Below are 57,671 nucleotides of genomic sequence, written 5' to 3'. Positions count from 1 at the left end.
ATACTGTTGGCCGCCTTTGACGTTAAACGTTGTGTAATCGCTGTGCTCAACAGTCACTCCAAAACGTGCCATGACATCGAGTGTTATATCTATGTAAGGCTTAGAGACCAAAGTCCCCTTAATGCTAATTTGCGTATCACCGCTAAATAAAGGAGCAGCCATTAGCAATGCAGTTAAAAATTGACTCGAAATACTGCCATCAATTTCAACTGTACCGCCGCTAATTTGCCCGCCAATGATTTTTAGTGGTGGGTAATCTTTGTGCTTTGTATAGGTAATATCGCCGCCAAGCGCTTGTAATGCATCGACTAAGTGCCCTATTGGGCGCTCTTCCATACGCGGCTCGCCAATTAATTCATATTCGCCAGATATTGCAGCAAGTACCGCAGTTAGAGGGCGATATGCAGTGCCCGCATTTCCTAAAAATAATGGCTCACTTGGTGTTTTAAATACGCCGCCAACCCCTTCAACGGTTGCCACAGTACGATCATCATTAAGCGCTACGTTAACACCTAATAATTTTAATGCACCTAGCATATGGCGAATATCATCGCTATCTAACAAGTTTTCTACAACGGTAGTCCCTTGAGCAAGCGCAGCTAATAACAGAATACGATTTGATAGGCTTTTAGACCCAGGAAGAGTAACACTACCATTCACGCGAGAAATTGGCTCTAAACGAAGTTGTTCCATTAGCTGTGCTCCTTAGCAAATGCCGCCATAAAATCAACCAATGCTTGCACACCTTCCAGTGGCATAGCGTTATAAATGCTGGCACGCATACCACCCACTAGTCTGTGCCCTTCAAGTGCAAGTAAACCGGCCTCTTTAGATTGCGTTACAAACTTTTCGTTTAAGCTTTCATCATTTAGCCAAAATGGTACATTCATACGAGAGCGGCAATGCGTTGCGACTTTATTAGTATAAAAAGGCGATTCATCAATAAAATCATAAAGCAGCTTCGCCTTAGCAATGTTTTGCTCTTCCATTGCTTTAACGCCACCGTTTTGCTCTAACCATTCAAATACTTCGGCTGCTAGGTACCACGCAAAAGTAGGCGGTGTATTAAACATGCTCCCTTGTTTCGCTTCAAGCGCGTAATCTAAAATGCCAGGTTTAGCTAACCCTTCACGCTCAAGTAATGTTTTTCGCACAATAACAATAGCAATACCTGAAGGACCTATATTTTTTTGTGCACCGGCATATATTAAATCAAACTTATTTATGTCAATTTCACGCGACAAAATAGTCGACGACATATCAGCAATAATAGGTGCTGTTGGGTGGCTAGGTACATCAAAAATTTCTAACCCGTCTACCGTTTCATTTGGGCAGTAATGAATATAAGAAGCATCAGCTGGTAAATCCCATTGTGCTACTTCTTTTATCGAGAATAGGCCTTCAGCATCATTTCTAACATCAACTGCATGGGTTTGAGTAAATTTGTTGGCTTCACTAGTTGCACTTTTAGACCAAACGCCGTTTTCGCAGTAAACCGCTTTTTTACCATTTTGATGTAAATTTAAAGGCACTGCACTAAATTGACCACGCCCCCCACCGTGCATAAATAACACTTCAAATTCATCATTAATATTCATTAAGCGGCGAAGACTTGCTTCACATTTTGCAGTAAGTGCTAAAAAATCTTTACTACGGTGGCTTATCTCCATCACAGAAACGCCTAAATCTTGCCAGTCTAAAAATTCTTTTTGTGCTTTTTGCATAACAGCTTGCGGAAGCATAGCTGGCCCCGCACAAAAATTATATTTACTCATTACCTTTGCCTCATTCCAGTAATTTATCTTTTTTGGTAAACAAAAAAGAATTATTAATTTTTTTCAACATGATTAAAAAAAGCGGCCTTAGCCGCTTTTTCAATTTCAGTTATTCAGAAGGTGGATTATCATCCTTTGCTTCTTCATTTACTGTATCAACCGTTTCAACGCCTTCAATATCAACTAAGTCACTGTCTGTAACTTCAATCTCTTCGATACGTTGTAAACCAACTACTTGCTCTTCGTCAATAGTTCTGATCAAAATAACACCTTGGGTGTTACGTCCAACCGTCGATACTTCGTTAACGCGGGTACGTACTAGCGTACCACGATTAGAAATAATCATTATTTCATCGTTGTCGTCAACTTGTACAGCGCCGACAACTGCACCGTTACGTTCACTCACCTTAATTGATACAACACCTTGTGTTGCACGGCTCTTAGATGGGTAATCTTCAAGTTGAGTACGTTTACCAAAGCCATTTTCCGTAACCGTTAAGATTGCGCCATCTGACTTAGGTACGATCAACGATACTACGCGTTGGTCGTCGGCCATCTTAATACCACGAACACCGGTAGCAGTACGACCCATAGGGCGAACACCTTTGAAACGAATTTCAGGGTTGCCTTCTTCGTCAAGGACTGGGTTGCCGTCTTCATCAACAACAGCTGACTCTTCTGCTTCTTTAAAGCGTACTACTTTACCTGCATCAGTAAACAACATAATTTCGTTGCTACCATCGGTAATATCAACCCCAATTAGGCTATCGCCTTCGTTAAGGTTTACAGCAATAATACCGCTTGCGCGTTGGCGGCTGTATGCCGTTAGTGGTGTTTTCTTCACGGTACCAAATGCAGTTGCCATAAAGATGTACTTATCTTCTTCGTACTCGCGTACAGGTAGAATAGCTGTAATGCGCTCATCATCTTCAAGTGGCAGTAAGTTAACAATTGGCTTACCGCGTGCAGCGCGACTAGCCAGTGGTAACTGGTATACTTTAAGCCAGTACAACCGACCCGCAGTAGAGAAACATAAAATGGTATCGTGGGTATTCGCAACTAAAAGACGTTCAATGAAATCCTCATCTTTCATCTTCGTTGCTGACTTACCTTTACCACCACGACGCTGCGCCTCGTAATCAGACAATGCCTGATACTTAACGTACCCTTCGTGCGACAGAGTCACAACCACGTTTTCTTCGTTAATTAAATCTTCAAGGCTAATGTCGTGAGCAGCTGCATTAATTTCGGTACGGCGCTCATCACCATACTGCTCTTTGATTTCAACTAACTCATCACGAATAACTTCCATTAAACGCTCAGGGCTTGCCAGAATGTGTAATAGCTCAGCAATTAAATCTAACAGTGATTGATACTCTGCTAGGATTTTTTCATGCTCAAGCCCAGTTAGCTTGTGTAGACGTAAATCAAGAATTGCTTGTGCTTGTTGCTCAGAAATATAGTACTGACCATCGCGAATACCTAACTCACTATCAAGCCAATCTGGACGAGCTACGTTGTCTTCGCCTGCTTTTTCAAGCATAGCTTTTACATTACCTAGCTCCCAAGGACGTGCCGTTAAAGCAACTTTAGCCTCAGCTGGGGTTGGCGATTTACGAATAAGCTCAATTATTGGGTCAATATTAGCAAGCGCAATCGCTAAGCCTTCAAGAGTATGTGCTCGGTCACGTGCTTTGCGTAAATCAAATACAGTACGGCGTGTAACTACTTCACGGCGGTGAATAATAAACTCTTCAAGCATTTCTTTTAAGTTGAAACACTTAGGTTGGTTATTAATTAATGCAACCATATTCATACCAAACACAGTTTGTAACTGAGTTTGTGCATATAGGTTGTTTAAAATCACTTCACCTACATCACCACGTTTAATCTCAATAACGATACGCATACCGTCTTTATCAGATTCATCACGTAGTGCGCTAATGCCTTCAATTTTCTTATCTTTAACCAGCTCAGCTATTTTTTCAATTAAGCGAGCTTTATTAACTTGATAAGGAATTTCGTGCACAACAATGGTTTCGCGACCCGTTTTTTCATCAGTTTCGATGTCGGCACGTGCACGCATATACACTTTACCACGGCCTGTTAAATAGGCATCTTCGATGCCTTTTTTACCGTTGATAATCGCAGCGGTAGGGAAATCAGGACCAGGTATGTAATCCATCAATTCGTGAATCGATAAATCAGGATTTTGAATAAGCGCTAAACACCCATTTACCACTTCGGTTAAGTTATGTGGTGGGATATTTGTTGCCATACCCACTGCAATACCCGATGAACCATTGACCAATAAATTAGGAATTTTGGTTGGTAAAACGTCAGGAATTTGCTCGGTACCATCGTAGTTAGGTACAAAATCAACCGTTTCTTTTTCAAGATCGGCTAATAACTCATGCGACATTTTTGCCATACGTACTTCTGTATAACGCATTGCCGCTGCTGAATCACCATCAACCGAGCCGAAGTTACCTTGGCCGTCTACAAGCATATAACGTAGTGAGAATGGCTGTGCCATACGAACTATTGTGTCATAAACTGCACTGTCGCCGTGTGGGTGGTATTTACCAATAACGTCACCGACCACACGGGCCGATTTTTTGTAAGGCTTATTCCAGTCATTACTAAGCTCGTTCATTGCAAACAAAACGCGGCGGTGAACAGGTTTTAAACCATCACGTACGTCTGGTAATGCACGTCCTACAATGACGCTCATTGCGTAATCAAGGTAGGAGTTTTTTAACTCGTCTTCAATATTGACTGGCAGAATTTCATTGGCGAGATCAGTCATTTGATATCACATTCCTTCAGTATTAGCTCTTTGCAACCCAGTATTAGGCGTCAAGAGTAATTGTTATTATTTCTAAGTGTCCATGCTATCACAATTAATTTAAATTTACAGGCGCAAAACTTTGCGATTTATCAATTTAGGCCTATATAATGGCCTCAGATTGACGAGGAAGTATTTTATGACCGAACATCAAAATGTAGATAACGCAGAAATAGCAAAGTTCGAAGCCATTGCAGAGCGATGGTGGGATCAAGACGGAGAATTTAAATCTCTTCACGAAATTAACCCATTACGATTAGACTTTGTGGCTAATAAAACCCAAGGACTTTTTGAAAAAGAAACGCTCGATGTAGGTTGTGGCGGCGGTATACTCAGTGAGAGTATGGCACGTATGGGCGCTCACGTAACCGGTATCGATATGGGGCAAGAGCCGCTGACAGTGGCAAAGCTACACAGTTTAGAAACAGGTGTAAATGTTGATTACATAAAAGTGCCTGCTGAGGAGTTTGCCCAACAGCACCCTGCTCGCTTTGATGTAATAACTTGCATGGAGATGCTTGAGCACGTACCGGATCCTGCTTCTATCATCCACGCAGTAGCAGAGCTTGCTAAACCTGGGGCTGATGTGTTTTTTTCAACACTTAATAAAACACCTAAAGCCTATTTATTCGCTATTGTAGGGGCTGAGAAGCTATTAAAAATGGTGCCAGAGGGTACGCACGATCACAACAAATTTATAAAACCTGCACAACTTATTGCATGGGCTGAACAAGCAGGATTAAAGGTACGTGCGAGTGCTGGCCTTGGTTACAATCCGCTTTCTAAACAATATTCACTCAATACAGATGTGAGTGTGAATTATATTCTTCACTTTGAGAAGTTAGCGTAATGGCTAGCTCTCATATCCCCTTAACTCCTTTTGAGTACGATGCTTTTTTATTCGACTTAGATGGCACTTTGCTTGACACAGCAGACGATCTAGGTGCTGCGTTAAATGCAGTACTGATAAGCGAAGGTATGACACCCGTTGCCCCTGAAGCATATCGAAAAGTTGCCTCTGACGGTGCCGGCGCATTACTCGAACTCGGCTTTAAATCGCACTGGGCTACACAGCCAAAAACTGAGCGAATAAAACAATTAATAGAGTATTACAGTCAAAATATTGCTACACACACACGCTGTTTTAAAGGTATTGAGTCACTACTCATAGCACTTGATAATCAAGGCATAAAATGGGGCATAATGACCAATAAGCCAGGGTTTTTAACCGACCCTTTAGTGGCCGCTTTACCTGCTTTAAAAAATGCACAGGTCGTGGTCAGCGGCGATACACTTAGCGAAGCTAAACCCTCGCCCTTACCCTTGCTTCACTGTGCAACACAGATGGGAATCGATCCCACACGTTGTTTATACATAGGTGATGCTCATCGAGATATACAAGCAGGTAAAGCTGCGGGTATGCAAACCGCTACTGCACTTTGGGGCTATATACCAAGTATTGATGAGGCTAAGAGCTGGGAAGCTAATTTTAATTGGGCAAGTCCAATCGATGCCTTTAACCATATATAGTGCCTAAAAAATTAATGGGCACTATATGTTGTGATCATGTTAGTTTTTATGCAACGCTTGATGATAAAAAAAGCAGTCGAAATTTATTTTCAAAATACGTAAATTTAACTGATCGTTAGTTGATTTTTACCTATTTCAACTTAAATGATTGTTCAAAGGTGAGTGACTACTAACACAAATGCGTTATCCCAAAGTTATCCACAAATAGGGGCAATTATGTCCCTTGCAAATCAGCTCTGACCACACTATCTTGTGATCTCTAAATTGAACAACACCAGATATTGTGGCCAAATGTTATTCAATTAAATTTACCAACACGGTAAAACTTATAATAAATGAGTACGTACCTTGCTTAAGCGAGGTATAAAACATTGGTCAAAATACACAATTCCCAAGGAATACAGGCAAAGCTATGAACCAACAGTTATCTGTAAGCAAGCGTGATGGGCGCAAAGAGCCTTTAGATCTTGATAAGATCCATCGCGTTATTGAATGGGCCGCCGAAGGTTTAAACAACGTATCGGTTTCACAAGTTGAATTAAAGTCGCACATTCAGTTTTACGATGGTATTCGTACAAAAGATATTCACGAAACCATCATTAAAGCAGCAGCCGATCAAATTTCAAAAGAGTCGCCTGACTACCAGTATTTAGCTGCGCGCTTAGCTGTATTTCACTTACGTAAAAAAGCGTATGGTCAGTTTGAGCCGCCGCGTTTATTCGATCATGTTACAAAAATGGTGGCAGATAAACGCTACGACGCACATTTACTCACTGATTACACAGAGCAAGAATTAGACGAGCTTGATGCATACCTAGATCACTCGCGCGATCTAAACTTTAGCTATGCAGCAGTAAAACAGCTTGAAGGCAAATACTTGGTTCAAAACCGTGTAACGGGTGAGATCTACGAAAGTGCGCAATTTCTATATATTTTAGTGGCTGCGAGCTTATTCTCTGATTACCCACGCGAAACACGTACCGATTACATCAAGCGTTTTTACGATGCGGTATCAACGTTTAAAATTTCTTTGCCTACACCAATCATGTCGGGTGTACGTACCCCTACGCGTCAATTTAGCTCATGTGTGCTAATTGAGTGTGGCGACAGCCTTGATTCAATTAACGCCACCTCATCTGCTATTGTTAAGTACGTTTCACAACGTGCTGGTATTGGTATTAACGCTGGGCGTATTCGCGCGCTAGGTAGCCACATCCGTAATGGCGAAGCCTACCACACAGGGTGTATTCCTTTTTACAAGCACTTTCAAACAGCAGTTAAAAGTTGTTCGCAAGGTGGTGTGCGTGGTGGTGCTGCAACACTATTCTACCCGCTTTGGCACTTAGAAGTAGAAAACCTACTGGTACTTAAAAACAACCGTGGTGTAGAAGATAACCGTGTTCGTCACTTAGATTACGGCGTACAGTTTAATAAACTAATGTACTCTCGTTTAATTAAAGATGACTACATTACGTTATTTAGCCCATCAGATGTGCCAGGGCTATACGATGCCTTTTTTGAAGACCAAGACGAATTTGACGCGTTGTACACAAAATACGAGCAAGATGAGTCTATTCGTAAAAAACGTATTAAAGCGATTGAGCTGTTTTCTATGTTTGCACAAGAGCGTGCAAGCACGGGTCGTATTTATTTACAAAATGTGGACCACTGTAATACACACAGCCCGTTTATCTCTAAAGTCGCACCAATTCGCCAATCTAACTTATGTTTAGAGATTGCATTGCCAACTAAACCGCTAAATAACGTTAACGATGAAGAAGGCGAAATTGCACTTTGTACACTCTCTGCATTTAACTTAGGTGCTATTGAATCACTTGATGAACTTGAAGAGCTGGCAGAGCTTGCAGTGCGAGCACTTGATAACTTGCTTGATTTCCAAGACTACCCTGTACCGGCTGCAAAAAATGCAACTATGGGGCGTCGTACGTTAGGTATAGGCGTAATTAACTACGCTTACTACCTAGCGAAAAATGGTAAGCGTTACTCAGATGGCAGCGCTAATGCACTGACTCATAAAACGTTTGAAGCAATCCAATACTACTTAATGAAGGCATCTAACGAGCTGGCAAAAGAGCGTGGCGCGTGTCCTAAGTTTAATGAAACGACGTACTCACAGGGTATTATGCCTACAGATACGTATAAACGTGACTTAGATAAAATTTGTGATGAGCCGCTGCACCTTGATTGGGATTCATTACGTGCCAGCATTAAAGAGCATGGCATGCGTAACTCGACATTGAGCGCGTTAATGCCTTCAGAAACATCGTCGCAAATCTCTAACGCAACAAATGGTATTGAGCCACCACGTGGTCACATTAGTGTTAAAGCAAGTAAAGACGGTATATTAAAGCAAGTTGTGCCTGAGTACGAACGCTTAAAAGATAACTACGAGTTGTTGTGGGATATCCCATCAAACGATGGTTACTTACAGCTAGTGGGTATAATGCAAAAGTTTATTGACCAAACTATTTCGGCCAATACAAATTATGATCCAAACAAATACGAAGGCGGTAAAGTACCTATGAAGATCTTACTAAAAGATCTACTAAGTGCTTACAAGCTTGGTGTTAAAACGCTTTATTACCATAACACCCGCGATGGCGCATCAGATGCACAAGACGACACTCCTGAAGTGGAAGATGACGATTGTGCAGGCGGCGCGTGTAAAATTTAATAGTTACATTTAAAGCGGGCACTTTGCCCGCTTTGTCCTGATAGTTTTAGTGATAGTTTTTTGAGTGATAGACATGTCTTATACTACTTTTAGCCGTAACCATAATGATCAAATGCAAGAGCCTATGTTTTTTGGGCAAACAGTTAATGTTTCGCGTTACGATCAACAAAAATACCCTATTTTTGAAAAATTGATTGAAAAGCAACTTTCTTTTTTTTGGCGTCCAGAAGAGGTAGACGTAAGTAAAGACCGTTTAGACTTTCAAGCATTGCCAGAGCACGAAAAGCACATATTTTTAAGTAATTTAAAATATCAAACACTACTTGATAGTGTACAGGGGCGCTCACCAAATGTTGCCCTACTGCCAATAGTATCTATTCCTGAGTTAGAAACATGGATAGAAACCTGGGCATTTAGCGAAACTATCCATAGTCGCTCTTACACTCACATTATTCGTAATGTAACGCAATCGCCAGAACTTATTTTTGATGACATTGTAAGTAATGAAAAAATCAGCGAACGTGCTGATGCGGTCACCACTTATTATGATGATTTAATTAATAGCGTGACGCTATATAATCTGTATGGCGAAGGCAAACACGAGATTAATGGCCAAACCGTTGTTATCAATCTGTTTGAGCTTAAAAAGAAACTCTACCTTGCCATGATGTCGGTAAATATTCTTGAAGCTATTCGTTTTTACGTAAGCTTTGCCTGCTCTTTTGCTTTTGCAGAGCGTGAATTAATGGAAGGTAATGCTAAAATCATCAAGCTAATCGCTCGTGATGAAGCACTTCACCTCTCTGGTACGCAGCACATTTTAAACATTATGCAAGACGGCAAAGATGACCCTGAAATGGCAATTGTTGCTGCGCAGTGCCGCGATGAAGCAATTAAAATGTTTGTCGAGGCTGCAGAGCAAGAAAAAGAATGGGCTGAATACTTGTTTAAAGATGGCTCAATGATCGGCTTAAACAAACATATTTTATGCCAGTACGTTGAATACATTACTAATGCACGTATGACTGCCGTTGGTCTTCCTGCACAGTTTGAAAACAACAGCAACCCAATCCCTTGGATCAATTCTTGGCTTGTGTCTGACAACGTCCAAGTTGCGCCACAAGAAGCTGAAATTAGCTCATACCTTGTAGGCCAAATTGACTCGCAAGTTGATGCATCAGAATTTGGTGACTTTGACCTATAATGACTGACAAATCTACTGCAAGCATAACGCTTGCAGATAACAGCCAGTGTATAGAATTTAGCACTGGCTGCCCTTCTGTTTTACATTGCTTAGAAAACCAAAAAATAGACGTAGCGTATCAATGCCGCGAAGGTTATTGTGGCGCGTGTAGAGCGACGCTAGTCTCTGGTCAAGTGCACTATAACGAAGAGCCTTTAGCGTTTGTGCGTGAAGGTGAGATCCTGCTGTGTTGCTGTAAACCAAATGGGCATATTAGTATAAATTTAAAATAAATACCTGTTAATTAGCAGTACTAAAATGCTCCTTTGAATAACGGTAATGTCCGGTGATCGGATAATGAAACAACATATCGCTTTTTTCAGGTCCTCGACCAATATTGTGAACTATTAATGGGTTATTCCCTTCTTTTGTGCTTTCGCTTACGACCATACCAATATGTGGTAAATTACCAGGTAACATCCAAGTGACTATATCTCCAACTTGATAATCATCAGGGTTGGTAGATTTTGCTAAAACAGCGCCATGCCTTTTAAAGTACACTTGTAAATTAGGCACACGTCGGTGGTCTATATTTTTATCAGGTTTTGATAAACCCCATATACGCTTTGACGGGTATTGGCTAAAGTGTGCTTGCATGTCTTCGTGTACACGTTTTTGTAAATCCACACCTAACTTTCTGTAGCTTCTGATAATAACATCGGTACAGACCCCTATATTACTGGGTACATCACCACCGGGGTAGCCAATAGAATAATATGCACCATTATAAGTAATAGAGTGCGTTGTTCTTTCAACCAGGGCAGCGCTTATGTCTTCCTCAAATGTATTAGCCGCACCTGAGAAAGAGATAAACGTAAAGGTAATTAGATAAGAGCGAAACATATAAAGTCCTTTTAAAACTGTTTTATTAGGTGAATTAGCGACATACTTTGGGATGTTAATTCCCTCCCCGCATGGGTAAAATGCGCACCGAGTCCATAATACATAAGCTCAAGTGGTGAATTATGATAACCAACCTGCTAAATTTCACTCAAGTACCGCTGCATAAATGCAATTGAGTCAAACTCAGCTCACTGTGCTACGTTAACTAATTCATGAAAATGAACGCGGAGATTATCTTGCATATGCGCCAGAGCACAATAAGTGTTTTTATAAGTTATACATCCATATCAATAAAATCGCTTAATGCCATAAAATACAACTCATAAAAGTCTAGCTTTGGGGTTTTATCAACTACAACGTAAAACGCCTGATTTTAAAAACCCAAAGGATAAAGCCAGGAAACTCGTTTTTAAATTGACTGCTACATACACTACGTGATTTATAATATGTGTTTGTTTTATCAATCCAGTGCTCTATTTTGTTTAGCATATCCTTTTCCAAACTTCACTTATTATAAGTTTAAATTTTAACCTTCTGCAATAAGTGACTCGAGCAGCTCATGTATTTCCGCTTTCAGCGCTTTATCCTCAATTTTATTGGCACTTATCTTGGCACTTTTAAGGTTATTAATAGCCTCATCTTTTTTACCTAACTCTATTTGTAGCGTTGCCATTGAATAAGCAATCGACGACATATGATCGTTATTATTGATTGCAACCGACTTTTGTAGCGCTTTTTCATACATGGTAATAGCCTCTTCAAGTTCTTCGGTAAAGTCAGCTAAGGTTTCCCACTGCACAGGATGATCTTTCGAGGTATGCTCGTTTTCTTCACAAATAGCTTTAAGCCTAGAGAACAACAATTCAAACCGTTTACGATCGTTCCTGTTCGCCGCATCCATAAGCTGCTCGGCTAAATTATGTACCGCTTTAAATATCTTTGTGTTCATAACGTGAACTACCTTAAATATATGTAAAATTAAGGCGTTATAATACAATAAAAGCCATGTTTTCTCATTAAAAGGCATCACTATACAGCATGCCACCACCAAGCACCTATTCAACAATTGAGCAAATAATGCGCTTTGAGCAGTAGATAATGCCCGATTAAAACCTTTGGAAAAGTTTCCCTTTTTAAAGTTATAAATAATGCCAACAGAATTAATTTAGGTCCGTATGAGTCGTATTAGATCGGCTTGTCGCGGTTAGACGTTTATTCAACGAAAAGTTTTAAGATATAGTATAACATTATTGATAAGTCAATATCGCGCTGTTATATTATATCAAAGCATTATAACCACGATTAAAAAATATATGACCAAACTTACCTTAATTTCTTCGGCTGTTTTTTCTGTTTTATGTTCTCATTCGGTATTGGCTGCAACCGTTACCGGTAAAATTACAGATAACAAAGCCCAACCTATTGCAAACGCAGCTGTACATATACATGGTAAAACCCAAGCGGTAAAAACCAATGCACAAGGCGAATTTTCGATTAATGTGGACTCACCAAGTCAATTACACATCAGCAAAGATAATTTTATAGACTCTCGTATTGCTGTAAACGAAGACTCAAACTATGTCACTGTTTCTCTTACCCCTACCTCAGTTGAAACCGTGGTTGTCTATGCTTCTGCACTTCATAAAAATAGCTTAGAGATGATTTCGCCAGTCAGTGTTTTATCCGATGATGAGCTTAAAAACAAATCGAAACCAACGCTTGGCGAAACGCTTAAAGGTTTGCCCGGTGTAAATGCCAGCTATTTTGGTCCGGTTTCCTCAAGCCCTATTATCCGTGGTTTAGATGGCCCTCGCGTTAAAATTACACAAAATGGTTTAGATGCAAGTGACGCATCACGTATTGGCCCTGATCATGCAACATCAAGTGACAGCTTAGCAGCAGAACAAATAGAAGTATTGCGCGGACCAAGCACGCTACTTTACGGCTCAGGTGCTATTGGTGGTGTGGTCAATGTGGTTGATAACCGAATCCCTACCAATAATATTGGCACTTTAACAGGTGCTGGTGAATACAGCCACGACACGGTATCAAACTCAAATACGGTAGCAGCTAAATTAGAAACCGGTAATAACGGTTTTAACTTTCACTTTGATGGTACTAAGCGCAGTGGCGACGACTATGAAACACCTACCTTTAGCACAATGGATGAAGATGGTGAAGTTGTAAGCCAAAACACGGTAGAAAACACCTTTATTGACAGCGACACATTTAATGTAGGTACTAGTTATGTGGGCGATCATTTAACAGTTGGCTTTTCTTACGGTAGCATTGAAACCGATTACGGTATCCCTGGGCATGAGCACCATGAGCATGAGCATGAAGGTGAAACAGAGGAAGAGCACGAAGAACATGCTGATGAAGAAGAGTCTGTTTATGCACGCCTTGAACAGGATCGTTGGCAAGGCCTGATAAGTTATGCGCTCGATGATAACTGGATTGAAAGCATAAATCTGCGAGTTGGCTACACAGATTACCAACACAGTGAGATTGAAGACGGTGAAATCGGCACTACTTTTAAAAACGAAACAACCGAAGCACGCTTAAATGTAGAACATAAGCTAGCACAATGGCATGGTATGGTTGGCTATCATTATAGTGAGTCCGATTACGACGCCATTGGTGAAGAAGCCTTTACCCCTGCAAGTGTAACCACTACACATGCGTTATATCTACTTGAAGAACGTGAGTTTGGAGATGTAACGTTAGAGCTTGGTGCGCGTATTGAAGATTACGAAATAACAAGCACAATTACTGAAACAGAGCACGACCACAGCCATGATGAAGAAGAGGAAGATCATGATGAAGGCGAAGAAGAAAGCATTGCATACAGTGAAAGCTTTACTAACGTCAGTGCCTCAGCTGGTGCGATTTGGCAATACACACCAGGGCAAAGCGTAGCACTTAGCTTATCGCACTCAGAGCGTGCGCCCCTCTCTGCTGAGCTTTTATCAAACGGATTACACATTGCTACAGGAACTTACGAGCTAGGCCTTGGCTATCATATCGAAGATAACGAGGTTCACTTTGAGCCAGAAGACATCAAGCAAGAAAAATCAACCAATTTAGATTTAAGCTTTAGGCGTTTTAGCGGTAACTTTGGCTACACAGTTAACTTTTTCTACAACGATATTAAAAACTTTTATTATCAACAAAACACTGGCTTGGTTTACGATGAAGAAGACGGCTTAGAATCAGCGATTGGTGCACATGATGATGCAGTTGCCGTATATCAGTTTGCCAGTAAAGATGCTGAACTCTACGGTGTAGAATTTGATGTACACTATCAAATTGACCCTAATGCTATGGTTAAAGTATTTGGTGATTCAACACGCGCTAAGTTAAAAGATAGCGAAGGTGATCTACCACGTATACCTGCTAATAAATTAGGCTCAGAATTACAATATAACGTAGGTGATTTGCAACTGACGTTAACAGGTACCCATTACTTCGAGCAAGATAATATAAGTGCATTTGAAACCAAAACAGATAGTTACACAATTGTCGATGCGCAAGCTAACTATCAACTAAGTCTAGGTGCTATAGATACACAGCTCTATTTAAATGTAGATAATATCACTGATGAGCTTGGCTTTGTTCACAGCTCTTTTATAAAAGATAAAGCCCCACTACCAGGTAGAAACTTCCGTTTTGGTATTAGAGGTTACTTTTAATAGTTATAGACATATAGTTATGTTGAATTTAAAAACCGCATTTATATGCGGTTTTTTTATACCAATTGATTAGCGATGTTATTTGTCCACAATCTGCAAAAATAATTAACCCCAACCCAATTAATTAAGAGCTCAATTTTAAGGTTGAAAAATGTGTTGATAGTTAGGCAAAAAATTTACTATGCAGTTTTGCTATTTGAGTGTTTTTTTAACACAGGTAGGAATACGGCTAGCGCAACAAAATGATTGGGTAATATTAGCATTTAGAATAAATATAATTACTGACTATTAAAGCTACTGGTACAAAAAAGCCGCAGTTAAAACCACGGCTTTAAAAATACTAACTTAATTAAATTAAGAAAGGATTTCGTGTAATTCAACGTCAAATACAAGCGTTGAGAAAGGTGCAATTGCAGCACCTGCACCACGTTCTCCATAAGCAAGCTCATGAGGAACGTAAATACGCCATTTAGTGCCTACAGGCATCATTTGTAACGCTTCAGTCCAACCTTTGATCACGCCACCCACTGGGAACTCAGCTGGTTGACCGCGCTCGTAAGAGCTATCAAATACTGTACCGTTGATTAGTGTACCGTGGTAATCTACACGTACTGTAGACTCAGCAGTTGGCTTTTCGCCTTCGCCGGTTGCTAATACTTCGTATTGTAAACCAGACTCTGTTACTGTGATTTCAGGGCGCTTAGCGTTTTCTTCTAAGAAAGCAATACCTTCAGCAGAAAGTACTTTTGCTTCTTCTTCACGACGCGCTTGGATCTCAGCATTAATTTTTTCAAATGCAGCCTGAATTTCAGGGATCTCTACTTGAAAAGCGCTACCAGCGTACGCATCTTTCATGCCTTCAAATACTGAATTTAAGTTTAGGCCTTCAAAGGGGTTAGACTTAAGTTGCTCACCCATTTGTAAACCAATACCGTAACTTGCTTTTTCAGCATCTGTAGTAAAATTATCTGACATAATGTGTTTTTCACGTTTTGTTAGTTAAAAGACGCGTACATGCTAACATAAAATAAAAGCGGTTTGGGGCAAGTTTTAGGTGTGTTTTGCCTTAATTTTACCTACTAGGTAGCTACAAAGAGGCAAACTGAATAAAAATCCAACAAGCAATGGCCAAGCGATTAAACCCGCACTACCAAACAATATCAATGGCAGACATACTAAGCCAACTACGCCAATAAAAGCTGACCCTAAAACAGGCCAATATGTATCATATTTAGTAATAAGGTGTGCCGTTAAAAAGTTAAACCCAATACCATACATAAACGCAGTAATCAGCATTGATTCGGGCTGTGCGTCAGCTGCCATTTTTATTAGCAAATTAATCGCACTTTGATAACAATAGCCAAATACAACCCACAATAAAACATGTTTAATTAAACGCTGTGATGTATTCAGATTTGCTTGTTTTGACATTTACTAAGCTCCAGATAGCAAAAAACCGCCCATAAGGCGGTTTTTTTTAAATAATGGTGGAGAGATAGGGATTTGAACCCTAGATAGGCTACAAACCTATGCCGGTTTTCAAGACCGGTGCATTCGACCACTCTGCCATCTCTCCGTACGGCGCGAATAATAGGGGGTAATGAGTTCGTTGTAAAGAGTAAAATGCAAATAATTAACTAAAAAAAGCATTTTGTTCAAAATAGTAGCAAAAATACTTATTTTTATATGTTAATAATACTGCTTAGGCCTACGTGCAATCCAAGAACATATTAAACACAGCAATAAGCTCAACGCTAAAAATGTGACGCTTTGAAATATTAGATCAAAACGGTTTAAGTCATCACTTGGTACAACTACAAATAAAAATGCAGGTAATACACTAAGTAGTAATACATAAAAACAAACTTTAAACGCACGGCCGAAGTCAAATCGCTTGGACTGTTGCATCCACCATGTTAATAAAGCAAGCATGCCCATAGCAGAGCCTGCTATAAAATGAGATGTATTAGTGCTCATTGCAACATACAATGTAACAAATGCACCTACCACTCCCCAAATAGACCAAGCAAGCCAATTCTCTTTTTCTTGTAAAAATAAATTTCCCATCGTTTTCGTCTTCTTTATCGTTATTTTTATTAAGACTTTCCATACATTAACAAAAAACAACCGATTAAAAAACAAACTGAAGAAGAAAAAGTTTACCAATATTGCTTCCGTGCACTTCTCGCAGCTAAATCAAAAAAGGATGAGCCTAACAGCAGCAACCTTAATGCTATATGACTGTATTAAACCAAATAGGTTCACTATTTATTACAAACAGGTGAAATAATCTTCAGGTTTATGCTTTGCAGATTTTTTACAGTCATTCTCAGGGGTGCCTAAATATAAATACCCAACAATCTCATCTTGCTCATCTAAGTTTAAGGCACTTTTAACAGTTGGGCTTTGCGCAAAATACCCCGTTCGCCATACACCACCTAAACCTTGGGCAAACGCAGCTTGCTGCATGGCAAGTACACTACAACCGGCACTTTGAACTTGTTCGATACGGGGAACCTTAGGGTGCTCTTGATACTTAGCAATCGCAATAATCACCATCGGTGCACGCAGCGGTAGCGCTTTTGCGCGTTTAATTACCTTTTCTTCTTGTTGTTCTGCCACTGCACTTTGGTAATAAATATCCCCGAGCTTTTCGCGGGCTTCATCTTCTACTACGATAAATTGCCATGGAGCAATACACCCATGATCAGGCACACGCAATGCAGCTTGTTTAATAATATCGAGTTGCTCAGAATTTGGTCCTGGGGCGGTTAATTTAGCATCTGATTGGCGTGTTAATAAAAGCTCAATAGCATCCATAGCGTACTCTCTTAATTAAAACGTTAGAGTACCATTTATGACTTTAAAAAATAAACACTGCTTTTATTATCAATTTTTTAAATCATGGTTATTCTGGTGTATTACAGTGCCTTACTGCGTTAACCATTATTTATATACTATTGTTTACATTTGAGGAAGGCACGCTGCGTTTAACACACATTACAAAAAAGAACGTATAAAAAATTTTATACGTTCTTTTAAAACCAATTTACTCGCTACTCTTTCACTACTGCGCGTCTTAGCCAATAATCAATACTGACATACCGGCCGCCACCTGCAAAAAATAAGCTAAGGAGCATTGCAAAATAAATAGCCGAAAACTCAATGCCATTGTTTAAGATTGATGGTTTGCCTGTTTCGTATAAGTAATCAGGAAATCCATGTTCTTCAACTAAGTCGCGGATTTTTCCTATACGCTCTTGCACTTCAAGTGAGTTTTCGAGGCTTTCTTTTGCACCAGGAATAGATAACCAATCAAGTACTTGGGCTGCACTTGTATCAGGGTTTGTTGGTGCAATAGCAAACCATCCATTATGCCAGTGCACGGTTGTTGCTGCCACCACCATAGTAAACATAAGCGGTATACTGACTAAACGAGTAAACAGGCCAAATAATAAAAACCAGCCACCTAAAAACTCACTCCACCCTGCTAAAAAAGCCAGTAAATCTGGAAAAGGTAAGCCTAAACCCCATTCACTATTGCCAAACCACTGCACCACACTTGCATCAGCGAGGAAATAACTAAAAAAATCATCGGGCTCTCCACTTAAGGCAAGTTTATTATAGCCTGCGATGATCATGACAGGGGCTAAAATTAAGCGAAAGAGTAACGCGGGTAACCCATCGGCGTACGATAGATTACCCATAATTTTATTATATAAACGAATTAATTTATTCATGTGTGCCCTGCTTTGTCTGTATGTGAAGTTATCAACTATAGATATTAGACCAAGCAGCGCTGTAAATTATTTCATCTCGTTAACATATTATATTGTTCTTGCTACTTGAAGCGCCTCAAAAATAGCACGTTTTGCGTCAATTGCAGCTGCTAACTTTGCACCACCAATAACATGTACCTTTGCATTTTCGCGATGTGGCTCAAGCACTTCGTTATTTGAAACCTGGCCTATACAGGCAATAACCGTATCTACAGGTAATACTTGTTTTTCACCCGCAACAGTAATTGTAAGGCCGTTTTTATCAAAACTATGGTACTGACAATCAGCAATTTGTTTTACACCGTGTTGTTTAGCAACTTGACGATGTATCCATCCTGTTGTTTTTCCAAGTCCACTGCCAAAACGCCCTGCACTGCGTTTTAGCATATATAACTGTCGCTCGTCTTTATGTGGCTGCGCGTCGCATTCAATACCCCATTGTTGTTTAAATTCAGCAATCGTTTGCGACTTATGCTCACTTAAAAACGCAACCATATCAAAGCCAATACCGCCGGCACCCAAAATAGCGATTGACTTACCCAGCTCTACCTCCCCACGTATTACTTCATCGTAGGCAAATACACGTTTATCATCACTGCATTCAATTGATGCTTCACGAGGACGAACACCTGTAGCAAATACGATGTCATCGTATTTTTGTAGCATAGAATCATCATAGGCTTTACCAAGCTCTACATTTACCTTTAGCCTTTCAAGTTCATTGATAAAGTAGTTAAGTGTGTAATTAAAGTCCTCTTTACCAGGTATTTGCATAGCTAAATTAAACTGACCACCCATTTGGTTTTTTTGATCAATAAGCGTGACTGCATGACCTTTTTTAGCCAAATAACAGCTTGTTGAAAGACCTGCAGGGCCCGCACCAACAACTAATACATTTTTAGCTTTAGAGGCTTTATCTAACGGATAGTCAAGCTCAAATGCCGCTTGCGGGTTAACCAAACAAGTTGCACGCTTATTTTTAAATACATGATCTAAACAACCCTGGTTACAGCCAATACAGATATTTATTTGCTTAGATTGCTGATTTTGGTATTTGTTAAAAAACTCTGGGTCGGCCAATAAAGGGCGGGCCATTGAAATCAAATCGGCTTCATTATCATTAAGAATTTGGTTAGCTATATCAGGTGTATTAATTCGATTTACAGCGATTACAGGCACATTCACCACTGACTTCAATCGTTTTGATGCTTCTTTAAATGCACCAGGTGGCACCATACTCGCAATGGTTGGCACACGTGCTTCATGCCAGCCAATACCTGTGTTAAAAATATCAACGCCCGCTTGTTCAAGTGCTTTTGCCTGAACAATTACTTCATCAGGAGTTGAGCCATTAGGGATAAGATCCATAACCGATAATCTAAAAATGATTAAAAATGTTTCAGAGACTTTGGCTCTAACGGCTTTAACTATTTCAAGCGCTAAACGCATTCTATTTTCTAGGCTACCACCAAATTCGTCATCACGTTTATTAGTGTGAGGCGCCATAAATTCATTAATTAAATAACCTTCTGAGCCCATTACTTCAACGCCGTCATAACCTGCTTTTTCGGCCATATAGGCAGAGTGTGCAAAATCTTTTATCGTTTTTTTAATCGAACTTATTGACATTTGCTTAGGTTTGTATGGATTGATAGGCGCTTGGATCGCACTAGGAGCTTGGTTAAATGGATGATAAGCATAGCGACCAGCATGTAAAAGCTGCAAGCATATTTTTCCACCATGTTTATGAACAGCCTCTGTATAAGCTCGGTGTTTAAATACATCGTAATAGCTATTAAAGGATGAAGAAATAGGCGTTAATTTACCGCGCAGATTAGGGCTGTATCCCCCAGTGATGATCATAGCAGTACCACCTTTAGCACGCGCTTCGTAAAAAGCACTTAACCTTTTGCGGTTATGCCAGCCCTCTTCTAGCCCAGTATGCATTGAGCCCATAACTAAGCGGTTTCGTAATTGTGTGTGTTTTAATTGTAATTGTTGTTCTAACATCCTGTGCCCCGTTAACTGGTCTAACCTGTATACATTAGCTAATTCTGCTTTAATGGCAAGTAATAAGCAATATGTGCCTGCATTTAATTAAAAAAACTATTAAAAACGTACATTTATGTAAGCTCATAAACACTTCGTTACGATTTAACAGTTAAAATTAATCTTATTCTGGGCTAAGATGAAACGAATGTATTAGCTGTACCAAATTAAGGAGCTATTTTGATAGCAAAGGTATTTAAAGGTATTTGGGCTGGAATAAATTTTTCTCGCCGTTTAATACTCAACATTTTGTTTTTATTGTTGGTTGTTGTGTTTTTCATGTCACTTTCAAGCGACGACGACACAATCATTGTACAAGACGGCTCTGTACTAAGGCTCAACCTTAATGGACCTATAGTTGAAGAAAAAACATATATAGATCCAGTTGAAGCCGCTATTAACGATGCCATGTCTAACTCAGAAGCTCCTAGCGAGATTTTGCTTGATGATGTAGTAAAAGTGATAGATGAAGCCACTAAAGACGAGCGTATTAGTGTAATTTTACTCGATTTACAAGAGATGCCAAAAACCCACTTAAATAAGTTAAAGCGAATTACTAAATCGCTAGATGCGTTCAAACAAGCGGGTAAAAAAATCATTGCATCAGGTTACTATTATACTCAATCACAATATTATATTGCATCGCATGCTGATGAAATTGCAATGCACCCATACGGTTCGGTCGCCATTGAAGGCTATGGAATGTACCCAATTTACTTTAAGGACGCATTAGAGAAACTTAAAGTGACCCAGCATATTTTCCGTGTCGGTACATTTAAATCGGCGGTTGAACCCTTTATTCGTAACGATATGTCTGACGCAGCAAAAGAGGCAAACCGTGTTTGGCTTGGTGCGTTATGGAGCGAATATAAGCAAGATGTTGCTGCGGTACGCCCTTTTGATGAATCTAACTTTGACGAAACCATGGATGCTTACCTTGCTAAAATGAAGGCGGCCAATGGTGACGCTGGTAAATATGCCTTGGACCATCAGTGGGTCGATTCACTTAAAACTAATCAGCAAATTCGTCAACAACTTATTGATTTAGTTGGCGCACAAGATGATGGTAAAACATTTAAGCAAGTATCATTTCGTGAATACTTAAGTTTAGTTAAGCCTCCTATGGAGTTTGATAATCCACTCACAGAAAAAGTTGCAGTCGTTGTTGCTAAAGGCACGATTGTTGATGGTGAGCGTAAAGCCGGTGAGATTGGCGGTGACTCTACAGCAGCCTTGCTTCGCAAAGCACGCCTTGATGATAAAGTAAAAGCGGTTGTTTTACGTATTGATTCGGGCGGCGGCAGTATGTTTGCCTCTGAGGTTATTCGCGCTGAAGTGTTAGCACTTAAAGCCGCAGGGAAACCCGTTATCGCATCAATGAGCTCAGTTGCCGCATCTGGCGGTTACTGGATTGCCTCTGCTGCTAACGAAATTTGGGCAGCACCCAGTACAATTACCGGCTCTATCGGTGTATTTGGTACCTTTATGACGTTTGAAGATACATTATCAGAAATCGGCGTGTATTCAGATGGTGTTGCAACGACAGAAATGGCTGGATTTTCTATTACTCGCCCTCTCAATGAAAAAATGGCGCAAGTGATCCAAATGAGTGTTGAAGAAGCTTATGGCCGTTTTTTAGATGTGGTTGCTGATGCTCGCAATATGACACCAGAACAAGTTGATAAAATTGCACAAGGGCGAGTCTGGATTGCTTCTCAAGCACAAGAGCTCGGCCTTGTAGACAAACTTGGTGATAAACAAGACGCGATTGATGCCGCTGCGGCACTTGCAAAACTAAACCACTATGAAGTGAAAACAGTTAAGCAAGACCTAAGCCCACAAGAAAAAATGATTCAAGACATTTTTGGCAGCGCTTCCGTTAAATCTATGCTTGGCTTAAACACAAATAAAACCTCTGTTTTAGCCACTCAAGCTAATATTAATACGGTGATAAAGCGTTTAAGTAATGAAGTGGCAGATCTAAAAAACTATAACGATCCGCAAGGTGTATACGCCCGTTGTTTAGTGTGTAATGTTGCACAATAAAAGTACGCGTATGTAGCCAATCAGCTTTATTTAAAATAACTTAACGTTATACTAAGCCCAGTTTTTTTACTGGGCTTTTTTTATGAAACGTAAACGCATTTATATCGCATACACAGGCGGTACCATAGGGATGAAAAAATCGAGCCGTGGCTACATCCCTGCCGAAGGCTTTTTAACAGAAACGGTTGTAAATAACGCAGAATTTAACCGTGAAGAAATGCCCCTTTTTGATATTCACGAGTACTGCCCTCTCATTGATTCATCTGATATGTCGCCAGCGCATTGGCAACTTATAGCTGATGATATTAAAAGCAAATACCACCATTACGATGGCTTTGTTGTACTTCATGGCACCGATACAATGGCTTACACAGCCTCTGCTTTGTCGTTCATGTTTGAAAACCTGACTAAACCCGTCATTGTTACAGGCTCACAAATCCCCTTATCGCAATTACGCTCAGACGGCCAAGTCAACTTACTGAACGCCATGTTTTTAGCCGCTAATTACCCCATTGCTGAAGTAAGTCTATTTTTTAATAATCAACTATTTAGAGGTAATAGAGCCACTAAAGCGCATGCCGACGGATTTAATGCGTTTGCATCGCCTAATCTAGAACCTTTAGCGCTCTCAGGGATTAATATTCAGCTCGTCAAAGGCCAGCTAAGTCCTTATGTAGAAAATGAATTGCAGGTTACACCAATTACACCTCAGCCTATTGGCGTGCTTTATTTATACCCAGGTATAAGTAAAGATGTAGTAAAAAGTTTAGTGAATGACAATATAAAAGCCCTAGTACTTCTGAGCTTTGGGGTAGGTAATGCACCACAAGATCCTGATTTTTTAGCTGTGTTAAGTGAAGCCAGTAAACGCGGCATTGTAATTGTTAACCTTACACAGTGTTTAAAAGGCCATGTAAATATGGGCGGCTATGCTACAGGCAACGCCTTGTTAAATATTGGTGTAATAAGTGGCTACGATATGACATTAGAGGCGTGTTTAACAAAGCTGCATTATTTATTTAGCCAAAACTTAGAAATTGAAACGATTCGCCATTTAATGCAAGACAACTTGCGTGGTGAGCTAAGTCGCTAATTTTAATTACCGAAACGCAAAAGGCACGCTAAATAGCGTGCCTTTATTATTTTAATGCAGTAATTATCTTACTTTTGCGTCTATAGCGACTAAATCAGTTAAGTGGCACACTTCACCTGAGTGAGTTTTAATGCCATGCTCACCAAAGTAATCGCGCTGAGCTTGTACTAAATGTCCATTACTTGGCGTAGTTAATGTGGCTAAGTATGTTTGTGTTGATGCAAGAACAGGAAATGCTAAGCCAGTCATTACGGCTTGCCCTGTTATTTTACGAAGCGCATTAGACTCATTTTCAAGTGTATCAATGTATTCAACACCGTGTGCTACGCTATCTAAGTAATCTGCACGAATAATACAACCAGCACGCCATGTCTGCAGTGTTTTAGATAAGTCTACTTTCCACTGATGGGTACGCGATGCCCCTTTAATTAACGCCAAACCTTGACGATACGCAAGTAAACTTGCCAATGTAAAGGCATCTTTTAGCTCTTCAAGATCAATATCAACCTTGTTTGTTGCTTTAGCAGCATAGGTCATTTCTTGTGCAGCAGTTGTATCGCATACATTGGTTAAGTGGCGAGCTTGCACTGCGGCTACCAAAGAAGGCACAGCAATACCCAGCTCAAGTGCATTTTGCGCAGTCCAAAGACCTGTGCCTTTTGCGCCAACTTTATTATCAATTAAATCAACAAGTGGCTCTTGCTTGGTGTTTTCAAGCGATAATATATGGCTAGAAATAGCCAACAAATAGCTATTTAGGTGACCGGTAGACCAGTCATCAAAAATTGCAGCCACTTCTTTAGGTGAGCGACCTGTGCCAATGCGTAGTAATTGATAAACTTCTGCAATAAGTTGCATGATTGCGTATTCAATACCGTTGTGAACCATTTTTACAAAATGGCCGCTGGCCGATTGACCAACACGTGCAAAGCACGACTCACCGTTGTAACTAGCTGCGGCTTTTTCAAACCACGGTTCGATTCGCTCCCAACCGCCTTCTGAGCCACTAGCCATCATTGCAGGGCCATGACGTGCGCCTTCAGCACCACCAGAAATCCCCATAGTGGCAAATTCAAATTTGTTTTGATACTTAAGTTTACGATTGATGCCGTCTTTGTAGTTACTGTTACCGCAATCTACAATCATATCGTTACATTGTACGCCCGCTTCCACAAGCTCATTACATACAGCGTCAACCAGTTCGCCTGCAGGTACTAATAATAAAATAGAGCGAGGTGTTTCTAAACGCCTTACCATGTCTCCTAAATCAGAAACAATGTGGAGTCTATCGGCCATACCTTGTGATTTAGCACAACTTAATAACTCTTCACCCGCATGTGGGTTTTTATCATATGCGACTAACGTTATGCCTTTTTCAATCATGTTTAAGGCAAGGTTTTTGCCCATAACGCCTAACCCGACTAATGCAACTTGCATTTAGTGTCCTCCTCGGTAACAACTATTTGGTTAGTAAACTAAGTAATTCATAAAATAATACCGCGTGCATTATACTCATACCGTCATAAAATGCGAACGTTGAGCCAACACAGCATGCTTTTTTATTACACTATTAAAAAGCACAGTAATTGTATCAAATATAAGGGCTCGGCGGTTACAAATACTCTGTGTATTTTGATTTTAAGATCATTGACGGATTTTGACACCGGTGTCATAATGATGACATATTCGTTTTGTATAAAATAGTGGCAATGCTAATTAGTTTGCCTATAACTAAAATGTATATGCATACATTATATTTATTTTGAAGTCACAAAATAACCGTCAACTTGCTTACACATCTAATAAGCACACAGGAGAATTTGATGCTAAGACGCACAAAAATAGTCGCTACACTTGGGCCGGCAACAGATCGAGATAACAACCTAGAAAAAATTATCCGCGCTGGCGCTAACGTAGTACGTTTAAACTTCTCACATGGTGTAGCACAAGATCACAAAGACCGTGCACAAGCTGTTCGCGATATAGCTACAAAATTAGGCAAACACGTTGCTATACTTGCAGACCTTCAGGGCCCTAAAATTCGTGTTTCTACTTTTAAAGAAGGTAAAGTAAACCTTGAGGTTGGTGCTAAGTTCACCCTTGATGCGAAAATGGAGAAAGGTGAAGGCGACGTAAACGCTGTAGGTATTGATTACAAAGAATTACCACAAGATGTAAGTCCTGGTGATTTACTTCTTTTAAACGATGGTCTTATTCAGCTAACTGTAGAGCAAGTAGAAGGTCATTTAGTTCATTGTACTGTCACTGTTGGTGGTGTGTTATCTAACAATAAAGGCATTAACCGTTTAGGCGGTGGTTTAACAGCGCCAGCATTTACCGAAAAAGACAAAGAAGATTTAATCACTGCCGCTGAAATAAATGTTGATTACATTGCTGTTTCATTCCCACGCAGTGGTGATGACATGCGCTATGTACGCTCTTTAGCAGAAGCTGCAGGCTCTAAAGCACAATTACTTGCTAAAATTGAGCGCGCAGAAGCTGTAGAAACACAAGAAGCTGTTGACGATATTGTATTAGCGTCAGACGCGGTAATGGTTGCCCGTGGCGATTTAGGTGTAGAAATTGGTGATGCCGCACTAATGGGCAAACAAAAGCTTATTATTCGTCGTGCGCGTTCATTAAACCGTACGGTTGTAACCGCGACGCAAATGATGGAATCGATGATCGATAACCCAATGCCAACACGCGCAGAGGTTATGGATGTGGCAAACGCAGTACTGGATGGTACTGATGCGGTTATGCTTTCTGCTGAAACTGCTGCCGGTGATTACCCTGAAGAAACAGTTGCAACTATGGCACGTGTTTGTTTAGGCGCTGAATCGCAAAAAGAAACACACGTATCTAAGCACCGTTTAGACAGTCGCTTTTCTAACAATGCAGAGTCTATCGCGCTTTCAGCTATGTATGCTGCAAACCACTTAGATTCTGTTAAAGCAATTGTTACTTTAACTGAGTCAGGTAGCACCGCTAAACTTATGTCGCGTATCAGCTCTGGTTTACCTATCTACTCGCTTTCGCGCCATGCAAGCACCCTAGGCCAAACAGCGCTTTATCGTGGTGTTTACCCTGTGTTTTTTGACTCTACAAAAACTGAAAAAGACGGCATGGTAAAAGCTGCACTTGATACCCTTGTTGCACAAGGTTCACTGCAGACTGGCGATACAGTCATTATTACTCACGGTGACTCAATGGAAACTGTGGGCGCCACTAACACAATGAAAATTGTAACTGTTGCGTAATTTCTGCGTTATATAAAAAATGCGAGCTAAGCTCGCATTTTTTGTGCCTGTAGAGTATTAAACTAGCTGGCTAGCGCGGCTTTTACTTTGTCACGGTAGCTGCGGCTCACTTTTAGCTCTTGCCCGTTTTCAAGCACTAATAAATATTCACCACTTACTTGCGTTACTAACTTACTAATTTGCTTGGTATTTACAATTGCACTGCGGTGAACGCGAACAAACAAATGTGGGTCGAGCTCTTGCTCAAGCTCTTTCATTGTTTTGCGCAAAATATGTGTTTGCCCATCTTGGCAATGTAAACACATATAATCCCCTGCGGCGTCCACCCATTGAATAGTTGCAACCGGAACACGAATAATTTCCCCCTGCTCTTTTACCGCTAATGATTCTGGGTAACGTTTATCAGTTAAGGTATCGCCCGTGGCCAATTTTTTTAGTATTTCTTCACAATTATTACCTGTAATACCGGCAACAAAACTCGCTAGTTTTTTCTTATGGGCGTTGTCTTGCTGTGTTTTTAAGTAACTATGCACTTTTTCTACCGCCTGTTTTAGTCTGTTATCGTCAACGGGTTTTAAAATGTAATCCAAAGCATGTATTTCAAAAGCCTTTACTGCAAATTGATCAAACGCAGTTACAAACACAATTGCAGGTAACGCTTTAGTGCTTTCGCTTAGAGCGCGTGCAACTTCAAAGCCATTCATTGCTGGCATTTGTATATCTAGAAAAACTAAATCAATTGCGTACTCTTTGCATGCTTGTATTGCATCACTGCCTGAACTACACAGTTTAATTACTTCTATATCAGAATATTCTTCAAGTCTTACTGCTAAGCCCTTTCTTGCTAATGGTTCATCATCAACAATAATAGTTTTTATTTTAGTCATTTCTTCACAGCCTTCTCAAACGGTACTCGCAGATTCACTTTTAATCCACTTGGCGTATTATGTGATAATACAAACGAATAATTATTTTCATAGAGCGTTTTTAATCTGTCTTTGGTATTTGCTACACCAACACCTTGGGCATTAACAAGTTGTCCGTCGATTAACTCTGTACCTGGGCCATTATCACCAACCTCAAGCAGTAGTTCATTGGCAAAAACTTGCGCTTTTATGTCTATCACACCGCCCTGTGACAAATGTGCAATGGCGTATTTAATTGCGTTTTCAATTATTGGTTGCAAAATTAAGCTTGGTACCAGTGCCTCTTTTGCTTGCTCACTGATATCTACATTAACCTTTAAGCGCTCATCAAAGCGGACTCGCTCGATCTCTAAGTACAGCATCAATGCATGCAGCTCTTGCTCTAAAGGCACTTTTTTAATGGGATCAGTATTTAGCGTATAACGCAAAAAATCACTTAACCTTGACACCATTAAGTTAGCATCTTTGTTTTCTTTTACCAAAACTAATGTAGAAATAGCATTGAGAGTATTAAATAAAAAATGCGGATTAAGTTGGTATCTGAGCATTTTTAATTGCGCTTCATGAGCCATTGTAGTTGCTTTTAGCGCTTTTTGTCGCTCACTTTGTAGCAGCTGATAATACTTTACGCCAAAGTACAAGCCACTCCAACATAAAATGATGTAAACAGAATCTAAGCCATGTTGAAGATAGTAAAACCAATCTTCAGGGCGGTAACCATGACGGTATATTTCCCACAAATTAAATTTTTGTACAATTGCCCATAGCGTGCCTGTAATATACGATGCGCCAAAAACAACCACCATGAGAATCCATGGCGAGGCATTCCAGACTTTTCTATAAATGTAACGAAGAGGCACTGTCATTAGACAGCCTGCATAGGCATTCAGTAATATAACGAATACGTAAATATCACGCATTTCAAATACTTTAGAGCCGATATAATTTACAAGTGCATACCCAATCCAGCCTGCGATTTGCAGTAGCCAAAAAAAACGCTGCCTGTTATCAATCAAGGATTGCCAATTCAAAATAAAATACAACTCCGTATAAGTTAGCCAATGAGTTAAAAATAAGTTAGCTAATTTAATCATTGGTTTTTATATTATATCGATTATTACAAAGTGTTAGCAGTGCAAACTATCTTAGTTTTTAAGAGGCTTACCGCAAAGATATGACCATAAAAAAGCGAAAGGCTTAAACCTTTCGCTTTTAAATTACCGATGCAATTTACTTTAGTAGTAAATTACTAAAATATTATGCCAGCTTATCAGAAGCCACTTTGTAAGTTGGATCTTCAATTACATTCACCTCTACTAGGTCGCGCGCTTTATGTAAAAGCTGCTTACAGTCCTTACTTAAATGACGTAAATGAAGCTGCTTACCTGCTTTGGTATACTTATCAGCTAAACTGTCGATGGCTTCTATTGCACTGTGATCAGCAACACGGCTATGTTTAAACTCAATAATTACATCTTTAGGGTCGTTTTTAACATCAAATAACTCTGAAAAGTTTTTAACTGAGCCAAAAAATAATGGTCCATGAAGCTCGTAAACTTTCGCGCCTTGATCATCAATGTAGTTAGTTGTGTAAATGTGTTTTGCATGCTGCCATGCAAATACCAATGCCGAGACAATAACACCCACACATACAGCAATTGCTAAATCGGTTACAACGGTCACTCCCGAAACAAGTACGATTACAAAAGCATCCGACAGTGGCACTCGCTTCATCATTTTAAAGCTCGCCCATTCAAATGTGCCTAATACAACCATAAACATCACACCAACAAGCGCTGCTAGTGGGATCATTTCAATTAGGCCTGAAGCAAATATGATAAAACCAAGTAACATAATTGCGGCAGTGATCCCCGATAAACGTGAACGACCACCTGAATTAATGTTAATCATAGACTGGCCAATCATGGCACAGCCACCCATAGCACCAAAAAAACCACAGGTTACATTAGCTGCACCTTGACCAATACACTCTTTATTTGAATGACCGCGGGTCTCGGTAATCTCATCAATCAAGCTTAGTGTTAATAATGACTCAATTAAGCCAATAGCCGCCAAAATTAGAGCGTATGGAAAAATTATATAAAAAGTGTCTAAGGTAAATGGAACCATAGGAATATGAAACTCAGGTAAGCCCCCAGCAATGGTAGCCGCTTCATTCCCTGTCATCCCTTTTAGGAAATCAAGTACCGTGCGTGAGTCTAAATCAAGACCGATTACTAAAGCGGTTACTGTTACAATAGCCACTAGTGAAGAAGGCACAGCCGTCGTCAACTTAGGTAAAAAGTGGATAATTGCCATGGTTAATGCAACTAAACCTAACATAATGTATAGCGGGTTTCCCGTCATCCATTGCTGGCCGCCTGCGCCATCTGGCACTTTAAACTGCCCGAGCTGCGCTAAAAATATAACGATTGCTAACCCGTTTACAAAACCAAGCATAACCGGGTGTGGAACCATGCGAATAAACTTACCAAGCTTAAATATTCCGGCGAGTATTTGCAGTATACCCATCAACAACACTGTGGCGAATAAATACTCAACGCCGTGATCAAGTACTAAACTTACCATTACAACTGCTAATGCACCGGTAGCACCAGAAATCATACCTGGGCGGCCACCAAATATTGCTGTAATTAAACCAACGATAAACGCGGCATAGAGACCAACTAAAGGTTCGACATTTGCCACAAAAGCAAACGCAACAGCTTCTGGAACTAAAGCAAGTGCCACAGTTAAACCAGATAGAATATCGTTTTTAGCAGAGCTAGGCGCTTTGCTGAGTAAGTTAAACATTGAGTTCCTCAGTGGAGTTATTTGGTTAGGATCGAAAAAGCGCTAAATGTTACCAAATTAGCGCTCATTTAACAATTCGCAGACGCCGCTTCTTTGTCAAAGTATAGCGTCACTTTGAGTTGTTTGGTTTATAGAGGAAGCGATGTACTGCGTTTAACACATGTCATAGTTACATTAGAGTGTACTTCTTGCACATATTCTAAACTGAGTAAATTGTCACGTACAAAATGCTCATAGCCTTCTATACCTTGTGAAATTATACGCAGCATAAAGTCCATGGTGCCTGCCATGGTGTAACATTCTGTCACTTCGTCATAGCTCATAATAAGTTTTTCAAACTCAGCGAGATTTTTTTTGCCATGATTTGATAAACGCACATGGGCATATACAAGCATGTCAAAACCCAGCTTTTTCTCATCTAAAAGCGCCACTTTATTTTTGATGTAACCATCTTGCTCAAGCTTTGCAATTCGTCGCCAACAAGGCGATTGAGATAAGCCAACTTTGTCTGCAATTTCGGCAGTTGAAAGACTTGCGTCCTGTTGTAAAAGTGCCAAAATTTGGCGATCTACGTGATTTAGAGACATTTTATTTCTTATTTATCTAATAAACTGGTTAAATTATACAGCCAATTTAAAATTCCGTCTGCAATAATTTTGCATTTTCATGGATTTTAATTAACCAAATTGACCACTTACAAATGGATTAGTGCGCTTTTCGTGCCCTACAGTGGTGTCTTCACCATGACCCGATAATATATGAGTATGATCATCTAGTGTTAAAATATGGCGTTTTATAGAGTCAATGAGGTGTTCACTATTTCCTTTTGGAAAATCTGTACGCCCTACAGCACCTTTAAAAATAACATCCCCCACAATCACGCACTGCTGTTTAGGCTCATAAAATATAACATGTCCTGGCGTATGCCCTGGACAGTGCAGTACTCTAAAAGCAAGTTTACCTACGGTTAACACATCATCATGGTTAAGCCAAATATCTGGATAAAAAGCAGCTATCGCTGAAAAGCCAAACATGTTTGCTTGCATTGGCAGGTTTTCAAACCAAAATAGTTCATCCTTTTGTGGACCAACAATTTGCACATTAAATTGAGAGCGTAATGTATCAGCTGCACCAACATGATCTAGATGCCCATGTGTAAGCCAAATAGCACTAAGTACTAATTTGTGCTCACTAAGGGCGGCTATAATTTTTTCTGGATTACCACCTGGGTCTATTACAACAGCTTGCTTTGTTTCTTCACAGCTAATTATTCTGCAATTTTGAGAAAATGCAGTCACGGGTATCTTAATAACATGCATATTATATTTCTTTATCTTTTTGGTCTGAAATAACAGCTACTTGTTCGTACGACATTAAAATGGGGTATTTTAAATACGCTTGATCGTAAAATGGCGTGTGTGAATATAACCACTGCAGGCGTGCATCGGCGTCTTGCGCAAACGACTTATTTTTTAGTTTTTTATCAAACTCAAGCGCCAGCTTTGGATTATCTTTAAGCATTTGTCGTGCATACGGTATCAGCGCATAATTTTCCATATACTCTGTTCGTTGAAAAATCGTATTAAACTCACCCCACGAAAAAAATGAATCAGGGGCTTCTGGATGTAATAAATGAACAGCTAACTCCCCTGCTTTTTGCTGCGTATTAACTTGATACCAACCATCTAAATCTACATTTGGTACCGGTACATAATCAAACTGGGCAGAGACTCTGAAACGGCCTTCAAACGGTGCTTGGTCGAATGTGAAATCACGTACTTTAGCAACTTTTAAAGGTTGGGTATTTGCACCCTTGAGCTTTTTAACTGAAACACCGTGCAACTTAAGTTTTTTTATAATATTGGTATAAACTGGCGGTACAAAAAACGCCTGCGGTACATCAACCGTGCGTTCAACTTGCTTTTGCCAATAAATTGGTAAATCTTTATAGGTGTGTGCTTTTCCTAAATATTTAACTTCAGTTTGACCCGAAAGCGCACTCACACTCGATGTGTATTTAACACCTTTAAACTCATTAATCACATTGGCTTGTTTAGCATAACTACGTTTTACAATTAGCTGCTTAGGCACAAACCCTTGCTCTTTTTTTACAGCAGTAGCTAGCTCGTGGCTATATTGAGATAAGGCATTTATCGCGCCATCTAAAAACACATACGTGCCCAGCACACGCTGTTTGTAAGGTTTTAAAGAATGATTTTCGACTAGGATTGTAGGTAAAGACTTCAAATCTCCCCAGCCATTTGAAAAGCGAGGGGTGGCAACCCAGCCCGCAAGCCCTTTTTTAAAATCTCGTTTATCCATTACAAACACCAATGGGCCTGGAGTGTGCCCGTACTTATGTAATGTTTCATCAATCACCGGCTTTACGTATTGCTCCAGTGCATCTGAGACTGCTGGCGATTCACTGGCAAATACAGGGTTGTAGCCATAAGTCACATCGTACTGATAGTCAGCACCATCTGTAACGTGCACATCAATATACAAGTTTGGTTTGTAATCGTTAATAACCTTTAAAACGCTTCGAACCTCTGGGGTGTCTAACTTTGTAAAGTCACGATTAAGATTGAGATTATTGGCATTGGTTCTAAAGCCCATTTTTGCTGGACCACGTTGATTGATACGATTAAATGCACTGCTTCGCTCGTGGCCATCTACATTTAAAATTGGAATAAAAAGTATATTTACCTTTTTTAGAATATCGCGGCGTTTACCTGTTGCAATATCGCGCAGCAACATAAACATCGCGTCTTTCCCATCTATTTCACCTGCATGAATACCAGCTTGAATTAAAATGGTTGGCTTCGTGCTGTTAGCCATTTGCCCTGCTTCAAAAAAACCTTGTTCACTAGCAATGAGCATGTTGATTGCACGGTTACTGTTACTATGACCGATTACCTGTGAGTGAAACTGAGTCGGATTTGCTGCTACAAGTCTCTTTACGAACGCCATCGTATCGGTGTAATTTGGAGAGGCAATCCCCTCAGACAGTTCAAAATCGGTAGTTAAAGGTCCTTGCTGTTGCAGTAACGAAATGCTATCGCCCTGCCAAGGTATAAGAGGGGGTAAATGACTGTTATCTGCCACTATTGCAGATAAAAATAACAGACTTGCAAACATAGTTTTCTCTAACAACGCATTTAATCAATAAATTATATCAACTAAACATACTTATATTATAAAAGTGCGGTGGTTCAACAAAAAATTGAGCCCATTTATACCTATACGGTTATTAAATTATTTATTTTAGAGTTTACAAACGTAATGATAACTATAAGCACAACTTGCTATTTAACTTTTCTGAATTAATGTGTTTGACTTTCCTGACAAGCCCTTTAACCCTTAGAACAATTAATATGGCTTAAATTACACGCACAAAAAAAGGAGCCATGGGCTCCTCTTTAACTACTTATTTAAAAAGCTTAAGCTGCCGCTAGGCCTTCTTTTGCTTTTTCAACAAGCGCTGCAAATGCAACTTGGTCGTAAACAGCGATATCTGCAAGGATCTTACGATCGATTTCTACAGAAGTCTTTTTAAGACCATTGATAAAACGGCTGTAAGACAGACCATTTTGACGTGAAGCAGCATTGATACGTGCAATCCATAATTGACGGAAAGTACGTTTCTTCGCACGACGGTCACGGTAAGCGTATTGACCCGCTTTAGTAACTGCCTGGAAAGCTACGCGATAAACACGTGAACGTGCACCGTAGTAACCTTTAGCTTGCTTTAAAACTTTTTTGTGACGTGCACGTGCGACAACGCCGCGTTTAACTCTTGCCATTTCTAAAAACCCCTATTAAGCGAATGGTAACATACGTGAAACTAGACCATGGTCATTTTTATGAACCATCATCTTAGGACGTAGGTGTAACTTACGCTTAGACGTTTTCTTAGTCAGAATGTGACGAAGATGCGCTTGTTTACGCTTGAAACCGCCAGAAGCAGTTTTTTTGAAACGCTTAGCTGCGCCTCTGTGACTTTTTAGCTTGTAAGCCATTGCAATAACTCCAAATGTATTGCTTAAAAATTAGTAAGCAGGCGTGAGATATATTTCTATAGCTCCACTTTTAGGCCTAACTTACTGCCATATCCCGGTGAAAACTCAGTATAAATACTGCAATTTTACTTTAAAACCGGTTAGCACAGGTGAATATTTACATATTACTTGGGTACCTGGGCTAAATTCGGTGCGCATTATCGCTTAAAAATTATTTTTTAGCAACAGGCGCCATCATCATAACCATCTGACGGCCTTCAACACGATTTGGGAAAGACTCAACAACTGCAAGTTCTTCTAAATCAGACTTCACACGGTTTAATAATTCAATACCAATCTCTTGGTGAGCCATTTCACGGCCACGGAAGCGGATAGTAATCTTTGCTTTATCACCAGCTTCTAAGAACTTGCGTAAGTTGCGAAGCTTAACCTGATAGTCACCTTCATCCGTACCAGGACGGAATTTGATTTCTTTGATCTGGATTTGCTTTTGCTTTTTCTTCTGCTCTTTTAGTTCTTTGCTTTTTTCAAAGATGAACTTACCGTAGTCCATAACCTTACAAACAGGCGGCTCAGCGTTAGGGCTAATCTCTACAAGATCAACACCCGCTGCATCAGCCATAGCTTGTGCGTCTTTTAATGACTGAATTCCAGCTTGTTCGCCGTCAATGTCAATTAAACGAACTTCTTGAGCTGTGATTTCTTCGTTAATACGATTTTTTTGAGCTGTTTGTTGCCCTTTCTTGCCGCCTCTAATGGTACGTTCCTCCAAGAATATCAATAACATAAGCGTGTAGTTGACTTTTTGTTATTGCCCTACACGCTCGATTTTTACTGTCGATTTTTAATCTCTTCGCTAATTTTAGCTACAAAGTCATCAACGTTAAATTTGCCTAGGTCTTCACCTGTGCGGGTACGTACTGCTACTTCCTGTTGTTCAACTTCTTTATCGCCAACAACTAGTAAGTAAGGAATACGCTTAAGTGTATGTTCTCGGATTTTAAAGCCAATCTTCTCATTTCTCAAGTCAGCAGCGGCTCTAATTCCAAGTTTATTTAATTTTTGTACAATTTCGTGCACGTAATCTGCTTGTTTATCGGTAATGTTCATAATTACCACTTGCTTTGGCGCAAGCCACGTAGGGAATAAGCCCGCGTATTCTTCAGTTAAAATACCGATAAAGCGCTCAATTGAACCTAAAATAGCACGGTGTATCATAACTGGTGTGCGTCGCTCGTTGTTTTCGGCAACATAAGTAGCGCCTAAACGACCGGGTAGTGCAAAGTCAAGCTGCACTGTACCACATTGCCACGCTCTGTCTAAGCAATCGTACAAAGTAAATTCAATTTTAGGACCGTAGAAGGCACCTTCACCCGGTAGGTAATCAAATTCAATGTCGTTTGCTTTAAGTGCATCGGCTAATGCGACCTCTGCTTTGTCCCAAATTTCATCGTCGCCAATGCGCTTTTCAGGACGTGTAGAAAGCTTCACTACAATTTTGTCAAAACCGAACGTCTCATAAGTGTCATAAACCATCTTAATACACGCTGACACTTCGTCCATTACTTGCTCTTCGGTACAGAAAACGTGAGCATCATCTTGTGTAAAGCCACGTACACGCATTAAGCCATGTAAAGCGCCCGATGGCTCGTTACGGTGACAACAACCAAATTCGGCCATACGCAGTGGTAAATCACGGTATGATTTTAACCCTTGGTTAAAAATTTGCACGTGACCTGGGCAGTTCATTGGTTTTATAGCGTATTCACGTTTTTCAGACTCTGTAGTAAACATGGCGTCTGCGTATTTTTCCCAGTGACCTGATTTTTCCCACAAAGAGCGGTCCATCATCATTGGACCTTTTACTTCTTCGTAGCTGTATTCACGCAGTTTTTCACGCACAAACTCTTCCAGCTCACGGTAAATGCTCCAACCATCGTTATGCCAAAATACCATGCCTGGCGCTTCTTCTTGCCAGTGCCATAAATCAAGCGCTTTACCAATACGGCGGTGATCGCGTTTTTCAGCCTCTTCTAAACGCTTAAGGTACGCTTTAAGTTGCTTTTTATCGCCCCACGCAGTGCCGTAAATACGCTGTAGCATTTTGTTTTCAGAGTCACCACGCCAGTATGCACCAGCAACTTTCATTATTTTGAAGTGTTGGCAAAATTTCATGTTTGGTACGTGCGGACCACGACACATGTCTACGTATTCTTCGTGGTGGTATAACCCTGGGCGGTCATCTTTTGCGATGTTTTCGTCCAAAATTTCCATTTTGTATGTTTCGCCACGCGCTTCAAATGTATCGCGTGCTTCTTGCCAGCTTACATTTTTTTTCACTACATCGTAGTTTGTTTTTGCAAGTTGCAACATACGCTTTTCAATAGCATCTAAATCTTCTTGAGATAAAGAGTGATCCATATCAATATCGTAATAAAAACCGTTATCAATAGTCGGACCAATCGCCATTTTTGCGTCTGGGAAAAGCTGCTTAACTGCATGACCGATTAAGTGAGCACATGAGTGACGAATAATTTCTAGGCCGTCGTCATCTTTTGCGGTGATGATTTCAAGGCGCGCATCTTCGTTAATTAAGTCACATGCATCAACACGCTCACCATTAACACGCCCAGCTATGGTTGCTTTAGCAAGACCAGGGCCGATATCGTTAGCTACATCAAGAGTACTTACAGGGTTTTCAAAACTACGCTGACTGCCGTCAGGAAGAGTAATAACTGGCATTATAAATCCTTACATACAGTGGTGACACCTACAATGTATCACGTGTATTTTTAAATAAATTAAATGAGAATGACTCGACAACGCTTTTACGAATAAGCATTGACTATTTTTCGTCATAATTGACTAATGTAGATGCTGAGTCTGCGCAACTACAAAAAAGATATTGTCGCGTGATAAAGTATCAATTACAAGTTTAAAGCACGCCCATTACCTTAAATTTTCCCTAAAATAGTCATTTTTTTGCTTTTCGTTCGTTAATTTAAATTAAGTGTGTGACAACTTGAGTTTACCGGTCATTAAAATGTACCTGCACTGCCTTGCTCTCGCAATTTATTCGATGTTGGGTATAATACCAAGCAATTAAGTTATATTAGAGAATAGCAATGAGAACATGTGGTGTAGAAATTACCGGTAGTGATGTACTACTTTGTATTTTAAGTAAAGATAACGACGTATTTGATATTCGCGATGTGCGCCAAACACGCTTTACCTTAGGTAACGGTAATGACACTGAAATAATGCGCAAATTTCAATTTGATTTTGCAAAACTAATGCAAGATTACCAAATTGATTCTGTTGCCATTCGTGAGCGCCAACCTAAAGGTAAATTTGCAGGCAGTGCAAAAGGCTTTAAAATGGAAACGGCGATTCAACTAATTGAATCTTTAGACGTTCGTGTGTTCTCAACAACCGAAATTAAAGAGCAGCTTAAACGCAATCCTATCCCTATTGCGTTTGAAGACACTGGCCTTAAAAAATATCAAGAAAACGCGTTCGTGAACGCCTATGTATATATAATGAAAAAAACCTACCGCAGCGACGAAATGTAATTTAAAGCTGTATAAAGCGCACCTAAGTGGTGCGTTTTTTTATGCCTAAAAAAAGATTAGAATTAAAACAGTATTTAATACATTAGTCTAACCACCCTTCTCTTTGTCGACAATTTGTGTTTATTTTAACTACAGCTTGGTTACTGACACACATTAACACGGAGAAGCACATGCACACATCACCTGACTCACCAAAAGAGATTGAGTTAATAAATACGCTTCCATTATCAAAAAGCTATTTCAAAGGAGCGCAGAGTACACCATTGGTAAATAAAACCATAGGTGAATATTTTGACTGCATTGTCGACAAAAACCCAGATGCATTAGCGGTCGTAGTAAGCCATCAAGGAATACGCCTAAGCTATAAAGAGTTTCAGCAACAAGTTAATCAACTTGCTATGGGGCTTTTATCAATTGGTGTAAAACCAGGTGACCGGGTAGGAATATGGTCACCCAATAATATTGAGTGGTGTTTAACACAATTTGCCAGCGCTAAAATTGGTGCCATTATGGTGTGTATAAACCCGGCTTACCGACCCAATGAGCTAGCCTATGCATTGAATAATGTACAATGTAGCACGTTGATCACCGCCTCACGCTTTAAAGGCAGTAATTACATAGATATGCTCAACAGTTTAGCGCCTGAACTTACTCACTGTGAGCCTGGAAAACTAAACGCACACGCCCTCCCTAGCCTAAAAAATGTAATACGCATTGGCGATGAAGCTTGCCCTGGTATGTTTACGTTTACTCAAATGATGAATGCTGCAACCCCTGCCCATGAGCTTGAATTAAATGCAGTAGCCGCCAATTTAAACGCAGATCAAGATATCAATATACAATTTACCTCTGGTACAACAGGTAATCCGAAGGGCGCGACACTCACGCACAAAAATATACTTAATAATGCGCTATTTGTCGCAGAAGCTATGCACTTTACAGCAAAAGATAAGTTGTGTATTCCCGTGCCGTTATACCACTGTTTTGGAATGGTACTAGGCAGCTTATTATGTGTAACTAAAGGCGCCGCAGCTATTTACCCAAGCGATGCATTTGATGCAAAAACAACGCTTGATGTAGTACAAAAAGAAGGCTGCACGGCATTGCATGGTGTACCGACGATGTTTATTAGCCAGCTTGAGCTACCTAGTTTTGCAGAATATAACCTGGACACTTTACGTACCGGCGTTATGGCAGGGTCTACATGTCCTGAGCAGGTCATGCGAAAAGTACAAACGCAAATGAATATGCACCAGATTTTAATTGCGTACGGGCAAACCGAGTGCAGCCCAATCAATAATATAACCGAAACCGACTCATCAATAGAGCGCCAAGTAACAACCGTTGGGCGTGCCCTTGCACACACTGAGGTTAAAATTATTGATGAGCTAGGTAATATTCAAAAAATAGGTGTACCCGGCGAGGTCTGTAGCAAAGGTGCGGGCATTATGCGCTGCTATTGGAATGACGAAGAAAAAACAAAAACCACTATAAATGATGAAGGCTGGTTACACTCAGGTGATTTAGGCGTAATGGATAGTGAAGGGTTTGTGAGTATTGTTGGCCGCATAAAAGACATGATCATTCGGGGTGGTGAAAACATTTATCCACGCGAAATTGAAGAAATTCTTTACACCTACCCGGGTATTCAAGATGCCGCCATATTTGGTATTAGTGATGAAAAGTACGGTGAAGAAGTCTGCGCGTGGATACAACCTAAAGAAGATGCCGTACTTGATGAACAAGCAATACGTGCATTTTTAAAAGACAGACTGGCCTACTTTAAAATGCCCCGTTATATCCGTTTTGTAGAGAGTTACCCAATGACTGTAACGGGCAAACTGCAAAAGTTTAAAATGCGTGAGCAAATGCAACAAGCTCTCGCCGATAAGGCTTTTTCTTAACCGTAACTATTGACTACAAAAAAGCTCAGCAATTGCTGAGCTTTTAACATTATCACCATGGTTTAAAATAATGCTTTAGTACGTAAGGAATAAGTAAAATAGTATCGGTAGCTTTGAAAATAAACGGTTGAGTTTATTGTGGCTTAGCTTAATTTCCCAGCACTTTGGCAGGGTCGACCCGAGTTGCTTGCCATGCCGGGTAAATAGTAGCAAGAACAGCTAAAATAAAGGTAACAATAACTGTTAAGCCAATATCACTGAGTACTAATTTACTGGGTAAAAATTCAATAAAATAAACGCCTTCGAGTGGGTTGGCACCAAATAAATGACTCACCCATGTAAACAGCTCACTTATATTAAGCGCAAGTACAACCCCGACTAATGTGCCAAGTAACACGCCAACAAAAGCTTGTGTTAAACCTTGCATAACAAAGGTGGCTAAAATAGTACTGTCTTTAGCGCCCATGGTCTTTAAAATAGCTATGTTGCCTTGTTTTTCGCGCACTTCCATTACCAAAGAAGATACAATATTAAAGCTGGCTACCGCTATTATTAAAAACACCACAATGTAAACTATGGTACGCACCATTTGTATATCTTGATATAAACTGCCTTGCGTTCTAAACCAGCTAGAGACATACACATAATCACTGATAGTTTGCCCTACTCGCAGTGCAATTTGATGCGCAGCAAACACATCGTCTACGCTCAACCGTAGACCTGTCACTTGGCTGGTGTCGTAGCCTAACACTGATTGTGCTTTATTTAAGTGAATAAATGCAGCACTACTATCAATTGGTCCACCCATTTTTATTACGCCTGCAAGCGTTAATGATACGCGCTTAGGGGCTAGTATTGATTTACCTTGCTCACTGATTTTAGGTATTAATAAGGTAACTTTATCGCCAATTTTTGCGCCAAGCTGATTTACAATTTGCTGACCTAAAATGACGTCGTCTAATTTGAGCTGGCTAACCAACGTGCCTTGAGTAAATTGATTTATAGCTGATACGTTACTCTCAAGGTTGGGTTCAACACCGCGTATCTCAACAGCTTTAAGCTGGCTCTTAAATTGCGCCATACCATTTACCGCTATAAACGGCGCAGCACCAGTTACGTGCGGCTGTGCTTGTAGTTTTTCTACTTTGTTAGTCCAATTAGCTATCGGTCTATTAGGCGCTACATATTCAACTTGTGGCACCACACTTAATAAGCGGTGTACTAACTGCTGCTCAAAGCCATTAATCACCGAAAGCGCAACGATTAACACCGCCACTCCTAATAAAATACCAACAGTAGAGGCTTTGGCAATAAAACTAACAAAGGCATTTTTTTCGTCTTGATGACCAGAATACGCTCTAAAGCGCTCACTTAAAAATAAACTAAGCAACATGTTGCGGCTCTTTAATAGCAAGTTTTCCATCATCTAAGTACGCAATTTTACCCAGCTTGTCTGCAAGCTCTAGATCGTGAGTAACCACCACAAAACTGGTATTTAAGCTTTTATTTAGCTCATTAATTAAATCGTAAATTTTAATCGCATTTTGTTTATCTAGATTACCAGTTGGCTCATCTGCGAGTACTAATGCAGGTTGGGTTACTAAGGCACGTGCTATTGCAACACGCTGACGCTCTCCACCAGACAGTGCTGAAGGTTTGTGTTCACTGCGATGCGCCAAGCCGACTTTATCTAGCATTTGCAAGGCTTGCTCTTTCGCTTCTTTTGCGTTGAGCCCTTTTATTAATAGCGGCATAGCCACGTTTTCAACCGCACTAAATTCCATTAATAAATGATGAAACTGATAAATAAAACCCAAGTTTTTATTTCTAAAGGCTGCTTGCTCTGTTCGCGATAATTTAGCAACCTCTTGATTTTTTATCTTAGCGCTTCCTGATGTTGCCGTATCAAGAGTACCTAATATATGCAATAACGTACTTTTACCAGAGCCTGAACTGCCCACAATAGCCAGCATATCTCCTTGGTTAAGTGATAAGTCGACCCCTTTTAATACTTCTACTTGGTTTTGACCATCTTGATAAACTTTACTTAAGTTTTGACAGCTAATAACTAAATCATTCATAACGCAATACCTCTGCTGGTTTTACTTTTGCGGCTTTGCGCGCAGGATATAAAGTGGCTAAAAAGCTCATTGCAATACTGCTGAGTGCAATAATAACGAGGCTTAACACATCAAATTTTACCGGAAGCTCTACACCTGCTAGTAGGTTCAACCCCACAGCAGCGAGTAGTTCATTTATATATAAGCTAAACATTACACCTAAAAATGCCCCTATTGCGGTCCCAATTACCCCGTTATACAAACCTTGCACCATAAACACTTTTTGTACTTGAGAGGGCGTCAAACCTAAGGTTTGTAAAATAGCTACTTCGCCTTGTTTTTCACTTACCATCATGGTTAAAGCCGACACAATATTAAATACAGCCACAAGTACAATCAGCCCTAACAACATAGACATAATACGCTTTTCCATTGCAACCGCGGCAAATAAGGACCCTTGCGAGCTGCGCCAATCAGTCACTGTATAGTTATCTAAAACAAATTGGTTATCTTGTATAAACTGTGTTAGTTCGAAAGGCTCATGAAGTGAAACACTTAAGTTAGGTGGGGTGCCTTTGCTGAGTTTTAGTACTCTTTGCAATGATTCACCACTGGTAAATGCAAGGCCCATATCTATTTCTGAGCCGGTTTCGTATATTGCGGCTATTTTAAATAAACGCTGACTAGGTACGCGCCCAAGTGGCGTATATGTAGAGGCATTAGGCATAATTACGCGTAACTTTTCACCCAATCCTACGCCTAGTTTACGGCTTAAATAACGGCTTATTGCTATGTTGTAACTATTATTTAAAACGTTTTGCCAATTGCCCTGCACAACTTTATCGGTAATTTTATATAACGAGCCGTTATTGCCATACAAGCCTTGCAGTAATACGCCGTGTAAGTCTTTATTGGTTTGCAAAATAGCTTCGCCATGACGATAAAGGCTAACTTGATCAACATAATCAGAACCCTCTAAATCAGCTTTTAATGCAGTCATTTGTGCGCGAGTGTGTTTATTGGCTTGTACTTCTACATGGGGGATAAGCCCTAACATATTTGTTTTTAAACTGTTTTCAAAGCCATTCATTACACTGCTTACAGTGAATAAGGCCATTAGCCCTATAGCTATTCCGGCAATAGAAAAAAACGAGATAAACGATATAAACGCATTCCCTTTAGAGGAGCGGCTATATCTGAGCCCTATAAATAAGCTAACCGGTTGAAACATATTATTTAAAACATTTATGCTAAAAGTGTACAGCTATAGTAGCACGAACTTAGCTGAATTGAATATGACCATAAATGTAAGAAATAATTTATAAATCTTACACTTGGCTATATTTTGAGCGCGCTTTATTTAAGCCCTGCAACTAAATAATCGAGTAACACTCTAACGTTAGTGGCTACAAATTGACGCGGCGGATAAATCCCCCACACCCCTTCTTGATCCGGCTGATAGCCCGTCAATACAGGAACAAGCTCCCCCGTTCGTAACTCTTTTTCTATATAATAATTTGGCAGCTGCACTAGGCCTAAGCCTTTTTTAGCGCCATCGACTAACGCCCAACCACTATTACAGCGCAAACGCCCTGCTATTTTTATGTGTTTTTCGCGCTCATTTTCCTTTACCCGCCAATAACTACTATTACCAATTAAGCATTGATGCTGAGCTAACTCGCCCAATGTATGAGGCTCACCTACACGTGATAAGTACTCAGGTGATGCACACATAATAAAGCGCCTTGCGCTTAAACGCCTTGCTCTGTGGCTTGAGTCTTTTAAATGCCCTAGGCGTATAGCTAAATCAAATCCGCCTTCAAGTAAGTTTTCTTGCTCATTAGAAAGCGTAGCAATCACTTCAACCTCAGGGTGATCGTGCATAAAATTATGCACAATGGGCATTATAAAGCTCTCGCCATACATAACAGGGGCGGTTAACTTAATTTTGCCTTTTGGTGTTGTTTGCTGTGTCGCTAAGCTTTGCGTAGCATCGTCCATTGCATGCTGTAATTGCTTGGTTTGATGTAAAAAAGCTTCCCCTTCTTTTGTTAATACCACTTTTCGTGTGGTACGGGTAAGTAATTGCGTGTTTAATCGCTGCTCAAGCGCCGTTACATGCCGACTTATATGTGCAACCGATAAACCCAATAAGTTAGCAGCAGCGGTAAAACTTCCTTCTTCACCTACCGCTATAAATTCGTCTATACCATCCCAACGCGCCATTATTACTATACTGTAAAAGTGTTTTAATAAATAAGAGATTATCATTATCTGAGAAATAAATACAATAACCACATTACCCAAATAAATTGGGTCTATAATTTATTTTTAAAACCACTACAAAGGATAAACACATGTCTGAATTTATAAAATCAAAAGCAGCGATTGCTTGGGGACCAAACCAACCATTAAGCGTTGAAGAAGTTGATGTGATGATGCCTAAAAAAGGCGAAGTAATGGTAAAAATTACTGCTACTGGTGTTTGTCATACTGATGCTTTTACGTTATCTGGTGAAGACCCTGAAGGTATTTTCCCTGCTATTTTAGGCCACGAAGGTGCTGGCGTGGTTTACGCTGTAGGTGAAGGCGTTACCAGTGTTGAGGTAGGCGATCATGTTATTCCACTTTACACTGCTGAATGTGGTGAATGTAAAATGTGTAAATCTGGTAAGACTAACTTGTGCTCTGCAGTACGTGAAACACAAGGTAAGGGCTTAATGCCAGATGGTACAACCCGCTTTTATAAAGATGGTGAGCCTATCTATCACTACATGGGTTGCTCAACATTCTCTGAATACACTGTACTTCCAGAAATTTCACTGGCTAAAGTGAACAAAGAAGCATCACTTGAAGAGATTTGTTTACTTGGTTGTGGCGTAACCACAGGTATGGGTGCGGTAACAAATACAGCAAATGTTAAACCAGGTGATACTGTTGCTATTTTTGGCCTAGGTGGTATTGGTTTATCGGCTATTATTGGTGCAAAAATGGCGGGCGCAGGTCGCATTATTGGTGTTGATATCAATACCAGCAAGTTTGACTTAGCCACTAAGCTTGGTGCAACAGACCTAGTTAACCCTAAAGACTTCGACAAGCCAATTCAAGAAGTGATTGTTGAGATGACCGACGGCGGTGTTGATTACTCATTTGAGTGTATTGGTAACGTTGATGTAATGCGCTCTGCACTTGAGTGTTGTCATAAAGGTTGGGGTGAGTCGGTTATTATTGGTGTAGCCGGCGCTGGTCAAGAAATTTCAACTCGTCCTTTCCAACTTGTTACTGGCCGTGTATGGCGTGGTAGCGCGTTTGGTGGCGTTAAAGGTCGCTCGCAACTTCCTGAAATTGTTGAGCGTTACATGGCGGGTGAGTTTGCATTAAACGACTTTATTACCCATACCATGAGCCTTGAAGAAATTAACGATTCGTTTGATTTAATGCACGAAGGTAAAAGTATTCGTACAGTAATTCACTACTAATACGCAATTAGTAAGCGATTTAAAAAGCCGTAAAACCTAAAGGTTTGCGGCTTTTAAGGATTTTTATGTTAGAAAATATCTCAAGTACAAAAGTAGCGGGTGGTTGGCACAAACAATATACCCACGCAGCATCTAGTACCCATTGCACAATGCGCTTTGCGGTGTTTTTACCTCCAGGCGCAAGCGAAACTAATAAAGTACCCGTGCTTTACTGGCTATCGGGCTTAACCTGTACCGATGAAAACTTTATGCAAAAAGCCGGCGCATTTAAAAAAGCGGCTGAGCTAGGTATCGCAATTGTTGCTCCTGATACAAGCCCACGTGGCGATAATGTCCCTGATGAAGATAACTACGACTTTGGTCAAGGCGCTGGCTTTTATGTAAACGCTACGCAAGCACCCTACAATACACACTTTAATATGTATGACTACGTAGTGGATGAGCTGCCCGCGCTTATTGAACAGCACTTTCCTGTCAACAGTACGAAAGCCATTAGCGGCCACTCCATGGGTGGGCACGGCGCACTAATGATTGCGCTCAAAAACCCTGCGTCATTTGTTAGCGCATCGGCTTTTAGCCCTATCGTAAATCCAATTAATTGCCCGTGGGGCGTTAAAGCATTTACAGGGTATTTAGGTAAAGATAAAGACCTATGGGCTCAATACGATTCATGTGAATTGATGAAAAAAGCCCAACAGGCAGATTTTACCCCTATGCTTGTAACGCAGGGTGATGCCGATGGCTTTTTAGAAGAGCAACTTAAGCCTCAAAATTTAGCAGCTGTTGCAAAAAGCAAAAACTACCCGCTTAATATTGAAATGCAAGCAGGTTACGATCATAGCTACTTTTTTATAAGCAGCTTTATTGACCAACACTTATCATTTCATAGTCAGTTTTTAACTGCCTAGTTTCATGAGTGTGTAGTTCGGATTTATCGACTTCTACACACTCTTTCAATACTTTACTCACTTTCCTGCAAACCTGTACTGTATTGCCTTCACCTTTTACTAAATCGATCAGCACTGAATCTATTTTTAACCCTAAATCGGTAAAACTGAACCCATTTTTGTCTTTAGGTACAGGTTCGAGTGGGTTTTTATAAGGCTCTGAACGAGCAGGACTATTACTGTATTTATTATCACGCGCATTTGACTGTGCTTGCCCGTCAATTACAGCACCGGCCACTGTGCAGCCACTTAGGTAAATAGCACACATACATACTGTTAGCGTTCTCATGACTCATCCTGATCAAAAATATTACCTAAATTATAAACATCTCTAAAAATAGTATTGTAAAAATATGTATATCTGTTCTATATACTTAATTTTGCACGGCGTAAGCGTACAATTTAATACAGTGCATCATCATTTTATTAATAAAATGGGTTTAAGCCCTAATACTTAAATTCACTCATACACTCTTTAGTAAAACCCACCAGCTGTAAAATAAAAATGACTAAAAACGGCAAAGCGCCAATAATTGCAATTGTTCTGTTAAGCGGCTCATTGTTTTGCACAAGTAAAATGAAGGCACACAACCCAAGCGCCAGTGACCAACCATAAATACTCCATGCTTTTGCCTCTTTATTATTTGTTAAATCGCGTATTACTAATATGGCTGAGTCAGCGGAGGTAACCACAAAAATAAGTAACAGAACTAAGCTAGACCATATAAGAACGGTGCCTTGCCAGCCTAACTGCTGAAAAAATATAAATAGCCCTTGGGTATAGTCAGCTTCAATAGCCTTTAAAATACCTGCATTGTAAGTTTTATCCCACGCAATAGCAGAGCCCGAAAACACACTAAACCAAACAATAGTAACAAGTGTAGGCACTAAAACAACAGCCATTATATATTGCCACACAGGCCGGCCTTGACTAATTTTAGCCAAAAACACTCCAACAAAAGGCCCCCAGGCTAACCACCAAAAATAATAGTTATACGTCCAACCATTTGCCCACTCAGGGTTATTAAGTTGGCTTTGTAATTGCCATGCCCCTGTAAAAATAAGGCGTACATAATCCACAGTACCATCGATTGCAATATCAATAATAGGTTGTATCGGCATAAGCAAAAGTAGCCACACTAGCAGTGCAAATGCGAGCCATACATTAAACTTACTCAGTGTTTGAATGCCCTTTTTAAGCCCAAGCTTAGCAGAGAAGGTATATAGCAATACTATTAGGCTGATTATAATAAAACCCGATACTAGTGCAGACTCTATCTGTGAATGCATTTCAATACCTTTTCGTAACAACATCGTTGAATTTGCAATTGTCCCCACAACACCAAAAAATATTGCTAGTACCGCCACTAATTTAACAAGAAAAATAACCTTGCGTTGATTTTTTGCATTTATAACGCCCTTCAACGCACTTATTACGGGTGCACTTATTTCGACATTACCATTACCTGTGTTAGTTACGCCCCCTAAAACCAACCCGAACACAGCGTAAAGTGCCCATGCATGAGCCCCCCAGTTAATTAGCGTTAATGCCAAAGCACTGCTGGTTTCATTAGGATAAAGTGATTGTTTTAAAGGTGAGTTAACAACATTTAATGCAGGCTCAGCAACGCCCCAAAAAATGAGCCCAGATCCCATTCCCGCCGCAAAAAGCATAGAAAGCCAACCAAATAATCCAAATTCCACTTGTGCATTACTTCCCCCCACCTTTTGTTTACCCAGTGGGCTGAAGGCGATGACTATCACTGCCACTAATAAACCGTTTACTAATAAAAAAAGTGACGCCCCTAAGACTCTTAAAGCCTCATTTATAATCGGTTGCAAATACTCTGTGAGTAATTCAGGTACCAAAAATGCGGTAGTACTGAGCGAAAGACATAGCAACAATGCGATTAATTCGAGCTTATTTGTGTGTAAACGCAAGTTAGAACCAGTTTATTGATTTTTAATAATAAAATAATACGCACTTTAGCAACGTTATTAAATGCACGTGCACGGGTTTTATGTAAAACAGTTAATTTGCTATGTAAATGTTTCCAATCGACTCATTAGCAACCAACAAACCCAATATTAATACATTGATCTTAATGGTAAAAAATAATGGTTCGCAGTTTGCTAATTACATTTACACTTTACAAATAGAGACCATTATGGAAATTGATTTACAGTGGAACGAAATCATCGAAAACTTAGTGCATCTTGGCATTGCATACCTTCTAGCCCTGCCTATGGCCTACGATAGAGAACGAAGCCACCACGGCGCAGGGCTCAGAACCTTTCCTTTAGTTGCCGTTGCATCGTGTGGTTATGCATTAATAGCAATATCGGTTTTAGATGGCGCAGAAGCACAGTCAAAAATGTTGCAAGGCATAATTACCGGTATTGGCTTTATTGGCGGGGGCGCTATTTTAAAAAATAACAAGTCAACATCAGGCACCGCAACCGCAGCAAGTATTTGGAATATGGGATTAATTGGTATTGCTGTAGCCTATAGCCGTTACGAAATAGCAATATTGCTCGCTGTTATTAATTTTATAACTCTCCGATACGTTAAAAAATTTAAATAACCGCACACCACAATACTAAGTGTGTCGTACTTTAAATTAAGAGTACAGCTTAAGTGTATATAAACTAGCCGCCTGCAGCTCGTATGGCGTTATTATATAACATATAATACCGGCAAATTTTATCACGCGTTTTGAGCTTAGTTATGTCGACCCCAGCCACAATGCCTCGACTACATCACATTGATTTACTTCGAGGTATTAGTATCATTTTTATGGTGGTAGAGCATGGCATGTATTACTGCCTAAATTATTCAGTCACCGATCCGATGACTATTCCAGGGACCGATCCCCTCACCTTTTTTACGCGCTTTGTTACACACTTTTGCGCCCTCTTTATTTGTATTTTTAGCGGGGCTTTCGGCGACACATTAGTAGGCCTACCTGCTGGTTAGGGTATGAGTTATGGCGCAACTTTGTTATTTATAGCTGTGGTTATAGGCTTAACCACTTTACTTGCTAAACGCTATTTAGGCTGGAAGCGCAATAACAAACATAGCTTAATTGCTAAATACATTTAAAACAAAACCCCGCATACACTGCGGGGTTTTATTGATAAGCGAGCTTGCTCAGTCGCTATAAAAAGCTTTTACCAGTTTGTTTTAAAGTAACCGTTTGCGCCTGCGCACTTTTAATTAATAACCCACAGCGCATATCATTTTTAGAAATTACAATTTTATCAATAGCGCTTGTATCGTAATCCACGACTTTGTTTTCACATCTAAGCTGAACTTTAGACAATGGTTTTTCAGCCTTTAATACCGCTTCGCTTTTAGACAATAAAGGTAAAACAGCCTGCGCAGGCTCAAGTGAAATTTGCTGATTAATATCACCGGAGTTTTTATATATATCGTTCACTTGCGCTAATAGCTGCGCTTTATTTTGCTCAGTAAAGGTTATAGATTCTATATCACTTAATGCATCAATTGCATCGTAAGCGCGTACATAGTCTTGCTTTGATATAAACCACTGCAGTGCATTTTTAATCACTCGCTTTTTAATTTGATCGGGTAAGTTATCCCTAAATAAAAACGCTTCATAAATAGACTTATCAAAGCGTTTCCAATCCTTTACAAAATAGCTATGTTGGCTTTTAAGCCACGCCAGTAAAACTATTTCAACGGTGTTTTTAGTATGCTCGTTTTCAAGCTCAGTAATATACGTTTTAGCTTCATCAAAGTTTTTATCATCGATAAGCTGGCTGGCTTTTTCATAGTCTTTAAAAAAGCCAGGAGATGCCTGATCGTTTGAAAAGCTAGCGTGTACATTTTGTGAGCTTACCGTCATAGTTTTAGCTGAAGAAACAGCGCCGCCATTAAGTTTTGCGCTTTTATAATTAAGTTTAGACACGTAATCAACAGCTTCTCGTTGATACTTTTTTTGCCCTGCCGTGGCCACAATTTCGATATCACTTACCTGCCCGTTTTCATCAACCACGTAGCTACTTAAATTAATGCCTTCTAACCTTGATGCACGCGGTGACGAATTAGTGAGCTGATCGTAATTTTTATTTATCACTTGTGCTGGTATAAAGTCATCTGCTGATACAGATAGGTGAGTAAAAGTTGAAGCAAGAGAAAGTGCGAGTAAAAGCTTTTTCATCGATTTATCCATCCTAGATTATGTTTCTAATATAAAAACAAATCTAGCCTATAAACACAAGAGACGAAACAACAAAAGCGATTATATTTTAATCGTAGTAAAACTCTGCTAAATAAAATTTAAGCATAAAAAAAGGCGCCTTAAACAGCGCCTTTGGATTCAAGTATGTGTGCTTAAAACATATCTTGATAGGAGTGGGTTGTTTTAAACGAAATAGCTTTGTCAAAACCAGGTAATTCGATACCCTCTTCGCCAATTACAATGTCGTTATCATCAATGGCGCCATCGCCAAAACGGTATACTAATTCGTATTTACCAAGGTCTGCTTGCGCTTTATAGGTAGTTTGCGCAGCAACAACAGATGTATGTTTATCAGCGTAATCACTTATTGCTTTTTCGCCGTGGCGCTTAGCAAGCATTTGCATTGTTACTTTTGCGCTAAGTACAGTCGCAGTGGCGTTATTACCGCCAAAACCTTTTGAGTTTATAAAAGCTATGTCCATATCGCCGCAATCGTAATGACCGTTTCGTATATCTAAGTGATCTGCATACACATCGTCGGCTACTTTATCTATTGTCGTAATTCCCGGCATAATATTATGGCTAAATACACCCAGGGCTATCGCAAGCTGATCGCCGCTCGCTGGGGCAATTGTATGCCCTACATACGCTTTTGGCGCCGTGATTTTCCAGTTATCAATAGCAAATGTTTGCGCTACTTTATGATAAATAAGAGACTCGGTTACACGGTTTTGTGGAGTGCTAGAGCCATGGGCTAAGATAAAGCTGCGATTTTGTAATGCATCTTTTCCTAATAAGCTCGATGCCAATGCCGCAGATTTAGCCATGGTAATGTAATTACCCGGGCCAGGCGAGGTGATTGATTTTTTAATACCATCGGCATTTACAAATACATCAGGTACTGAGCCCATAATGTCTGCACCAAGCTCTAATGCTAATGCATCGTCCATTAAAATAGCCACTTGTGCACCTTCACCTAATGTAAAACCACAGTTTTCGCCAAACGGGCGGCTACTTTTACGGTAATCGGGCTCTTGGTCACTGCTTAAGTTATCCAAACGGCGCAGGCCTTCAACATTGGCAAGGGCGCTCATATTACCAAAGCCTTCAACTACTTCAGGTGTTATGGCGCACTCAACACTTGCAACAACCGCAACACGGGTACGCCCAGCTTGAATATCGTTTACGGCAGCACGTAAGTTATATAAAAATGTGGCACACGCGCCTGAGGTAGAAAACGTAGTCCCTACATTACCTGTCACATAAGCGTTTATAAAATCAGTCGACATCGTATTTAAGCCAAGTGCTAATTGCTTAGTACTAACACGATCGCCCTGCTGACGCGCTTTAACTAAGCCACCTAAGCCTTTGTCGTCCATTTGGCCAATAACCGAGGCTGAATAGGTACCAATTTTATCTGGCTCTACGCTATTCATTATGTTTTGCCAATCAAGGCCTGTTGACTTAATCGCATCGTTTGCTGCAAATATAGTGGCTTGCAAACCGCGTGGCTGATAACGGCTGTTATACATAATTGATGGGTCAAACCCAGTAGGAAACTGCCCTGCCGATTTAATTGGGTTGTCACGAGTAGAGTCTAGCTTTACGTCTAGCTCTGCGGCTATGGTTACTTTTACCTTTTTGCCTTCAAGTTCTTCAACCTGCCAACTTGGGGGAACCGGCGTAGGTAAATCACGAGCGCGAGTTTCAAATACAATTGCGTTTTCGTCTGATGTCTTTAACGTCATTTTTTGCTGCCAAGGTGTGGCATCTGCGTCAAAATGTTCTTTTTCGATTTTACGAATAAGTGTGCCAGCAATAATTTGCTCACCAAAGCGTGCTTCTATGTCGCTTTGCTCAACATTATTACCGTTTGTGTCTTGTAATTGGCCATCAACAACGCGTACCAAGTTCATTAATGTGGCGAGGCCTAAAAATGTTTCACTACGATCTTGTGCGTTTAATGCATCTAACACGATACGGCGGTAACCTTGATGGAAAGAAGTTCGGCCAGCGGCGTTAATACCGCCCATGCCTACAATTACAGGTAATGCTGTCATAATTAACCTTTAAAACGTGTTATAGGAGAAGCAAACAGTTTAATTGGATTAACCACAGCACTTTATGCTTTAATAGCCAAATATTCAGCATTAAAGGCCAAAAAGTACTGGTCGGAGCATTCACATGAATAACAAATCAGTAAACCCTGCGTTAAATATTGCCATAGCAGTCTACCCGCATTTACTTATTACCAGTTTAACACTCCCTATTGAAATGCTAAGAGCCGGTGAAGCCTTTGCAAAAGGCCACCTAAGCCACACAGATTTTAGACCGCTTAATATAAATTTAATTGCTAAAAATAATAAGCCAATACAAAACCGTACGGGTCTTGCCATAGTACCTGATTACTCTACAGCCAACGCACCGTATAACGATTTAATTATAGTGCCAGGGATTTGGCGAAATCCTCGCCCAGTTGTGCGAACTAACAAAGAAGTGGTTGAGTGGCTACAAGAAAGCTTTGAAACGGGTAGCCAACTAATTGGTGTAGGCACGGGTAATTGCTTAGTAGCAGAAGCGGGCTTACTTGATGGTCACCCTGCAACAACTCATTGGCATTACGCCAAACAATTTAGCCACGACTACCCTTTAGTTAGCCTTAAACCCGACTTTTTTATAACCCAGTCTGAGCGTATGTATACGGTGGCAAGTTTAAATGCCCTAGCCGATGTGATCGTACATATTATTAGCCAATACTATGGCAAAGCCGCTGCGCAACATGTAGAGCGTAACTTTTCGCACGAAGTACGTAAGCCATACGAAGATCAACGCTACCTTGAAGGCGCGGTTGACCGACACCCAGATGAACTCATAGCGCAAATACAATTTTGGCTTAAAACTAATTTAGCCAGCGAGTTAAACCTGCAAGAAGTCGCCTCACAATTTAGTTTGAGCTATCGCACCTTTACCCGCCGATTTAAGCTTGCAACTAATCAAAGCCCTATAGAATATTGGCAGCAATTACGGGTAGAAGGCGCTAAAGAGTTATTGGCCTCGTCTAATTTAACTATTCAAGAAGTGGCGCTTGAGGTTGGCTATAACGACCAAGGCCATTTAACGCGCGTATTTAAAAAAGTGCTAAACCAAACACCAAGCGAGTACAGAAAAGTAGTAAGAAGAAAATTATTTGGCTAACACAAAAACGCCACTAAATTAGTGGCGCTCTGACTCGTTAACCTCTTTTCGGTAGTAACGCTTTTGATAGCTTTTTACTTTAGTATGGACGCCTTTACTTAAGCTTTTAAATTTTGCCTCCAGTACATCCACCCCATATAAAATGCCAACCACCAGCACTGAAAGTTTAATGGCAGCAGCTAGATTGTCGGTGGCTATCATTACGCCAATTGAGGCAAGTACCCAAATGGTTGCAGCTGAGGTAACTCCTACTACGGCGCCATCTTTTGCAAGCATAACGCCTGCACCTAAAAAGCCAATGCCTGTAATTATTTGCCCCACAACGCGTGAATGGTCAATTATATCGCCTTGTAAGTTAAACGCGGTCGATAAAAACAAATACGTGCCTAAAGTTATTAAAGCTGAGGTACGAATACCCACAGGTTTACCGCGTAATTGGCGCTCTAACCCTATGATGGCACCACAAAAAGCGGCGGTGCCAATGGCTGCCCATGAATAAGGGGCTACATTAATTAAATCTAAAAAAGTCACTCTTTTTGATAAACCTATTAATTATTAGCAATGGCCACTGCGGTTCTTAAGCGCTGACCACCAAATACTGACATTTTACTAAAATCACCGCGCGCAATAGGCACGTACTGGCAATCTATTGCGAGTTGTTTGTCGCTTCCTGGCTCGCAAAATGGGTCGTGAACATACACGCAGTGCTCATCAAGATGGGTAACGCACACCCAATGCGGTGACTTTTTACCATCAAAACTATATGTACTAATCAATAACAGCACGCTAAAACCTTGGCTTAACCACTTTTCAATATGCTCAAGCTCAACATCTTTATGCACAAGCGGTATATTTGCTTGCGCTATACCCTCAACGAATTGCTGATGTACTGTCGCTAGTACCATTTTTTTGTTTTCATTGCGTACGCCATCTAAAAACAACGGCTCTGTGGTATTAACCATTACCTCGCTTTTAAAGCCGCGTTTATTAGCCGCAAGTGCTAAACCAAACGGATGGCAACCACCATGGCCCGAGGTCATAAAAATGGTGGTACCTTCACGCCAGAGTGCCAGCTCATGTGATTGGTTAAGCTCCGTTGTTGGCTTAAGTGCCCCCATTGCCATTAATAACGCCGCAGGCCCACAGGTAAACTCGGTCGTTTGCTGATACCACGGTGTTAATCGCGCTATTTTTAGCTCACTCGTTTGGCGAATATTTTTTTGCATTCGCAGCGCATCACTGTGATCGTCATAATAATCGCTATATTGGCCAAACACTCTGTAACCTAAGCTTTTATAAAGCCCTATTGCACTTTCGTTATTTACAGCTACTTCTAATCGTAAGTAAATTCGCCCACGCTCACACGTTTGTTTTTCAAGCGCAGCTAATAACATTTTGGCAATGCCTTTACCTTGCATTGCAGGTTTTACAGCCAGCGAATATAAACGCGCCAAACGCGTGCCTTTATGACACCACACCAGCCCATAGCCGCATACTTGTTCGCCATTTTCTGCAATTAGCAAAATACCGTGCTTAGCATTTAACCAGCGCTTTAAACTGCGCGGGCTTAATTTATCATTATTAAAGCAGGCGTTTTCAACATCAATCAGTGCGGTTAAATCACTACTAAGTGCCTTTCGAATAACTAGCTTGCTCATGTTATTAACCACGGCCTCGCGCTTCTAAACGCTGTTTAAACTCATCCATAATAATCATGTAAAGTTCGTCGCCTAGATAGGCGTCTTCAACTTTGTGATCAATACTTGGATTATCATTTACTTCTAGCACATAAGCACGGCCCTGATGCTCTTTAACATCAACGCCATATAACCCTTTACCCACTGTTTTACATGCTTTTAAAGCGGCATCTAATACAGCTTTAGGTAACTCAAAGGTTGGCAAAGTTTCAAAACCACCCGAGAAAAACCGTTTAGCGTCGTGGTTATAAATTTGCCAATGGTTGCGCGCCATTAAATAGCGACACGCATAGATAGCACGGCCATTTAACACGCCCACTCGCCAATCGTACTCGGTATACATGTATTCTTGTGCAAGTACCAATGCGCTATAATCAAACAGCTCGGTTAGTTTTGCTTCAAGCTCACTGCGGTTTGCAACTTTAAACACCCCTTTTGAGAACGACCCTTCAGGCATTTTTAACACCAGCGGATAGGTAAACGCCTCTTCTAATTGCTCAAGCGTTTGCGCTGATTGATCAGCCACTACCACGGTTTTTAAACTGGGCACTTTTTGGTAATTAAACGCATCGTGTAAATACACTTTATTACAACAACGTAAAATAGACTCAGCATCGTCAATTACCACTAAACCAAGGCTCTGTGCTTTGCTAGCAAGGCGATACGTTGGATGGTCAATCGCTGTTGTTTGACGAATAAATAACGCATCAAACTGGGCAATGTTGTCAATTTCATCAAAACTCAAAGCTTGAGCGTTAATACCATGTTTAGCCGCTGCTTTTATAAAACGGGCTATAGCGTCTTTATCGCTCGGTGGTACTTTTTCGTTATGATCAACGAGTATTGCCATATCCCATCTAAAACGGCGCTGCACTGTACCTATACGCCACTGTGTTTGGGTAAAGTTATTAAGCTTTGCTATAAAGTCACTGTATTGCTCATCGCTTAAAGAGCTAAGCGAACCTTGTTGCAGTAAACCTTGCTTATCAACATATAAAATAGGCGCTGGGTATTGTTTAAATACCGATTTAGCCGCTTTACTTTGTAGATCGTTTAAAGCATGACCAAAGTAAATTTCGCCATCAATTTGACCAATATTTAGCATAGGAGCTTGTCCGCCTCTAAGCGCGTTTATTGTTTTAACACTGGGTAACACTTGGTGTTTACGTGCCTCTGCAAGTAATGAGCAATAGTAACCCTTACTCAAGTATTGGCTTGAGTCGCATAAATTAATAATACGGGTTTTAGGTTCATTATGTTTTGGGTAATCACGTAAGTAACTATTAAACGTAATCACATTTTCGAACGATTGAGCAAGTGTTTGCTCGTTGTTATCAACCACTATTAAGGTTTTAAACACGACTTTTCCTAGTTAAGTCAAAAATATAAAAAGCATGCCTAATAAAATACTCAGCACTATAAATAGAAACACCCAGCGCACTAAGTGGGCATTGCGCGTATCACTTAATACGATGGGTGCTTTAACAAATACCTACTGTAAGTGTTAGCGCTTAAATTGCTTAAGCGACATCTGCTTTATATGCCCTTTTTAAAAACCACACAAACGAGATATTTTTAGCGTAAAGATAAAAAATATTGATTAACTATATTTTCCTCTTAATGCAGATTAAAATACGCAAAATTACTATTAAATGAGCGATATAAATGTCACACCCAGCCTGCCCACAGTGCCAATCTGAATATGTTTACGAAGACCAGCAACTGCTTATTTGCCCTGAATGCGCCTATGAATGGAACCCAAATAACACAAGCGATGAAGACGCAATTTTAGTTAAAGATGCCAACGGCACTCTACTTAGCGATGGCGATAAAGTCACCGTAGCCAAAGATTTAAAAATTAAAGGCAGCTCACAAGTGATTAAAATTGGCACCAAAGCGGTCGTTAGGCGTGTGCTTGATAAAAAAGATCACGAGCTAGATTGTAAAGTAGATGGTATTGGCGAAATGATGGTAACAGCGAAGTTTGTGAAAAAGGCTAA

The 57,671-nt window shown here is 40.2% G+C and carries 51 protein-coding genes and 1 tRNA gene (1 of these 52 running past the window's edge); 18 read left to right on the top strand and 34 right to left on the bottom strand.

Annotated features, from left to right (window positions below):
* The 3 genes from aroA to gyrA form a co-directional block, all read right to left on the bottom strand.
* Nucleotides 1-693: the 5' portion of a 3-phosphoshikimate 1-carboxyvinyltransferase gene (gene aroA / locus AABI99_RS02940; RefSeq protein WP_338363178.1), read on the bottom strand. Its footprint begins 585 nt before the window's first position; only the first 693 of its 1,278 coding nucleotides appear in the window; its start codon is at nt 691-693; the stop codon falls past the left edge of the window.
* Nucleotides 693-1,775, bottom strand: coding sequence for a 3-phosphoserine/phosphohydroxythreonine transaminase (gene serC, locus AABI99_RS02935; protein WP_338363177.1), 1,083 nt, complete (start codon nt 1,773-1,775; stop codon nt 693-695). Before serC ends, aroA begins: the two co-directional genes overlap by 1 nt.
* 109 nt (nt 1,776-1,884) lie before the next feature.
* Nucleotides 1,885-4,584, bottom strand: a complete 2,700-nt coding sequence (gene gyrA / locus AABI99_RS02930; protein ID WP_338363176.1) for a DNA topoisomerase (ATP-hydrolyzing) subunit A — start codon at nt 4,582-4,584, stop codon at nt 1,885-1,887.
* A 178-nt stretch (nt 4,585-4,762) separates the two neighbouring features.
* Here gyrA and ubiG point away from each other — a divergent pair, with 178 nt between their 5' ends.
* The 5 genes from ubiG to yfaE all read left to right on the top strand — a co-directional run bounded on the left by ubiG (nt 4,763) and on the right by yfaE (nt 10,324).
* On the top strand, nt 4,763-5,473 hold the full coding sequence (gene ubiG / locus AABI99_RS02925) for a bifunctional 2-polyprenyl-6-hydroxyphenol methylase/3-demethylubiquinol 3-O-methyltransferase UbiG (protein ID WP_338363175.1): 711 nt from the start codon (nt 4,763-4,765) through the stop codon (nt 5,471-5,473).
* Nucleotides 5,473-6,153: an HAD-IA family hydrolase gene (locus tag AABI99_RS02920; protein WP_338363174.1), complete on the top strand. Its 681-nt coding sequence runs from the start codon at nt 5,473-5,475 to the stop codon at nt 6,151-6,153. Before ubiG ends, AABI99_RS02920 begins: the two co-directional genes overlap by 1 nt.
* A gap of 412 nt (nt 6,154-6,565) precedes the next feature.
* Nucleotides 6,566-8,848 (top strand): class 1a ribonucleoside-diphosphate reductase subunit alpha, encoded by a 2,283-nt coding sequence (gene nrdA / locus AABI99_RS02915; protein ID WP_338363173.1) that lies wholly within the window; start codon nt 6,566-6,568, stop codon nt 8,846-8,848.
* Nucleotides 8,849-8,921: 73 nt separating this feature from the next.
* On the top strand, nt 8,922-10,052 hold the full coding sequence (gene nrdB, locus AABI99_RS02910; RefSeq protein WP_338363172.1) for a class Ia ribonucleoside-diphosphate reductase subunit beta: 1,131 nt from the start codon (nt 8,922-8,924) through the stop codon (nt 10,050-10,052).
* Entirely contained in the window at nt 10,052-10,324 is a 273-nt protein-coding gene (gene yfaE / locus AABI99_RS02905; protein ID WP_338363171.1) for a class I ribonucleotide reductase maintenance protein YfaE, read from the top strand. The genes nrdB and yfaE overlap by 1 nt, the downstream gene beginning before the upstream one ends.
* Nucleotides 10,325-10,331: 7 nt before the next feature.
* On the opposite strand, the gene AABI99_RS02900 is transcribed toward yfaE, so the two are convergent.
* Together AABI99_RS02900 and AABI99_RS02895 are read right to left on the bottom strand one after the other, a co-directional pair.
* Complete coding sequence (locus AABI99_RS02900) at nt 10,332-10,934, bottom strand: DUF1287 domain-containing protein (protein ID WP_338363170.1); 603 nt, start codon at nt 10,932-10,934, stop codon at nt 10,332-10,334.
* Nucleotides 10,935-11,460: 526 nt separating this feature from the next.
* Nucleotides 11,461-11,883 carry a tetratricopeptide repeat protein gene (locus AABI99_RS02895; protein WP_338363169.1) on the bottom strand — a complete coding sequence of 141 codons (423 nt, stop codon included), beginning with the start codon at nt 11,881-11,883 and terminating at the stop codon, nt 11,461-11,463.
* A gap of 364 nt (nt 11,884-12,247) precedes the next feature.
* Between AABI99_RS02895 and AABI99_RS02890 the strand changes: the two genes are divergently transcribed.
* On the top strand, nt 12,248-14,626 hold the full coding sequence (locus tag AABI99_RS02890) for a TonB-dependent receptor (protein WP_338363168.1): 2,379 nt from the start codon (nt 12,248-12,250) through the stop codon (nt 14,624-14,626).
* A 354-nt stretch (nt 14,627-14,980) separates the two neighbouring features.
* Here the strand turns inward: AABI99_RS02890 and AABI99_RS02885 are convergent, their stop codons facing one another.
* The 7 genes from AABI99_RS02885 to AABI99_RS02855 form a co-directional block, all read right to left on the bottom strand.
* Complete coding sequence (locus AABI99_RS02885; RefSeq protein WP_338363167.1) at nt 14,981-15,601, bottom strand: FKBP-type peptidyl-prolyl cis-trans isomerase; 621 nt, start codon at nt 15,599-15,601, stop codon at nt 14,981-14,983.
* A 75-nt stretch (nt 15,602-15,676) separates the two neighbouring features.
* Nucleotides 15,677-16,057 carry a hypothetical protein gene (locus AABI99_RS02880; protein WP_338363166.1) on the bottom strand — a complete coding sequence of 127 codons (381 nt, stop codon included), beginning with the start codon at nt 16,055-16,057 and terminating at the stop codon, nt 15,677-15,679.
* Nucleotides 16,058-16,111: 54 nt separating this feature from the next.
* A tRNA-Ser gene (locus AABI99_RS02875) sits at nt 16,112-16,202 on the bottom strand.
* A gap of 113 nt (nt 16,203-16,315) precedes the next feature.
* A complete protein-coding gene (locus AABI99_RS02870; protein WP_338363165.1) occupies nt 16,316-16,693 on the bottom strand; it encodes a hypothetical protein in 378 nt (125 codons plus the stop codon).
* Nucleotides 16,694-16,897: 204 nt separating this feature from the next.
* The gene (locus tag AABI99_RS02865) at nt 16,898-17,446 is read right to left on the bottom strand and encodes an NAD(P)H nitroreductase (protein WP_338363164.1); all 549 of its coding nucleotides are present in this window, start codon (nt 17,444-17,446) and stop codon (nt 16,898-16,900) included.
* A gap of 236 nt (nt 17,447-17,682) precedes the next feature.
* Nucleotides 17,683-18,366: a DoxX family protein gene (locus AABI99_RS02860; RefSeq protein WP_338363163.1), complete on the bottom strand. Its 684-nt coding sequence runs from the start codon at nt 18,364-18,366 to the stop codon at nt 17,683-17,685.
* A gap of 87 nt (nt 18,367-18,453) precedes the next feature.
* Entirely contained in the window at nt 18,454-20,415 is a 1,962-nt protein-coding gene (locus AABI99_RS02855; protein ID WP_338363162.1) for an NADPH-dependent 2,4-dienoyl-CoA reductase, read from the bottom strand.
* 219 nt (nt 20,416-20,634) lie between these two features.
* Between AABI99_RS02855 and sppA the strand changes: the two genes are divergently transcribed.
* Both sppA and ansA read left to right on the top strand, forming a co-directional pair.
* Complete coding sequence (sppA, locus tag AABI99_RS02850; RefSeq protein WP_338363161.1) at nt 20,635-22,500, top strand: signal peptide peptidase SppA; 1,866 nt, start codon at nt 20,635-20,637, stop codon at nt 22,498-22,500.
* 82 nt (nt 22,501-22,582) lie between these two features.
* A complete protein-coding gene (gene ansA / locus AABI99_RS02845) occupies nt 22,583-23,593 on the top strand; it encodes an asparaginase (protein ID WP_338363160.1) in 1,011 nt (336 codons plus the stop codon).
* Nucleotides 23,594-23,656: 63 nt separating this feature from the next.
* Here the strand turns inward: ansA and gndA are convergent, their stop codons facing one another.
* Nucleotides 23,657-25,030: an NADP-dependent phosphogluconate dehydrogenase gene (gene gndA, locus AABI99_RS02840; RefSeq protein ID WP_338363159.1), complete on the bottom strand. Its 1,374-nt coding sequence runs from the start codon at nt 25,028-25,030 to the stop codon at nt 23,657-23,659.
* A gap of 386 nt (nt 25,031-25,416) precedes the next feature.
* Between gndA and pyk the strand changes: the two genes are divergently transcribed.
* On the top strand, nt 25,417-26,853 hold the full coding sequence (gene pyk, locus AABI99_RS02835; RefSeq protein WP_338363158.1) for a pyruvate kinase: 1,437 nt from the start codon (nt 25,417-25,419) through the stop codon (nt 26,851-26,853).
* A 62-nt stretch (nt 26,854-26,915) separates the two neighbouring features.
* On the opposite strand, the gene AABI99_RS02830 is transcribed toward pyk, so the two are convergent.
* The 10 genes from AABI99_RS02830 to thrS all read right to left on the bottom strand — a co-directional run bounded on the left by AABI99_RS02830 (nt 26,916) and on the right by thrS (nt 37,354).
* Nucleotides 26,916-27,740, bottom strand: coding sequence for a LytTR family DNA-binding domain-containing protein (locus tag AABI99_RS02830; RefSeq protein ID WP_338363157.1), 825 nt, complete (start codon nt 27,738-27,740; stop codon nt 26,916-26,918).
* Nucleotides 27,737-28,810, bottom strand: a complete 1,074-nt coding sequence (locus AABI99_RS02825; RefSeq protein ID WP_338363156.1) for a histidine kinase — start codon at nt 28,808-28,810, stop codon at nt 27,737-27,739. The genes AABI99_RS02830 and AABI99_RS02825 overlap by 4 nt, the downstream gene beginning before the upstream one ends.
* 226 nt (nt 28,811-29,036) lie before the next feature.
* Nucleotides 29,037-30,593 carry a SulP family inorganic anion transporter gene (locus AABI99_RS02820; RefSeq protein ID WP_338363155.1) on the bottom strand — a complete coding sequence of 519 codons (1,557 nt, stop codon included), beginning with the start codon at nt 30,591-30,593 and terminating at the stop codon, nt 29,037-29,039.
* A gap of 128 nt (nt 30,594-30,721) precedes the next feature.
* On the bottom strand, nt 30,722-31,180 hold the full coding sequence (locus tag AABI99_RS02815; RefSeq protein ID WP_338363154.1) for an Lrp/AsnC family transcriptional regulator: 459 nt from the start codon (nt 31,178-31,180) through the stop codon (nt 30,722-30,724).
* Between the two features lie 90 nt (nt 31,181-31,270).
* Nucleotides 31,271-31,912, bottom strand: coding sequence for an MBL fold metallo-hydrolase (locus AABI99_RS02810; RefSeq protein WP_338363153.1), 642 nt, complete (start codon nt 31,910-31,912; stop codon nt 31,271-31,273).
* Nucleotide 31,913: 1 nt separating this feature from the next.
* A complete protein-coding gene (locus AABI99_RS02805; protein WP_338363152.1) occupies nt 31,914-33,731 on the bottom strand; it encodes a M14 family metallopeptidase in 1,818 nt (605 codons plus the stop codon).
* Between the two features lie 302 nt (nt 33,732-34,033).
* Nucleotides 34,034-34,396: a 50S ribosomal protein L20 gene (gene rplT, locus AABI99_RS02800; protein WP_004587841.1), complete on the bottom strand. Its 363-nt coding sequence runs from the start codon at nt 34,394-34,396 to the stop codon at nt 34,034-34,036.
* A gap of 15 nt (nt 34,397-34,411) precedes the next feature.
* Nucleotides 34,412-34,612, bottom strand: a complete 201-nt coding sequence (rpmI, locus tag AABI99_RS02795; RefSeq protein WP_004587840.1) for a 50S ribosomal protein L35 — start codon at nt 34,610-34,612, stop codon at nt 34,412-34,414.
* A gap of 211 nt (nt 34,613-34,823) precedes the next feature.
* Nucleotides 34,824-35,384 carry a translation initiation factor IF-3 gene (gene infC, locus AABI99_RS02790; protein ID WP_338363203.1) on the bottom strand — a complete coding sequence of 187 codons (561 nt, stop codon included), beginning with the start codon at nt 35,382-35,384 and terminating at the stop codon, nt 34,824-34,826.
* 59 nt (nt 35,385-35,443) lie between these two features.
* Complete coding sequence (gene thrS / locus AABI99_RS02785) at nt 35,444-37,354, bottom strand: threonine--tRNA ligase (protein WP_338363151.1); 1,911 nt, start codon at nt 37,352-37,354, stop codon at nt 35,444-35,446.
* Between the two features lie 383 nt (nt 37,355-37,737).
* Between thrS and AABI99_RS02780 the strand changes: the two genes are divergently transcribed.
* Nucleotides 37,738-38,184 (top strand): DUF3010 family protein, encoded by a 447-nt coding sequence (locus AABI99_RS02780; RefSeq protein WP_338363150.1) that lies wholly within the window; start codon nt 37,738-37,740, stop codon nt 38,182-38,184.
* Between the two features lie 170 nt (nt 38,185-38,354).
* Nucleotides 38,355-40,088, top strand: coding sequence for an AMP-binding protein (locus tag AABI99_RS02775; protein ID WP_338363149.1), 1,734 nt, complete (start codon nt 38,355-38,357; stop codon nt 40,086-40,088).
* A gap of 148 nt (nt 40,089-40,236) precedes the next feature.
* Here AABI99_RS02775 and AABI99_RS02770 read toward each other — a convergent pair whose 3' ends face one another.
* From AABI99_RS02770 to AABI99_RS02755, 4 genes are all read right to left on the bottom strand, one after another.
* On the bottom strand, nt 40,237-41,481 hold the full coding sequence (locus tag AABI99_RS02770) for a lipoprotein-releasing ABC transporter permease subunit (protein ID WP_338363148.1): 1,245 nt from the start codon (nt 41,479-41,481) through the stop codon (nt 40,237-40,239).
* Nucleotides 41,471-42,169 (bottom strand): lipoprotein-releasing ABC transporter ATP-binding protein LolD, encoded by a 699-nt coding sequence (gene lolD / locus AABI99_RS02765; RefSeq protein WP_338363147.1) that lies wholly within the window; start codon nt 42,167-42,169, stop codon nt 41,471-41,473. Before lolD ends, AABI99_RS02770 begins: the two co-directional genes overlap by 11 nt.
* The gene (locus AABI99_RS02760) at nt 42,162-43,379 is read right to left on the bottom strand and encodes a lipoprotein-releasing ABC transporter permease subunit (RefSeq protein ID WP_338363146.1); all 1,218 of its coding nucleotides are present in this window, start codon (nt 43,377-43,379) and stop codon (nt 42,162-42,164) included. The genes lolD and AABI99_RS02760 overlap by 8 nt, the downstream gene beginning before the upstream one ends.
* 125 nt (nt 43,380-43,504) lie before the next feature.
* Nucleotides 43,505-44,374: a LysR family transcriptional regulator gene (locus AABI99_RS02755; protein WP_338363145.1), complete on the bottom strand. Its 870-nt coding sequence runs from the start codon at nt 44,372-44,374 to the stop codon at nt 43,505-43,507.
* Nucleotides 44,375-44,505: 131 nt separating this feature from the next.
* Between AABI99_RS02755 and AABI99_RS02750 the strand changes: the two genes are divergently transcribed.
* Both AABI99_RS02750 and fghA read left to right on the top strand, forming a co-directional pair.
* Nucleotides 44,506-45,627 carry an S-(hydroxymethyl)glutathione dehydrogenase/class III alcohol dehydrogenase gene (locus AABI99_RS02750; RefSeq protein WP_338363144.1) on the top strand — a complete coding sequence of 374 codons (1,122 nt, stop codon included), beginning with the start codon at nt 44,506-44,508 and terminating at the stop codon, nt 45,625-45,627.
* Nucleotides 45,628-45,692: 65 nt separating this feature from the next.
* Entirely contained in the window at nt 45,693-46,535 is an 843-nt protein-coding gene (gene fghA / locus AABI99_RS02745; RefSeq protein ID WP_338363143.1) for an S-formylglutathione hydrolase, read from the top strand.
* Here the strand turns inward: fghA and AABI99_RS02740 are convergent.
* Nucleotides 46,489-46,863 (bottom strand): hypothetical protein, encoded by a 375-nt coding sequence (locus tag AABI99_RS02740; protein ID WP_338363142.1) that lies wholly within the window; start codon nt 46,861-46,863, stop codon nt 46,489-46,491. The genes fghA and AABI99_RS02740 overlap by 47 nt on opposite strands.
* A 158-nt stretch (nt 46,864-47,021) precedes the next feature.
* A complete protein-coding gene (locus AABI99_RS02735; protein WP_338363202.1) occupies nt 47,022-48,476 on the bottom strand; it encodes a BCCT family transporter in 1,455 nt (484 codons plus the stop codon).
* A 266-nt stretch (nt 48,477-48,742) separates the two neighbouring features.
* On the opposite strand from AABI99_RS02735, the gene AABI99_RS02730 reads away from it, so the two are divergent.
* The 3 genes from AABI99_RS02730 to AABI99_RS02720 all read left to right on the top strand — a co-directional run bounded on the left by AABI99_RS02730 (nt 48,743) and on the right by AABI99_RS02720 (nt 49,677).
* Entirely contained in the window at nt 48,743-49,159 is a 417-nt protein-coding gene (locus AABI99_RS02730; protein ID WP_338363201.1) for an MgtC/SapB family protein, read from the top strand.
* A gap of 143 nt (nt 49,160-49,302) precedes the next feature.
* On the top strand, nt 49,303-49,551 hold the full coding sequence (locus AABI99_RS02725; protein ID WP_338363141.1) for a hypothetical protein: 249 nt from the start codon (nt 49,303-49,305) through the stop codon (nt 49,549-49,551).
* Between the two features lie 3 nt (nt 49,552-49,554).
* Nucleotides 49,555-49,677 carry a hypothetical protein gene (locus tag AABI99_RS02720; RefSeq protein ID WP_338363140.1) on the top strand — a complete coding sequence of 41 codons (123 nt, stop codon included), beginning with the start codon at nt 49,555-49,557 and terminating at the stop codon, nt 49,675-49,677.
* A gap of 55 nt (nt 49,678-49,732) precedes the next feature.
* Here the strand turns inward: AABI99_RS02720 and AABI99_RS02715 are convergent, their stop codons facing one another.
* Together AABI99_RS02715 and AABI99_RS02710 are read right to left on the bottom strand one after the other, a co-directional pair.
* Nucleotides 49,733-50,758, bottom strand: a complete 1,026-nt coding sequence (locus AABI99_RS02715; RefSeq protein ID WP_338363139.1) for an energy transducer TonB — start codon at nt 50,756-50,758, stop codon at nt 49,733-49,735.
* Nucleotides 50,759-50,931: 173 nt separating this feature from the next.
* Nucleotides 50,932-52,839, bottom strand: coding sequence for a beta-ketoacyl synthase (locus tag AABI99_RS02710; RefSeq protein ID WP_338363138.1), 1,908 nt, complete (start codon nt 52,837-52,839; stop codon nt 50,932-50,934).
* Nucleotides 52,840-52,963: 124 nt separating this feature from the next.
* Between AABI99_RS02710 and AABI99_RS02705 the strand changes: the two genes are divergently transcribed.
* Entirely contained in the window at nt 52,964-53,974 is a 1,011-nt protein-coding gene (locus AABI99_RS02705) for a helix-turn-helix domain-containing protein (RefSeq protein WP_338363137.1), read from the top strand.
* A gap of 18 nt (nt 53,975-53,992) precedes the next feature.
* On the opposite strand, the gene AABI99_RS02700 is transcribed toward AABI99_RS02705, so the two are convergent.
* Genes AABI99_RS02700 through AABI99_RS02690 form a run of 3 tightly spaced genes read right to left on the bottom strand, consistent with a single transcriptional unit; the run spans nt 53,993 to nt 57,031 of the window.
* A complete protein-coding gene (locus tag AABI99_RS02700; RefSeq protein ID WP_338363136.1) occupies nt 53,993-54,505 on the bottom strand; it encodes an MgtC/SapB family protein in 513 nt (170 codons plus the stop codon).
* A gap of 17 nt (nt 54,506-54,522) precedes the next feature.
* Nucleotides 54,523-55,632: a GNAT family N-acetyltransferase/peptidase C39 family protein gene (locus AABI99_RS02695; RefSeq protein ID WP_338363135.1), complete on the bottom strand. Its 1,110-nt coding sequence runs from the start codon at nt 55,630-55,632 to the stop codon at nt 54,523-54,525.
* Nucleotides 55,633-55,636: 4 nt separating this feature from the next.
* Nucleotides 55,637-57,031, bottom strand: a complete 1,395-nt coding sequence (locus tag AABI99_RS02690) for a RimK family protein (protein ID WP_338363134.1) — start codon at nt 57,029-57,031, stop codon at nt 55,637-55,639.
* 305 nt (nt 57,032-57,336) lie between these two features.
* Here AABI99_RS02690 and AABI99_RS02685 point away from each other — a divergent pair.
* Nucleotides 57,337-57,671, top strand: a 335-nt coding sequence (locus AABI99_RS02685; protein ID WP_338363133.1) for a zinc ribbon domain-containing protein YjdM, incomplete at its 3' end; no start/stop codon positions are given.

The sequence above is a fragment of the uncultured Pseudoalteromonas sp. genome (assembly GCF_963922945.1).
Lineage (GTDB): Bacteria > Pseudomonadota > Gammaproteobacteria > Enterobacterales > Alteromonadaceae > Pseudoalteromonas.
Note: the sequence above shows the minus strand (reverse complement) of the source record. Positions and strands in the feature narration are given on the sequence as shown.

Coding starts and splice junctions, on each gene's coding strand:
- AABI99_RS02805 (WP_338363152.1), bottom strand. CDS start 33,731: ATGTTTGCAAGTCTGTTATTTTTATCTGCAATAGTGGCAGATAACAGT.
- AABI99_RS02770 (WP_338363148.1), bottom strand. CDS start 41,481: ATGTTGCTTAGTTTATTTTTAAGTGAGCGCTTTAGAGCGTATTCTGGT.
- AABI99_RS02725 (WP_338363141.1), top strand. CDS start 49,303: ATGTCGACCCCAGCCACAATGCCTCGACTACATCACATTGATTTACTT.
- AABI99_RS02705 (WP_338363137.1), top strand. CDS start 52,964: ATGAATAACAAATCAGTAAACCCTGCGTTAAATATTGCCATAGCAGTC.
- AABI99_RS02775 (WP_338363149.1), top strand. CDS start 38,355: ATGCACACATCACCTGACTCACCAAAAGAGATTGAGTTAATAAATACG.
- serC (WP_338363177.1), bottom strand. CDS start 1,775: ATGAGTAAATATAATTTTTGTGCGGGGCCAGCTATGCTTCCGCAAGCT.
- AABI99_RS02750 (WP_338363144.1), top strand. CDS start 44,506: ATGTCTGAATTTATAAAATCAAAAGCAGCGATTGCTTGGGGACCAAAC.
- ansA (WP_338363160.1), top strand. CDS start 22,583: ATGAAACGTAAACGCATTTATATCGCATACACAGGCGGTACCATAGGG.
- AABI99_RS02895 (WP_338363169.1), bottom strand. CDS start 11,883: ATGAACACAAAGATATTTAAAGCGGTACATAATTTAGCCGAGCAGCTT.
- AABI99_RS02860 (WP_338363163.1), bottom strand. CDS start 18,366: ATGAATAAATTAATTCGTTTATATAATAAAATTATGGGTAATCTATCG.
- AABI99_RS02695 (WP_338363135.1), bottom strand. CDS start 55,632: ATGAGCAAGCTAGTTATTCGAAAGGCACTTAGTAGTGATTTAACCGCA.
- AABI99_RS02820 (WP_338363155.1), bottom strand. CDS start 30,593: ATGTTTAACTTACTCAGCAAAGCGCCTAGCTCTGCTAAAAACGATATT.
- lolD (WP_338363147.1), bottom strand. CDS start 42,169: ATGAATGATTTAGTTATTAGCTGTCAAAACTTAAGTAAAGTTTATCAA.
- AABI99_RS02880 (WP_338363166.1), bottom strand. CDS start 16,057: ATGTCAAAACAAGCAAATCTGAATACATCACAGCGTTTAATTAAACAT.
- AABI99_RS02890 (WP_338363168.1), top strand. CDS start 12,248: ATGACCAAACTTACCTTAATTTCTTCGGCTGTTTTTTCTGTTTTATGT.
- nrdB (WP_338363172.1), top strand. CDS start 8,922: ATGTCTTATACTACTTTTAGCCGTAACCATAATGATCAAATGCAAGAG.
- AABI99_RS02870 (WP_338363165.1), bottom strand. CDS start 16,693: ATGGGAAATTTATTTTTACAAGAAAAAGAGAATTGGCTTGCTTGGTCT.
- AABI99_RS02885 (WP_338363167.1), bottom strand. CDS start 15,601: ATGTCAGATAATTTTACTACAGATGCTGAAAAAGCAAGTTACGGTATT.
- rpmI (WP_004587840.1), bottom strand. CDS start 34,612: ATGGCTTACAAGCTAAAAAGTCACAGAGGCGCAGCTAAGCGTTTCAAA.
- AABI99_RS02710 (WP_338363138.1), bottom strand. CDS start 52,839: ATGACAGCATTACCTGTAATTGTAGGCATGGGCGGTATTAACGCCGCT.
- thrS (WP_338363151.1), bottom strand. CDS start 37,354: ATGCCAGTTATTACTCTTCCTGACGGCAGTCAGCGTAGTTTTGAAAAC.
- nrdA (WP_338363173.1), top strand. CDS start 6,566: ATGAACCAACAGTTATCTGTAAGCAAGCGTGATGGGCGCAAAGAGCCT.
- gyrA (WP_338363176.1), bottom strand. CDS start 4,584: ATGACTGATCTCGCCAATGAAATTCTGCCAGTCAATATTGAAGACGAG.
- AABI99_RS02780 (WP_338363150.1), top strand. CDS start 37,738: ATGAGAACATGTGGTGTAGAAATTACCGGTAGTGATGTACTACTTTGT.
- ubiG (WP_338363175.1), top strand. CDS start 4,763: ATGACCGAACATCAAAATGTAGATAACGCAGAAATAGCAAAGTTCGAA.
- AABI99_RS02900 (WP_338363170.1), bottom strand. CDS start 10,934: ATGTTTCGCTCTTATCTAATTACCTTTACGTTTATCTCTTTCTCAGGT.
- fghA (WP_338363143.1), top strand. CDS start 45,693: ATGTTAGAAAATATCTCAAGTACAAAAGTAGCGGGTGGTTGGCACAAA.
- AABI99_RS02830 (WP_338363157.1), bottom strand. CDS start 27,740: ATGACTAAAATAAAAACTATTATTGTTGATGATGAACCATTAGCAAGA.
- AABI99_RS02855 (WP_338363162.1), bottom strand. CDS start 20,415: ATGTTAGAACAACAATTACAATTAAAACACACACAATTACGAAACCGC.
- AABI99_RS02810 (WP_338363153.1), bottom strand. CDS start 31,912: ATGCATGTTATTAAGATACCCGTGACTGCATTTTCTCAAAATTGCAGA.
- AABI99_RS02865 (WP_338363164.1), bottom strand. CDS start 17,446: ATGGATGCTATTGAGCTTTTATTAACACGCCAATCAGATGCTAAATTA.
- yfaE (WP_338363171.1), top strand. CDS start 10,052: ATGACTGACAAATCTACTGCAAGCATAACGCTTGCAGATAACAGCCAG.
- AABI99_RS02755 (WP_338363145.1), bottom strand. CDS start 44,374: ATGGCGCGTTGGGATGGTATAGACGAATTTATAGCGGTAGGTGAAGAA.
- AABI99_RS02740 (WP_338363142.1), bottom strand. CDS start 46,863: ATGAGAACGCTAACAGTATGTATGTGTGCTATTTACCTAAGTGGCTGC.
- pyk (WP_338363158.1), top strand. CDS start 25,417: ATGCTAAGACGCACAAAAATAGTCGCTACACTTGGGCCGGCAACAGAT.
- AABI99_RS02815 (WP_338363154.1), bottom strand. CDS start 31,180: ATGTCTCTAAATCACGTAGATCGCCAAATTTTGGCACTTTTACAACAG.
- AABI99_RS02720 (WP_338363140.1), top strand. CDS start 49,555: ATGAGTTATGGCGCAACTTTGTTATTTATAGCTGTGGTTATAGGCTTA.
- AABI99_RS02715 (WP_338363139.1), bottom strand. CDS start 50,758: ATGAAAAAGCTTTTACTCGCACTTTCTCTTGCTTCAACTTTTACTCAC.
- AABI99_RS02730 (WP_338363201.1), top strand. CDS start 48,743: ATGGAAATTGATTTACAGTGGAACGAAATCATCGAAAACTTAGTGCAT.
- gndA (WP_338363159.1), bottom strand. CDS start 25,030: ATGCAAGTTGCATTAGTCGGGTTAGGCGTTATGGGCAAAAACCTTGCC.
- rplT (WP_004587841.1), bottom strand. CDS start 34,396: ATGGCAAGAGTTAAACGCGGCGTTGTCGCACGTGCACGTCACAAAAAA.
- AABI99_RS02760 (WP_338363146.1), bottom strand. CDS start 43,379: ATGTTTCAACCGGTTAGCTTATTTATAGGGCTCAGATATAGCCGCTCC.
- AABI99_RS02920 (WP_338363174.1), top strand. CDS start 5,473: ATGGCTAGCTCTCATATCCCCTTAACTCCTTTTGAGTACGATGCTTTT.